A 56757-nucleotide genomic window follows, 5' to 3' on the forward strand; every position below is an offset into this window, starting at 1 on the left:
CAATACGAAAATAATCTTCACCAAAATTTGGCTTCCAACGTTTCTTAGTTTCTTTCTTCTTATTTTCTTCTTTATCTGTATCTGCAACTTTCTGTAAATCTTCTTTTACTCTTGAAAGTGTCTGTGTAATAGCTTTAATAACCTCTGGACTACATCCAGATACATCAACGTTATATCCAATACAATTTGTATCCATATTTTATTTCTCCTTCTCTTTATATAAGTCTTTAATTTTTTCTTCTAAATATTTCAAATATTCGTCCCACATATTTTTAGTGTAGATATACTCTTTAGTCTGACGTGCCATCATTAATTTTTTCATATCAGATTTATAATCAAATGGTTTATTTCTACGACCTAGCTTTTTTGCAAGAACATCAGATAAAAATGACTGTGTAAATCTTGAGAAAGTTAATAAGTCTTCTTTCTGAATAGCAGCGATTATTTTCTTATATTCATTTATTTTATTCGTTGGTATTGTAACATCTGCTTTTGGGAAATTTTTTAGACTATAAGGCGTGATATCAGCACCAAATGATGATGCTTTTAATAGATTTGCAACTGCGTCCATATCTGCAGTCTTGAATTTAAATTCTACTTCGCTATCATAGATATGTGGATCTGAATATGGAATATTTGTTTCATCAAGTTTCTTTAAAATATTTTTCCCACGAATAATGCTTGGGATGTAAGCTACAAAAGTACCTCGACCATAATAATAAATTTTATTACCGAATTGACATTTAATATATAAGTCATCGTAACTTTTATCAACGGTTCCATCTTCTTCTCTTGGCACATCATGACTTTCTGGTGAAAGTTCCGGTACAATTCTGTACTTACCTTTAAAATGCTGTGTTAAATAACTCATAGGCATTCACCTCAATATTCTTCGTAGTAAGTTTCATCACTTACTTCTACTTTATTTTTCTCTGCAGCATGGATTTTATCTAATGCCTCTTTACGAGTTTGAAATACATAATCTCCAAGAGCATTGTATCCAAATAGATAAACGTGTCTGTCCTTTTTATCCATACCGCAAAAGTAATCTTCTCCAACTGTTCGAACTTTTAATTCGCACAGATCATAAGTACCATTCTTTTTCTGAATCCTGGCATAATAAACCATGTCACCTTTATTTATTGTGCTGTACATGTTTTTTCTTCCTTTTCTTTTCTATATTCCATAGGATTTTTTGAGTGCAGAGGGAATCAAGTGTAGCAATGACATTCTCGATAACCTCTTCAAGTTCATAATTTTTACCACAATCCCAGTTGTAAATAGGAAAATATATCTCATCATGGTCCATATCTGTAACTGTGAGTGTATATGTATTATCTGACAAATCAATGTCAACTGTTAACCTATCAATGTCTTTATATACAAATTTGTTAAAATATGCGTGGTCACCATAAATCTTAAAGCCATTATTTCGCAGCTTATTAAAATCCATTTTATTGTGAATAATATATTTGTCGTGAATGTCATTAATATTCATCTTGATTTCCTCCATATAAGGGAGTCGGTTAAGACTCCCATAATTATTTACTTAATCACACTTACTCCAACCACAATCTTTACATGTGTTGCAACCACCCTCAAAAACTAAATTACCACCACACTGAGGGCATTTAGAAGATGTTGCATTTGCAACAATTTTCTTTTTTGACTGTTTTGGTGTATCAATTATCTCTTCTGAATCATCAGAAATTTCATCCTGCATTTCTTTGTACATGTCAATAAGAGCATTTCCGATAGCAACAGGACAACAAGATCCTTTTGATGTATCGTGTTTTGTTGCTGTTCTTACTGCATAAGACGGACATGTTCCGCTTGACTTAAGCTGGTCAATGATTGAATAAATATCAATTCCACCTCTTGCTGCAAGAGAAATCATTCTGGAAAGCCCGATCATGAATTGGTTACATCCGCCTGAAGATCCCTTACTTAAATATGTTTCAAGAAGTTCTCCAGTATCTGGATCAAAGAATGCTTCGCAATGCAATGTTCCACATCCAGTCTGTAATGTACGTTTCTTACCAACACAGTTGTCATCAGCTTTAATAATCATTCCTCTGCTAAGAGTTGTTTTAGGCTTTTCAGATGTTTCATCATCTTTTTTACTATCTGACGTTGTAAGAATTCCTGCACGTTTACATCCATCACGGAAAATTGTTACACCTTTAAGCCCTGCTTCCCAGGCTGTCATATATAATCCTTCGACCTGTTCTACTGTAAAATCATTTGGTACATTAACCGTAGAACTAATTGATGCATCAATATGTGTCTGCCAAACGCTCTGCATATAAATACGATTCTTATAATCAAGTGTCTGCGCAGTTACAAAATAATTTGGTAACTCAGAATCGTCTTTTAAATTGTTCTTTTCCATGTAATCTTTTACGATTGGTGTGTATACTTTGTAATACTCATCATGTCCTTTAAGAGATTCTGTTTTTCTTGTATAATAGTTTGCGAAAATTGGTTCGATTCCACCAGATACTCCAAGCATTGTAGAAAGTGTTCCTGTTGGAGCAATTGTAAGAAGCTGAGAATTTCTAAGACCATACTCTTTTACAAGCTGTTTTGTTTCACCAAGAGCATTTTTTGAATAATAAGCAGACTGCTCAACTGCTTCCGGATTATATTTTGGATATGGACCATAATCTTTTGCTAATAAAGCAGACGTTTTAAGTGCTTCATCAGCCATTGCATGACCGATCATATCACATAAATCAATAGCTTCAGGACTTCCATATTTAATACCCATCTTAATAAGTAAATCTGCAAGACCAAAAATTCCAAGTCCAATCTGTCTCCAATCTCTTACAGAATCTCTCTGTTCCTGTAATGGATGTAATGGTAATCCTTCGTCAAGGACTTCGTTTAATCCGATTGTTGCAATATGTACTGTTTTTCTAAAATCATCAAAATTAAATCCATGTGGAGTTGCAAACTCAGCTAAATTAATACTTCCGAGAAGGCAGCTCCCACCTGCTGGAAGTGGTTCTTCCTGTTTTATTACCCTATAGGCTTTTTATCCTATAGTTCTGGGGATTTCTCCCATATCCATAAAGCGCAAGTAAAACATTACGGAATACGTCTGTCAATTCAGACCAGCTTAGCATACATTTTCTTCGGGGATAATATTTTGTAATTCTATTAAAAATGATTTCATATTATGTACGTTGTCAAAACAAGTAAATAAACTTCTAAAATCCTTTATTTCATATTTTTTGTTAATTATATTGATTAAACTTGATAATGTTGCTCTTATTTTATTTTTTGGACAATTTAATACTAAATTTTTATTTTGTAATACCCATTTTTCTATATCTTTTTTTATTTCTTTTTTATGAATAATATTATTTTCATGATTTTTCTTCGCTGCAATATCTACACCTTTTTGCCAAGTTTTAGCATTTGTAGCACATTGATCACTACAATAAATTCTTCTGTTAGTTTCCCATGTGCTCAAAACAATTTCTTTTCCACAATATGCGCAAGTAAGTACTTTTGTTTTTTTAGGTTTACTCTTTTGTGTTTCATTTCCTTTTCGTAATCCAGCCAACATTTTCTTTGATGTTTCAGGATTTAGCCATTTTATCTTAGTAGTCTCACTTATTTTTCTTTTGGTCTCTTCAGATTTTTTTCCGCCATTACATCCTCCAGAATCAAGATTGTATCCAAATACTTTGTAATTGGAGTTGTAATATTTAATCCAGTATCTTTCTTTTTCATTCAATTCTTCAATATTATCTGCGGAATCTATTTCTTCAAAAGTAAAGTTATTTTCTCCATATTTGTTTATAGCGTTGTGAAAATAAACAGATTTTCTTTTTTCGCACTTTGCTTCTCTAATATGTTGATTTTTTCTATATTCTAAGGAATTAGTAGTTTGTCCAATATATATTTTGTTGTTAATTAAATTTGTTGCTTTATAAATAATCAGATTTATTACTCCTCTGATTATCCCCTACTGATCCGTACTCGTGGATGGATTATTGCTAACATAACGCTCACCATCTATGCGTTACAATCCCCTATGTTGTAGTAGGATCTCGGTATTCCCATATCCTAAGACTTAGGGTTCACCGATTTTACGGAATGTTTTACTTGCGCCCAAGAACCCAAGCACAAGGATTAGTTCCGGCATAATGAAAATTATTGTCACAACTAAGTAAATTCCAGTTTTCGATTCTGTCCCAGAAAAGCATTCCAGGCTCTGCATAATCCCAGTTCATTTCACATAATTTGTGGAACATTTCATATGCATCAATTGTTTTAGTAATAGTTTCACCTGTCTCAGCTCTAGTAAAGTTAAGTGTAAATGGCTGTTTATTTTTTACTGCGGCCATAAATTTGTCTGTAATACGAACAGAGATATTAGCTTTTGTTACTTTATCAAGATCTGATTTAATTCCAATAAATTCCTCAAGATCTGGATGTTCGCAGGACAAGCTAATCATTAATGCTCCTCTACGTCCCTGTTGACAAATTAATCCAGTGATCAAAGAGTATAAATCCATAAAACTAACTGAGCCTGTTGTGGTTTTTGCAGAGTTTCTTACTACAGACCCTCTAGGTGCTAACTTGCTAATATCGATTCCACATCCACCACCATAAGAATATGTACGTGCAAGTTTCTTTGCACAATCAAAAATAGATTCAATGTTATCCTCTGGAGGTGTAATAACATAACAGTTGCTAAGTGTGGTTTTTACATACTTATCGTTACTGACATCAATATCTTTGTTTACACCTCTGTTAGCAAGGATTCTTCCACCAAAGAGAAATTTCTTATCCTTAATTAACTGTTTTACTTCCTCATTCCAACCAGAAACTCTATCAAGCCACTGATCAAATGTTTCTCCATTAAACTGATACTTTCTCTCCCAGATATCCTGTCCCAGTTTATTGTCTTTTCCTAACCATTCTTGTACAGTCATTTTGTCACTCCTTTACTCTAAATAAAAATCATTAATATAATCAATAGCTTCATTAATACCTTTAAAAATCACATCACAATCTTCTGGCAGCCATTCATAACTGTCATAATTGTTGAATCCAATAATTGGAATATGGTTATCTACTGCGAATTGCAGTTCTTGAGCTGTTCCGATAGAAGTGTTTGTATGTTCCAGATTTACAAGGATTAAATCACATTTTCGAATACGTGATAAATAGAATTGTTTTACTTGTTTATTAGTGATTGCATTGCCACCATCACGATCAAAATAACGTGTTGGATTGATTACTTTAATAGTTACATCTTTAGCTTCTGAAATATTTTTAAAAATATTCTCAGCTTTTAATCTCCATTCTTTTCCACCGTCATGCATTCCTCTACATGCACCGGCGAGATATACAGTTAGTTTTTCCATGTTACTACCTCTTAAATAAGTCCAGCTTCATCATCTGCTAATACCTTATCATAATCTTCTCTGAAGCAAATAAATCCTGCAAACTGTAAACTTGGAAGTCCAGTATTTTTATCTTTTGTTTCTTCCTTATATTTAATATCAATGAGTTTGCCAATAAGCTCATCTCGTTTTTCCCAGAGATCTTTTCTCATTTGATCTGAATATCCATATCCAACACCAGATTTTCCATCTTTATATTTAACGATTAACGATCCAAGTGCTCCTTTGTTCTTGCCAGACCCTTCTTCGTATCCAATAACTCTTAAAGTCGCATCATAGAACTGTTTTACTTTAATAAGACTTTTGGTTCGTTTGCACTCATATGGCTTGTCAAGATTAATGCAACATCCTTCCCAATCATTATCTTCTGCGTACTGAAGCCATTCCCAAATTTTACTGTGGTCGTAACCATGATATACTCTCGGAACAACTTCAATATTGTCTGTTGGATGGAATTTAAGTTTTTCTTCCAATTCATCTAAATCTTTGCTTCTAATGGAGTATGGTTCTTTAGATTTTCCAGACCAAAATTCTTTAAGGGGGAACATATCGAATACAACGAATTTTAATTGAGATTTGTCACCAGATTTGCTATTTGCGATTCCTGTACCTTTTTGAAATGCTTCAGAATCGGATAATCCTTCTTTATTTTTATAGAGAAGTTCACCGTCTACAAACATATTGTCATAGCCCATTGCTTGTAGATCTTTAATAATATGATCGACACCATTAATTTTCTTATTCTGTCTAGTTCTGCACTCAGTTCCAATGTATGCACATCTGAGTCCATTTAGTTTGCGGCTAATATAAATCAGCTCATTACCTTTCAGCTTAACTTTTTCAATTGAAGTACCAAGCTGTACATTAAATTCTTCAATCAGTCCTGGAATAGCTTTATTGATAAGCTTGGAGTCTGCACCTAATCTAAACTTCTTTGTTACCATTTCTTCATAAAACTGACATTCAGCTTCAGATTTAGAATTATTGCAAATAAACTTTCTGACAGTAGCAACATCTACATCAGTACCTGTATTATGAGTTTTTAGGTAATCAATAACTTCTGAGAAGTTTTTTGGCTCAAATGTTGCATAATTTGCAGCTTTTGAAATGGTCATTTTATCGATCTTTTTTGTGCTGATTCCTGTAACGGTATTACCGTCCAATAGGAATACCAAACACTTTTTAAGAAGCTCATTATTCTTATTTTCTCTAAGGATACGCTGCTTTTCATTCAGGCTTGAAGTGTTCTGAATGAGTTTTAAAATTTCAATTACTTGTTCCAATAAATTAGTCCTCCAATCTTCCGATTACTTTTATATGTTCAGTGAATAGTAATGTTAACTGTCCACTGCTATGTACTTCTTCAACTGAAATGCAGTTATTACAAAAACCGATATCTGCAATACATCCTATAATGTTGCTTTTATAATTATCATCCATAATGAATACGCAACAATCACCGATTCTATGTATAACATTATCGTCATCTACAAGAGTGTTATCTTTGATGTACATTTAATTAATCACCACCCTCTTGTAAGTCGATTGATGTATGAAGAAGTTCACTAATTGATTTTGTATTTTTATTAAAATATTTCATAACCTCAATTGCAGGTTCGATGTCTTCAAAAAATAAACCAATATATTCATATTCATTTTTCTTTATAAACTTTTTAATTTTATTTAATTGCTTAAGATCGATGTAACAATTTTCAATCAGTCCATCATAAACAATTTTTATATACTCTCCCTTTAATGGATATAACCCTAAAAGTTCTGAAATAGGGATATAAACCTTAACAGTTATTGGATCAATTTTGATTTTATATTCTCTACCATACTTCTTCATAATCTGAGAAATATCATTAATAAGTTCTATCATATTATTTCCCCTTTCTTTTAATTGTGCTTAACCACGTATTTCTTGCATTATTACTTGTATTTAGACATTTGTAGAATGCCTGTGGTTCAGCACATAATAAACATCTTTTCTTTGCTCTTGTAAGCATTGTATATAACATACAGTTGTCCAATAGCTTATAATGAGTATTATCAATTACGCAGATAACTGTTTTCCTGGAAGATCCTTGCATCTTATGAGTTGTTAAAGCATAAGCCATATCTAAATCTGTAAGTTCACTTCCTTCGTATCTGATCACTTTATCTTGTTTCTCATAAACTATATTGTTATCTTCATCAAAAACTAATCCAACGTCTTTTTCTACTTTAGGTCCAAATGACTGATAAGTAACTTCGCAATAAGTCACTGGCTTTTTACCACTCATGTCTTCTCCAATAAATGTGATATATCCGATTTCACCATTAAAGACATTTCGATCATAATCATTTACAGTCTGGACAACTTTACATCCAAGCTTAAATTCTTTTTCACCAAATGAAATTGACTTCTTTTCATCTTTAAGAAGCACTTCTGCAATATCTTTATTTAACTCATAAGCACTGTTTAAGCATCCTTCTCTACGAGGTACTGCAATACCAACATTGTCAACACCATCTGATTCGACCGCTGAAAAGAACATTTTTAATGCAAGCTGGTGAAGTGAGTCTCTTGTATCTCTGAACATGTAATACATATCCTGCAATTCACCATGAACCAATTTTTTTGACGTAAGAACTTCTGTAATGGGATTTTTATTATCTCGAATGAGATTTGCATCGGTAAGAATTCCAGATTTTTCTGCTTGACGCATAACTTTTGTAAGTTCGTTGATATTTTCTTTTGGTAGACAATGAATCAGATCAGAGAATATATTTCCAAATCCAATTGGCGGTAACTGTTTATAGTCTCCACAGATTATGATTTTTGTATTATCATCTATAGCTTCAAGCCATGCTAAGAAGATTTGCACATTTACCATAGATGCCTCATCCATTAATACTACTGGAGATATAAGCTTACAATCCTTATTATAATCAAACTTATTTGGACCATGACATCCTAGTGTTCTATGAATCGTCATTGCAGGATAATCTGTAGCTTCTGTAATACGTTGCGCTGCCATTGCGGATAATGCACAGGCTGAAATATTGTGATTTGCCAGAGAATACGCACGAATAATTCCACGTAAAATTGAACTTTTACCGGTACCGGCTTTTCCTGTAACGAAGCTAATACTCTGCGTTAGTATAGAGCGTATAATTGCCTTTTGTTCATCGGTATAAGAAAATCCTTGCTCTTGTTCTGCTTTAACGATTCCTGCCTCTATTTCATCGTTTTCTATAGGCACTGGTGACGGTTTATTCAATCTTTCTTGAATGATAGACAGGATCTTCATCTCAAGATTGTAGTATAGCTTAAGTCCAACTCTATCTTCATACTGATGTAAAAATGAATTATTTTCAAGAACTCCATCAAATACATCTATACACTCTGGAGCTGAATCTTCAACTGCAGCTTTTAAAATATCTACACTACAATAAGTATGTCCATCATTCTCACCAATTTCAGTAAGGTAATAGGAAATAAAAGCAATACATCTTTCTCTGGATTCAAGAAGTTCAGGTTTTAATTTAAGTGCCAATTTATCTACCTTCTTAAAACCAAACCCTTTCATAGAACATAAGTAGTATGGATTATTTTCAATTTTCTGCTTTAATAATCCAGGGTTTGGTTCATTGCTAAGAAGGTTTTTAATCATTGTGAATGTAACACCTAACGGTTTTAGTAATGTGATAATATCTGAAATAAGGTAATTATCAATTATCTTGTCTTTTATTTTCTTCCATGTTTTTTCACGAACACCTTTAACTTTTGAAAAATCAATTGTATCTAATTTACCGTCAGCTACATCATTTACAACATTTGGATATGCAGCAAGTAATGAATCTGCAACACTCTCAGGGATAAGTGATTTAAGAAAAACTTTAGAATCTTCCACAGTCTGCGGAGCCAATGCATAAACTGTGATTGGTACATATTGTGCCCCATATTTTTTATCATCTTTATATGTTGCAGTAATCTTATATTCTGAACCAACACACAGTTGCTGCATTCGTCCGGCTAAAGTTCCGACAAAAGTATCACCATGCTCATCTCCGAACAAATCTTTGTGAACAGTTATCTTCTGACAATTAGGAAGTTGATCAGTTGTATTGAATGAATAAACTCCCCAAGACGTATTTTCACTGTAGAAGCGCTCATATGAAATTCTGGCTGTAAATTCAAACTGCTGATCATCATTACTAAATTGTTCTGAATAACTCATTATACTTTTGCCCCTTTCTTACGCATTTGCTCAAGCCACATATTATATGTTTTTATTTTTTCAACAAAAAAATGTTCTTCTCTTTTTCTTCCTAATATTGCAAGACAGCTTCCTTTTTTTATATAGTCAGAATACTCTTTTAGCTGACTAGACCATATTGTCGCTTCAATAATTCCATATGGAGTATATAAATCAAGATATGCAAACTGATTTCCATTTTTATCTTTTTTCCTTTTGACATCAACAATCACACAGAACAAAACTGTTTTGTCGCCATCCATTACAAGGTCCCAATCAATTTTAGTATATTTATAAGCATCTTTTAACGGATCATTAGTTAAGAACATTGATAAAGTATCAAATTCCCATAGATATTCATCTTTAGCGTATTTTTCTTGAAAATCTTCCATATGCTTTTTATATTTTATGTTTTGTTCTTCTAAAAACTTTTTCTCTTTTACTTTATTATAGTCATTCAAAAGTTTTTCTTTGTTTACTTTTTTGCCATCTCTATAATCTTCTACGTTTAATCCAAATGGAATTAATTTAGAATATGGAGATGGAGTTGTTGTAACAGGTTTGTATTCTTTTCTAACAAACGTGGAACCTGCATATTTTTTCAATGTTGACATCTTATTTTTAGTTGGAATACCGCCAGCTTTAATAAGGGTGATAATCGCTGTTTTGTCCTGCACTTTTTCGATGAAATCATTTAAATTCTTGTAAGGTCTAAAATCTATAATTTTGTCAACAATACTGTCACCAAGACCTTTTACTGCCAATAATCCAAACAAAATTTCATTGTTCTCTGCAATTGCAGTAAATGATTTGTTCGATTTATTTACATTTGGTGGAGAAACTTTTATTCCAAGACGTTTGCAATCATTTATTACAATACTAATTTTTTCTACTTTGTCTGATTTTGACGTAAGAAGTGCAGCCATAAAATAAACTGTGTAGTGAACCTTTAGATATGCCGTAAGATAAGATAACAAACCATATGCCACAGCATGACCACGATTAAAACAATACTCTGATTGTTTTAGCATTAGCTGCCATATTTCAGATAACTCATTTTCTGTCCAATTTTTCTTTTTCAATCCAGATCTAAAGTCTTTTTCGAGACCAGCCATTTTATCTTTTAATTTTTTGCTTATTGCGCGCCTCGCATTGTCTATGTCTTCTTCTGGAAATCCTGCATATCTAAACAGTTGAAGAGCTTCTTCTTGGTAAAGTAAAACTCCTTGAGTTGTTATAAATAGCGTTTTTAAATCTTCATGTATTGTTTGTGCACTTTCCGGATGCAATTTATTTTGACAGTATATAGGAAAGCTATCTTTTGTACCAGGTCTATTAGCAGCGTTTACTACGATAATATCCTCTACATTGTCTGCTTTAGCTTCAATACACATTCTCCTTGCTTCTGCAGATTCCATCTGGAATATGCCAACAGTGTGACCTGGTTTATAAACTTGATCGTAAACATTTTTGTCTGAAAGATTCAAATGGTTGATATCTACATCTTCCCATGTAATTCCTGCCATATTTAACGTATCGTCAATAATATCAAGTGTTTCAAGTCCAAGGTAATCCATTTTAATCAATCCAAGATCATCCATCGCATTATGCATCTCGAACTCAATCATAATGTTTCGTTCTTTATCATAACAAAGTGGCGCATAATCTGTTACAGGAGTTGGCGTAATTAAAGTACCAGCAGCGTGTCTTCCCATTGATTTCGGAAGACCTTCTACATCCATTACATATTTAAACCACAATGGGAATTTGTTATATACATCATCAAGCTTTGGATTTTTACTTAGAATATCTTTTAAAAGAACATCTTTTTCCTCTTCCTCTCCAAGATCATTAAGTGTTTTGATTGTTGGAATCATTTTTGCAACATCATCTCTCAATTTATAAGGAATCTGCTTATAGTATGGAGAATCTTCTTTTTCATCAAGTACTTTACCAATATCTCTAATTGCAACTTTTGTACTCAAAGAATTGAATGTACAAATTGGAGCAACATTTTCTTTACCAAAAAGTTCTTCTGATATTTCAACCATTTCTTTACGTCTACGCTTTGAAATATCCCAATCAAAATCTGCCATAGACTTTCTTCCAAGGTTTGCAAATCGTGAAAAATCAAGCCCCCATCTTACACTGTCAATCTGTGTGACGTTAAGCATAAATAAACACAAACAATTTGCACCAGACCCACGAGAATATCCTATAGGAATTTTTCGTCTTCTTGCTTCTTTTGCAAGCATATACAGCATAATAAAATAGTCTGTATAATCAACTGCATATAAAACTGGCAGCTCTGTTTCAAGACGTTTTTTTCGTTCATCTTGATCCTCTTTTGACATATGACCAAATTTTTCTTTGAATGTTTTAAAAACTAAATATCGTAGATATTCTTCGTGATTTTTATATGGACCATCAATTTTGACCTTCGGCATAATATTGCCTTTATTTAGCCCAATATCAATATCTTCAATAATAGAAGAAATATTATTACTTTCTTGCAAACCTTTATCAATTACAGCTTTTGTGAACTGATAAGATAATTTCTGATATATTTCTAATTCTTTCTGAAGGTAACAATCAATATAACTTTCTCCAACTTCACGTCCTTCACCAATTTCTACAAACATTGCATGAGAGTCAATTAGAGAATCACTTAACATATGCGCATCTGTTGTAATAGTATATGGAAGATTATGTTCATTGGCGAAATCAAAGATAAGTTTATTTGCTTCTGCCTGTGCTTCTGTAGTATGTGACTGTAATTCACAAACAACGTAATCAAAAATATCCTTAATGTCCTGGATAAATTGTTCTGCCTCTTTATATCTTCCATCAGTCAGATATCTGCTAAGTCTACCGGCTTGGCAAGCAGTTAAGCAAATAATGCCTTTACCAAGATTATTATCTTTGATATATTTCATATCAATTCTTGGTTTTTTATATAATCCTTCTGTTCTCGATACCGATGTTATCTTTAGTAAATTCTTATAGCCTTGCTGTGTTCTGGCAAGAAGTACCATATGGTAACGTGGCTGCTTATAATCTTTTGTATCAGCTTTCCATGTCATATCATCTACTTCGTATATTTCGTTTCCGATTATTGGCTTTATTCCTTGCTTTTTGCATTCTTTTACAAAGTTTACAATGTTTGACATTGAACCATGATCTGTTATAGCCATCGCTTTCATTCCATTATCTTTTGCAAATTTTACTGCTTCTGGTACTTTTAAAATGGAATCAAGTAATGATCCTTGCGCAGTGTGCATATGTAACGAACTGTACATCTAGTCACCAACTTTCATCTTCGTATTCATCGTTATCTTCTATATCTTCGAAAGAAGTACTTAAAACATCTACGTCATCAATAACAAACTGTAATGTTTTAATTCCTTGATACTCACTAATGCATGGATTTCCAACAATATTGATTTTTGCAACATTATCAAATGAATTTTTGAGCCAATCCATAACAGAATTATCATCTTTACATTTAAACTGTACAAACTTAATCTCACCAATTTTAAAGCAATAAGAATCTTCATTCTTGCCCTGAATGGTAATATCGTCTCTATTTACTTCAATATCTGTAATAGCAATCATTGGTTCTTCAATGCCTTGTCCAATCAAGTCTGTAAATTTTGTCATCTCATAAATGATGCTTTCATTTACATCGTACTCTGGAATGATAAAATCACATAAATAGACTTTAGTGAAATCTTCATCTTTTAATTCATCATTGAATATTTCTTTTGCTTTTTCTACGTTATCAACTGGGATTTCAATACCGAATGCAGATTTGTGCCCCTGGGCAAAATTGAATTGATTGTTAGACTCTACAAGATCTCTGAAACTTTCAATAGGACTATGGTTTATATTTCGTCCACTACCACCAAATACAATGGTATTTGTTTTATAATCATAATGTTTCTTTAATAATAAACACGGTCTGTTGTACTTCTCAGCTACTTTGATTGCACATACTCCTGTCATTCCACCATCAAGAAGTTCTGATACATCACACATGATTACTTTATCATTAGGATTTTCTCCAATCTGATCAAATATCATCTGTACACTTTTTTCACGGCTCTTATCCTGTCTTGCTTTTGCATTCTTTGCAAGTCGTGCAGCTCTATCATAAATACTTTCCTGGATAACCTCTGCAGGTTTATCTTTTGTTGCACGTTTCTTATACTCGAACCAAGCATCTTGTTCGATAAATGCTTTAAACATAAGTTCTTTTTCTTCCGGTGAACCGAACCTCGTACAGCCGTTCAAAATTGGTGTCACGTAAAATTGGACATTATGTATATTCACCACTCCACCCATACTATATTCCTGAGCATTTATAAGTGCTTGAAAGAATTTGTTACTGATGTTGTGCAATCCAACCTCTACGAGATATTTTGTTTCAGGTGAACGCATGTCCATTACATCTGAAATATTTGCTAAAGCAACCAAATCTAAAAAGTCATCTGCATATTCACACCATAAAAAATCATCTAATGCTTTTAAGAATTTATATACAATCCCAGCTCCACATAAGCTTTTATTTGTATAAAACTCACTCATCTGATTATTTACGATTAATGCATATGGATTGTCTATTAAGTTTCCTTCTTTATCTTTTGCTTGTTCGTGATGATCTAAAATAAGAACATCAACTCCACGATCTTTCAATATTTTGCATGCTTCTACATCATTTGTTCCTGCATCCGGAACAATCAGCAATTTTGTATCTTTATCAACAATTACATCATCATCTAATCCCTCAAGACCATGTGCTTTTGTTCTCTTGTGAAGGATATATCCAACAGGATAATCCTTATTTAATCTTTTAATATACGAATACTTCATTGCTGCACAACAATTTCCATCTACATCTTCGTCTATAAGAATCTGTATTTTATCGTTATTATCAAAATGGCTTAAAAATAATTCAACAGCTTCACCGATATTATCAAGTAATCCATAATCAAGCTCTGCAGAGTGATCTAATGATAAATACTCTTTTGGATTCTCAATATCTCTATTTTTCAGAAAATCAATCTGAATATTCTTTAAGTCATTATATTTATTTTCCGAATTTTTATATAACTTAAACTTCAACTTTCCAATCACATCCTATCTGTTAACGGATATACATTATTTTCCAATAAGTATTCCCATCTATCTTTATTATCCGATGGAGATTCTTTCTCACCTGTTAGCTGATTGTCTTTATCGAACATATAATACGCTGGAATGCCATCTGGTAATCTATCCGAAATTCTCAGTATATCATCCAAAACAACATCTTTATCAAAACAAAATACAATCTTAACGCCAAGTCTAATCAGCATATCTAACTGATGTCTTGAAATATTCTTTCCTCCTGTAGATACTGCATTTTTATATCCATAGGACCATAGCTGCATTACACCTTTTTCTGATTCAACAACATATACGACTCCTAACCTTTTTATATATGGAAGCGTTTTATTCAATCCGAATAGAATTTTTGATTTTGCACATTTCTCTAAATACAAATATTTACATTCAGATTCATCAACCTCTTTTTGAAATAATCGACCCTTCACTCCGACTAAATCGCCAATCTCTGAATATATTGGTATTGTTATTCTATTTGTTTCGGTATCATAGCCAATCTGAAATTCTTTCTGGGTTGAATAACTAATCCCATCTTCATAAAATAAGTCATTCACGTAAGGTTTATAGTAGTCAAGTATTTCAACAGGTATTGGTTTTAATGGAACTTCTTTCTCATCAGTTTGCTCTGTAGACATTTCATTAACTAATTTCAATATCTTTAAACTCTCAGGTATATCTGATTCAAAGTCATGATAATAAGAAATTCCAACCTCTTGACATATAAATTTCAGTCCTTCAGGAAATGATAGTTTTTCACAAAAGCAAACTAAATCAATAATATCAGTAGCTCTGTCAGTTTCAACCATTTGTCTCGTATAGTTTGTACATGATAAATTTTCCGTATTATATATTACGATTGCACCGGTATTATCACCGTCTGGATTTCCGCAGGTCCAATAATCTCCATGAAATTTAATATGATGGCAGTGAATCGCATCAAGAATCTGTTCCACATAATTATTTTCTAATATATATTCCTTTAATTCTCTAGCATCCACTGCCAATCACCTCACTAATTATTTTTGTCTTTGTATCAACTGTCCAATATTTATCCAAGTATTGTAATCAAGATTAATTTCAAATAACATAATCTTGTCCTTACTTCCAGCTCTATTTTTATCAATTTTAATTGCAAAATATTGCTTACTTAAATCCAAATCAGATATTGTAGGATCACCCCATCCAGGAGTGTCACATATCATCTGATATTTGTGGTATTCACTCTTTTCAATCATCTTCCCAAGAGTAAGCGTATCAGTAACATGCTTAATACCTTTACTAGATGCAATATTCATAGAACTCAACTGGAACACATCTGTAAACTTACTATCATCAGACAACTGGAATACTGCAAATCCAAACATTTTAAGCTCTTTTGTGATCTCTTTAAGCTTAGTTGCAATCTGCTTTAACTGTGCCCAATCTTCTACCTGATAGTTCTTCAATGTATCATAACCATAATAGGTTACTTCATTTACAAGCTTCGCCTTACGTAATTCAAACTCAATACGTTCCATGGAGTAGTCGTCCTGGACATCTTTGTACAAAAGCTTACCTTTTGTATTCTCATCAATCCATTCTCCTACTTGAACGATTTTGTGATACTCATCTGAATCACGTTCAACTCTTTCTATGTACTCTTCTTCTGACTCTGTGTAAATGCCATTCTCGTCTATATGTCTACGAATTATCTCACCGTTTCTATCTCTGTACGCACCCAAAACAATCTCACGTTCTGGCTTCTTAATCTTAATACCATGCAATTCTTGATACTCTTTATTGTTAATTACAGTAACAATCATACAGTTTTTAAGATCATCTTCATCCATCTCATTAGACATAAGAAGAAAGTTTTCATGCTGTACCAAAGTCACATAAGCTGCTAATGCAATAAGCTTTCGAGATTTACCACCATTTGAGATAAAGCCCTCAAAATGCGTTTTACCCTCTCGCATTCCAAGAAAGAATTCATTGTACATTGGCCAAGGATATGGAAGACCAAAGTTTGGTTTCTTCAGATATCTTTTAATCTGATCAGCATTACCTTTTGTAAGCTCTACAGCTTCCTCTCCTGCATTAATTACAGTATGAATTTTATCTGCTTTTGCTCTGATAACCCTGTAAATATCGTTAGCTGTCATCTTATCAAAATTCTTATGAGCAAGAATTTTATCGACAGGATAACCGTTTCTTCCGTATTCCCTAACAAGCGAGTATTTCTTTACTGTATCAAAATAATTCTTAATGTCATTCGTATCTGCCAAGCGCATAAATTCACTAATTGTCTTCCAACCGTGATATTTCTTATAATTACTCATTCGCTCGGCATCCTGTGACATAAATACATTTAGTTTTGTTTCATCAACTGTTTGGGAAAATTTAAGATAGTAAGTTTCAAGACATTTATAAAAGAAATAGACTACTTCATCAGAAAAGTCATATTGGGGTCGCATAAAATTGCCATATGTAACATACAAGTCCGGAGATTTGTATAATGATCCAACAAACATGATTTCAGATTGTACATTACATACATTATTAATTTCTTCCATCTGCCATTCCTTATCCAAAAATATCATTTAGTAAATCGTCCAAGGAGTCATCACTATTATTATTTGTTTCAACTGTTTTTGGCTGTGGAGCAGTTGTTAATATTAATTTTTCATCAGTTTTATCTGATTGAGCTTCTGCCTCTAAGATTTTTTGTTTTTCAAGGAATTTTAAGTAAGAATCATATTTGTTATATAAGACTTTTAAATCATATTTAACTCTTAATACGCCTATTATCTCTTTACCTTTAGCAATATTCTGTGCATTGATTTTATCCAGATAAGATTGTTTACGCACAAACATGTCATATAAATGCTTTGGTGGGATTTTAACACCATATCTACCATCATATAGTGCTGCTATAGAATCCCATGGGACTGTCTGAATATCATACTGTTTTCGGATATAATCATTAACAAGCTTTTCATCAAAGATTCTATCTACCTCTTTGACAGCTGCTATTTTATATTCATTTAATTTCGTAATATCCTTTTTTCTTCCATTAAAAACACCTACAATCTTTACATACGCATCCTCTTTGTACTCTGGAATATTTTCCATAAATATTGGTTTGTCTGAATATTTTTTTTTAAAACAATCTTCATGCCAATATTTATTTTTAAATACAAGAATACCTTTCTGATCTGCATCATCAATAATAATATCTTTTGAGCAGCCACCACATTTTCTGTGGAATCCTGCAGACTCTTTAAAGCACTTTTCGTGATAGAAAAGTCCATCAAAGAATACTACATTTTCCACAGATTTATTTCTTTCAAAATGGATGTGGCGTTGGCAACAATGGCAAACTCTATCAAATTCATTAACTAAATTATCATTCTTTGCTCGTGCCATAATTTATCCAATCAGTTTTTCATTGTCTCGATAACTTCCTGTAATACAGAAATATCATTTACATTCTTGTATGCAGTTGGTAAACCTTTTGCTTCAAGTTTTTCTTTAAGTGATTTCTTCTCGACTGGAGAAAGAGAATTTTTAATAGATACGATTTCTTTACGAAGATCATCTGGTGTTGGTGATGTGGAAGTGGATGCATCGGATGATGTTGTATCCTCTGTAACAGGATCGCCAACCTTACCAAGCACCTCTTTAGCATACAGATCCTGCTCTACTTCGACTGCTTTAGTTAAGTCGTTTTTGAGAACAAAATCTTCTTTACCTTTATTTTTATCAAGTGCAACTTGCCAATCAAGTAATGATGGGTCTTCTACAATTTCACCAGAGTCGTGCACTCCTGTACGGTCCTTTTGAATCTCAGCACAAATCTGACCAGTTTCTTTATCAAAGAAAGTACGGATTACTGTATTGGCATTATACTCAAGACCCTTAAATCCATCAATGATTTTTTTACCTGTTGCCACAGACTGGAACTGTCCATCATCTGTTTTAACGTTCTTTGTTTCATCTTTTTCTCTGGCTGTAGTAATACAATGAACGCCAGAAGACATTAAATCAAGAATAAGATCCTGCCCTTTGAACTTTATCGTATTAAAGTCCCGGATTTCAAGGCTGGAACCTTCAATTTTAACAAGTCGTTCATCTCCAAGTAATCCAGCTTTGTCAGCCTTTACTTTGTTACGCTTCTTAGAGAATTCAACTAATCCAGACTGTGTAGTTAAATTAAGAATTGTTGTACCATCAACCACAATCGCATCTGCTCTAAATGGTTTTCCTTCAGCATCTGTTACAATTTCATCAGTTTCTACTCCATCATCATCAAGTTCATAAATATCTTCGTTATTTTTTACTTTTGCAATATACTGTCTAACCTCTGCAAGTGACTGTGTATACAAAATATAAATATTATCCAAATTGATGCCTGACTCTTCCATTCTATCTAAGTAACTATCAAGTCCACCAGATTCTGCATCAATATATAACACTCTAAATGGAGTACCATCTTCTCTTTTGAAAAATGCAATCTGTGATGCTAATGTTGTTTTGCCTGTGAAAGTATCTCCATAGATAATCATGTTTAATTTTGTTTTTGCCTGTTTAGCTTTTCTACCTTTTGCCATTTAATTATGCTCCTTAATCTGTAATTTTAATTCTGTAATTTACAATTGCTTCATAAACTTTTTGTGGAATTATATTCTTATAAGAATCTGCAACTTTTTTAATATATTTTTCTTTTTCTTTTTTGTAAGTTGCAAATGCAAGATTTGAATCAGTAAAAAGACCTAAATACTTAACTCCGGTTGATGTAGATAAAACTGATGCATATTTTCCATCACTTGTATGCTTTTGAACTCCAATAGGCAGATCTCCACGCCTTGCGTATTCTTTGATAAATAACAAATTTATTCGTTGCGGAACTAATATACATGTATCTGGTGAGTATATTTTATTTCCATGAATCAAAATATCTTTATCAACGCATAGTGGTTCATTGTTGCAAGGATATTCGTTCTCGTAATACCATTTTGCAAAATTTTGAAAATTCATCCATTTATCACAGACTTCACATTCAACGTATGATTCAGTGCTTTTATCTGCAATCGGATTTGTGCACCTTTGCAACATAGCCCTCCATTTTGCATAAGCGACTTTATGGTCTTTAGAGCTGTAATCACCTATACCTATAAAGCCAAGTCCATCTTTACTTCTACACTCATATGGATTGGTAAGTTGACCTCTTTGAAAATTTCCATAACTTGTCCAATACCGATACTTATACTTATCATCAAATTCCACTAAAATTTTATGAGTATTCACATATTCAATAATTGTGGCTTTGGTGCCATTTTTGGTATATGACACCTCACCAACTCTGTTCTGAAATTCATTCATTTACATCAACTCTTACCACTCTTCATCCTCTTCGTCAACTTCTCCAAGACTGCTATCTCCCCATCCACTATCGTCAGAGTCGCTACCATAGCTTTCCTCAGCTTTATTAGCGTTTCTAATCTTCTGCATTGCTTCTTCGATAGCTTCCTTAGAGTACAGGTCTTTTTCAATGGTAGTCGGATCAGCACCGGTTACAATGTACTCACGTTTAACAGGGGTAGAAACTTTCTCCATTTCGTCCTCTTCTCCCCATCCATCATCTACAGCAACTTCTTCTACCTGAACGGAAGCCTGTACATGACCGGATACTTTAAGTGCCCAATATGGTTTCACTTTCTTCCTAAATGTCATCGCAAGTTTTTTCTGCTTTTCATCAACAGGGTCAAGAATAAATTCAACATCCTCAATATTTGAGTAAGTTACAACCTTACCGGAGATAACATATCTTCCTGTTTCCTTATCGTCTTCAACTTCTTTTTCAATTCCCATAAAGACAATTACCTGGTTGAAGTTGTTCTGGGCTTTAAATTTTTCACTATCAAATTCGCATGGGGCACAAAGAGAAATCTGAGATGGTTCCATAGATTTGTATCGTTTGATGTTACCTTTATCATCGCGATTACTGCGATAAGAAATGCTACCTTTTACAAAAACGCTTTCTCCGTCTTTAAGATTATTACGAATCTCGGCACAAGCATCATAGTCGGTAAGTACCTTTTTATCATTTACCTGTTCACCTTTTTCATTGGTTACTTTAGTAAGTCCAAGGTTTTTACCAATGAGTCTAAATCCTTCGTTTTTTGGATCTTCTGCAAACTTAAATCTGTTTGCCCAGGATACCGGCTGTGATGTTCCTTTCTTGCCTTTTTCTTCTGGCTTCTTATAGAAGTAAACTTTCTCCTGCTCAATTCCAGTAAATCCGATATATAAATCTCGACCTTCATCATATTCAAGACCGAAGTTTACGATTCGCATTTCTTTACCAGTTCGTGTCTGCTTTTCGGTGTAGAAATTATTTTTCTTAGTTCCCTTAACTACACCTTTAATCTGAAAGTTTCCTTTTGTTTCTGGGAGATTAAATAATCTCTGTTTTTTAGTATTGTTCTCCAATTTAAGAACCTCCTTTGAAATATATATAAATTTTTAATTGTAACCTGTATCTAAACCCAGTAAGTTACTAGGATAATATAAGGGAAATTTATAAGATAAACAGCCAGTGGCTGAAATCGAACTATATAAAATTGAATTTTTATTTTGGAAATGTTGGTGAAGAAAATCACCAATTAGAATTTAATTATCAAAATAGTCGTAATACCGATAAAGACTTACTACATCGTCAAGATTATCTTCTGATCCGTCATAGAAAACATATGAGTTTTGCAGATAGCCACCAAGTACTTCTTCAATATATGTCCTTACTATTCTCAAAGTTTTACCAGAATAATAGCTGTCATCTACGAAAATAAATGGCTGATTCTTATAAGAATCCAATTTCCAATTGGAATATTGAATTGGTTTACCCTTTCTTAAACTGCCATTAATATACTCAATACTGCAGTCGCTTAAAAACCATTTATATTTCAATCTCAATGCTGCAATCTTTTCTCCAATTTCACCTGATATGATGATATTTTTTACACTTGATTGTGAGATATGTGTTAGATATGATATTAGAAAATCTTCATCGTTTTTGATTAAATCATCTAGTTCATTGAAATATTCTTCTCCACCGCCATGAGAATCAATACACTTTTTTGTAATTTGACTCATTCGGTGTTTCATTTCATTTAGTGTTAACCGTTTCATAACTTATACTTCCTCGTTTTTGTTTAGTTTATGCTTATTTCTAAGCAAGTACGGATGATGGGACTCGAACCCACAAGGTGTTGTTAACCGCAAGATCCTAACTCTGGTGCGTTTTCCTGATTTCGCCACATCCGCTTATTTTTTAAGTACTGCTATACTGACAACTGCGCACATCATCAGTATAGGCTTACATACTATTTTGTAGGTGACCTTCGCAGAAACCTACTGCTTACTTCCGGTAACTATAAAGGTCTCGCATATCTCTTGCGCTGAACCAATCTCTCCCAGTTTCAGACTATCGTAGAATCCCACAGGATTCACATTGAGATATTTTTGACGAAGGTTTTTTCGAATCCATAAACGTTTACCGCCCTGTTGGTTACGATGACTAGATTTGGTTAATATGGATCTTCTGGCTTTTGTTAAGCATATAGCAAATTTTGTTACCAGCACAAACGAAACACTAACACCGCTCGGTTCCGTCTAAAATGAATGAAATTGTACTTTTATTTAATTGTATTTTGTATTTTTATGCGTTGATGTGTTTATAACCCTGAACCAATAACCTATAACTTAACACATCATATACATATATCCCCTAAAATATATGTAAAGTTTAATGCTACTTGGATTTATAAGGATTACCATTTTTGCATTTTAGCATGGAAATGGGGAGTGTGGGGATCGAACCCACGTTGCATACCTTGTTAGGGCTTACAGTTTATAAGACTGTGGCTCTCACCAACTGAGCTAACTCCCTATAATTGATAGAGCAAACCCTGAAATCTCTATCTCTCATTTATTTTAAGACTAATGAGTTTGTCTCACATATCAAGCACTTAATACGGCTACACTAAGCTGTGGCAGACCATTTGTACATCAAAATGCTAACCATAACGCATTTGATCATAAGGATTGAAAGTCTGTGTTTTTCTATTCAGTTTATTAAGGTCGCATGAAAATACATCTAAAACAGTAGACCTAACTGGGCTGGTAGGATTCGAACCTACGTATACAAAGGTCAAAGCTTTGTGTGTTTACCGCTTCACCACAACCCAAAAACAATTTCATATCTTCAGTATCTACTCATCTTACTTTACGCCTAGACTTTCTTCGAGAGATCTGCGTAGCCATCTTCACATCCGCACCTCAGATGATATGTATCTACAATAATTACTTCCAATATGAAATTATTTTTCTTTCAAATTCCTTCTATTAAGTCTATATGGTAACAACATAGTGTAATCTACATTAGAAGTTCATCAAAAGAATTTTATTATATCCATATACATAAAATATATAATGCTCCTTAATTACAATTCCCACATTTAACGTATGTGTAGAGCTATAACGCCATTTGAATATCTGATAAGTATCAGCACTTTGGAGGGATATATCGTTTCACCATATCCACAGGTTAACCACGCCTTATTCAAAATGGATAGCATAAGAGTCCATCAGCCATAGGAGCAGACTCCACGGAGTTCCCTAACGATGACTTTGGGATTTATTATGTCTATGATTGTTTTGCACCGCCTATATTCGTAACTATGCTATTCAATTTATTTCCTCTTTCGAGGGATAGAACTGGGACGGAATCGAACCGTCTGTATTCGAAATCACCACTTACCTCTTTTCAGATAACATAGCTTGTGCACCAGATATATTATCATAGTGATCCAGTTCATATTATAATAGGAAAGAACTCTTCCTAAGAGACACATGCCGGACTCGAACCGACAACCACTGTATGTAGTGAGCTTTACCAAACTAATTTAAGCATTAATGTGTCTACCAAGATTAAACAACTTTGCAAAACATATTGTTTAGGTACCTTTTGTCTTCTTATAAGGCTTCTAGCCTACAACCACTTGCCTTAAGTTGGGTTTTAACTTCCGAAGATATATACACTTTTTCACGCACAGCTGCTACTTTGCCGTTACTAAATATGTAAAAGTTTAACCGTACTATTCGAATGTTTTAGCAGTAAACAAATCTTTCGTATAGCTTCGAGATTCCAGAACTACTGCGCTCTGTAGGTGGATCATACACGATATTGTGTAGTCAAACGGTACGGCAACTCGATGTTGAGAAGCGTTTTCTGTGACACCACAAATCTGAAATCTCTAATAGGACATCTGGGAGTCGAACCCAGTACAGACTGCTCAAAGTCTCTTCGCCATCGAAGTTATGTCCCACCTCAACACTTTAGGAGGTATAAGAAATAAGAAATCTATTTGGGTAGCTAACCCAAATCCTGGATGCGGATTCGAACCGGCAAATACATGAGTTTCATGTGTTATAACCATTTAACTATCCAGGACGTTCCAACTGCGGCTTTGTTAGAACTAAGAAACAAGGTTTTAATTACCGCATTGATTTATTTATAAGATGAACTTCACCACTTATCAGCCTTGTACAAACCACAGAGCCGATATAATCATGCTACCAAAACTTTCTCAAGGTTTTTATCAAACTTTGGAACTTATCAACTTTATTACGTGAACTTTATATCAAAAATAAGCTTTGAATTTTGAGCTTTAAGGTTTGAACTTTCTACCTTTAAACTTTACAGTCATCAAAAAATGCACCTTTGCACAATTTTATCTAATCTTGTAAATTATTTAGATTATCAGTCTAAACCATTTAATTTTTGAGGCCAGCTTGTTTATTTTTTTACTTTACTCTATGCTGACTGAAAGACTAAAGGATTATAGTTCAGTGATTTTCGATAAGCAATGAAGGAAATCTTTTATACAACTGTTCGTATAACAATGGCTATTTAGCTATTATATGGGTCAAAAATCGCTTGTATAATTTTTAACCAATAATTCACTGACCATTTATTAATACTCAATTGTAACTGTTGTTAATGCATTACTTGTGCTTAAAACGGAGTCTACTTCAGCTTCAAATGAGGAAATTTCGTCAGATAAAACACGGATTTTATTTTGCACATTTATCGGATCAATCAACGCCCATGTGTTAAGATCAATGTACTGCTGTTTGGCTTTTGTAACTTCATCGGTAGAAGTTTTACCCTCTTTCTGTCCAAAAAGACCAGTTACATAATTTTCTGACTTACTTTCAAGAATCTCATTCTCTTTGTTTGTTTTTGCCTGTGCCTGAGAAAGCTGTTGCTGCATTCTGTCAAGCATCTGTCTCTTGAACATCATACTGTTATTTTTCATGTTGATTGTTTCTGCTACAGTACGTTCTTCTTCATTTTCTCCAATTTTAATCTTAACTTTTGTTACTGCATTTGAAAGCATTACTGCTCTCTGCAGAGCTTCAAGTCTACTCATAAGATCTACATCTTTGTCGTAACATCCTGTAATAATCTTCTCATATTCATCAACATCCATTCCGGAAATTTTTGACTGAGAATTTTTTTTGCAAGATACAAAAATTGAATTGTAAATCTCACTCTGGATTCTGTCTTTAAGGATTTTAATTTCTGCTAACGCTTTATGTACTGTCATAGTTTCTTTTGTCATAATTTTCTTCTCCTTTAAATTGAATTTTATTCTTTAAATTTTTAACTTTGAAATACTCATTTCTGAGTTAACGGCACCTGTTGGAATCGAACCAACATCTGATGATCCAAGGTCATCCGTGATAACCATTACACTAAGATGCTTTATATTGACGGTTGCTACACCGCCAAATATATCTTCGTCAGATAAAATTCTATTCACTCAGATTCGCTATTTTCTGAACCGCTCTCTTATGAACTGCTGCTACAGTTTCCTGGCAGTATCGCCCTTGTTCCATACCAGTCACTTGTATGTACTCTCTGTTTTCTAAGTTAGGCTTCACCTTACTTAATGTAAGGACCGTAAGTTAAGTTTATCGTCATTCTTATCTGGACTCTCTATTATTTACTTCTAAATTGACATTCAATTTATTTTAAAAAAGTACCTCTAACCGAACTTGATACCGAAAAGTTTTTAATTACAGTTACTAAGCTTTATTGTTAATTCCCAGAAATTAATTTGAATATTCTTCTGTACTTGTATCCGTAAACTTTATACTATAATGAATAAGAAAAATTCTAACTATCACTCTAACAATTAACCCAAACAATAACTCACTTACTTGTGTTAAATGTATATTTACTTTTATATAAATAATCTATATGTAAAAGTAACTGTAATACGGAAGATTGATTACATTAACTACTTCCCATTAGAGGTCAATATCAATCTCAAATTTGTACTCTGCTGAACTGTTTACAATATTAAGTTCTTCCTGAATTTCTGAAATTTCGGTATACACACTGTCATATTTTTTCTTTGCGTCCTCAAGATCATAATTCAAATAAGTGTATTCAATATCTTTGTTTATTGAAGTGTTTCTTATCTTTTTCTGTCTGGTAGCAAGTCTGCTATAAATACTCTTCTCTCTTTCGAGTATAGCTAATCTAATAATGTTGTCACCGACAGTAAATCCATTCTTCATAACTACTGAGTTATTAAACACAGATTTTGCATGTCTGATTGTAATAATTTTCTTATCAATCTCATCAATCTGTGAGATAGTCTCATTCAGATTGAATTCTGCTTCCTGCTCTGCTTTGATCTGGTCGTAATTCTCAGTTATTGCCACAATGAATGTTGACATTTTAGAAATCTTATCTGTGAGAATACCTTTTTCTTGCTCTAACTTCTTAATCAGCTTATTGGCTGCATCAGATGTAACTTTAATCATTTATTATTACCTCCATATTTATTACTTCCGATTCTCTTTGCTTTTTGTTTCAGTTTTTCATTAATCTCTTTCATCTGCAGCGTAATGATTTTGTTCTGCAAGTAAGCAGGATTAATTGGAAACTGTTCATCTCTAAGAATTACTTCCGAATCTGCCTCAAATTTATTACACATTTTTACCGCTTCATCGTGATCAAAATTTTTCATTTCAATCTTAATGTCAAATCGTCCATCTCGAATAAGAGCAGGATCTAGTCTATCAATATAATTTGTTGTTGCTAAAAATATTGTTTTCTTACATGAGTTAATTCCATCTAAGAGTTGCAATAATGCTTGAAAATTTTCTTTGTCTGCAGAGGTAACACTATTATCACGTTTACTTACTAGAACATCGATATCTTCTAACACTACAACAGAATCTTCTAATTTTTTCCAAAATTCATTCTTTGAAATTAATTTTGATAAATCATTCAATGTGAACTTAACAAGAGTTAAGTCGTACTTTGTTGCCAAGACCTTGGCAAAAGTGGTTTTACCAGTACCAGGTTCACCATAAAGAAGGATGCCAATTTTGTGATTAATTCCACACGATGTAAAATACGTTTCAGAATTCAACCATGCGTCCAAATAGCTAAATATTTCATTTTTTTCTGGGAATATAATTGCGTTTTCTGAAATACCATCAATTTCATCGTCAAGTTCATTTGTCATCTTATCTGTTTTATCAATTTGCAGAGTATCTATTGTCATATATTTACTATTATATTTATCGCAAAATTTTCTAAAAAAATCTGCATGTTCTTTTCTATGAGGACCGATAAAATAAATATTTGCATAATCTAAAAAACTACCCTTACTTAATTTGGCAACCACTTTAGTTTTATCTTTGCAAGTAAATACAAATTTTCGTTCATATGGAAGCATATAATAAACTCTATCGTTTCTCACAAAGCACTGTTTATATTCCTCTATATCACCAATATATTTTTTGTATAGTTTTGGATCGAGTTTATTTAAATACCAGCAAATATTTTTAATATCATCAGAATATGATGTAAAAAATCCAACAATTAATTTGTCTTGAAGCCTATTAATCTTATCAACAAAATAATTTTTTCCAATCGTAAATAAAAAATCATTCACGTTGTATTCAATGGCATTTTTAATTCCAAGCTGTTTTGTTAAATTTGCTGCATCTTGGAAATTATGTAGCAAAGCACCGGCATTAAAATATCGTGTATAATTTAGCATTTAATATCTCCAATCTATTTATTTACCAAATACCCTCTTGAATACCATATAGTTCGTACCGCCAGGAATCGCAAATATAATATTCTCAAAAGTATCTGCATAATATTCTTCTAATTCTTTTTTGAAACTATTCGCAACAAATTCTGCATCATTACCAAATACACCACATCCCCATGCGCCAAGAATTAATGTATTAACTTCCTCTTCTTTTGCAATATCAAACATAAAATGTATACGATCAACCATTACAGAATTACAATCGAAATCAGATTTACCACAATATTTTTGAGCTGCAGTTTTGTTTGGTGCTGCACAAGTAATAACATCTACATAAATTTCTTCATCATCTCTTATGAATAAAACATCAGGATTATATAACGCACGATTTGTATATAATGCGAAGTTCTTAGTCATTCTATTGAATTCATAATAATCTTCATCAAATTCAGATAATACATTATATAAGAAGGAACTATGGCAAAGCATTTCTTCCTGTGCAGATGAACCATCTAAAAATTTTCCACCTGGATTTTTATAGCTTGCAAAATTAAGAACTGCTGTTTTACCTGTATTTTCATAAGAAAATATTGCCTGTACGCTATCCATGTCTTCTACAGTGATTTTCTGATGAAAATCCGGTTTACTATCGCATTCTTTTTTACAATAAAATCCTTGATCATATACTTTTGTATTGTTTACACACTCAGTAATTTCCAAACTATATAACTCTTCCATTTTATTTGTGTGGGCATTTGCCTTTTTCTTTAACTCATTTTTTCTATCCCAATATCCCATTACCAAATCCTCACAATCTGGTGATATAATAAAATTTCTTTGTCATTTATCTGTTTATCACCATGTAAGTGTCCAAAGAACCACTTCTTGAATTCACATTTATATAAAATATGCATTTAACTCGTCTGTCTTAAAAGCTCCATGGCTATACAAAGCTTTTGTACTTGAGGTACAGTCATGTGTAATTATATAGTGAAGCCTCACACGACTTAAGTCGCGTGCTTCCTAATGCTGTATATTTGATATACAGTTTCCCTTTAGGGGAATCGGATTGCCTTTCCATAGATACAGTCTAAACTCAGTTACTAACTAGCATTACGCTGCTAGTGCCGCATTCAGACTAATGAGTGTGGATAAGGTACAGGTGCTTCTCTTAGAGCATCGAGGAACTTTTGCCTCAATGTCCAACCTTAGACTCTCATCTAAGGATTTTAATATTTCTCTGATGAAATACCTGGCTCCTATATTATAGGATGCAGATAAATCGCAGTTGTATATTTTACCGTTAGTAAATTTACAGACGCTATAAGTTGCAAGATCTGCGTCTTTACCTCGTAAAACCATGCCACTATCGTCATAAGCAAACTTGCTTGTACCCCAGGCGCAAATTCTTCTAATTCGCATACCTAAGCGGTGAACCTTGTTTATAACAATAGCTTGTACTTCCTGACTACGCCACATATGCAGCTTTTGCTTTTTGGACCCACGAAGTTTGCCGTTGCGGTCTAGGTATTCAAAGACGATAATATCTACATTATAAAGAACAGCTATATCTGTGATAAATTGTGCTGTTTTAACAGAAATATCGTGGTTGATGCCTTTTGTTCTTGACCATAAACGAGGGGTTTTACAGTTATGATGTTGTTGTGCCTTTTTAATACGATTAATACTATGTATCAGATGGTCTATTTCTTTATTGAGGTGACAGAAATATCTCCCAAGAATAGTGCCATCGGATCTCATTACACTAATCGTAGCTGCGGTATTGATACCAAGATCCACAGCAAGTATGGTTTGTTTATCAACATCTGTATCGCAAAGTTTAGCTTTCTCCTCAAACGGAAAATCCAAAAACCACTCTTTCCCACGTTTTTGAAGTGTTGGAGCGCATTGCTTTCTCGTTGAACAATGGCGATTGATATAGTCTATATCTGACTTTCTAAGGTTAACGGTGATCCAATCCCAGGTGTTGCGGATATGAACCTTGATTTGCGCTTGGTAAGTCCCTGTTTGCTCGTACATATTTGTACGATACATAGATGGGTAGATATATCCAGCTTTTGGAACCGAAGGAGCTTCCCCCTGCGGATTAGCTTTCCAGCTTGCAAAGTTGCTTTTATAAGATGATACCTTACCAATTGCTTCACTGATAGCTCCTCGGCGTAAATAACATGGAAACTTGTAAAAATGGACATCGAAATCATAAGCCACATTTGGATTGTCTTTCGTCTTATGAATCAGTGTCTCTACGAATCGTTGTTTTTCAAGTGGTTTTTCGTATGAGGTGATATTGTCCCAGTCTTCAATACAAACATGTATCAGGTAATCTACTGCAGCACGATATACAGAAATAGTATCTTTAAAGATATGATTATAATGCTTAATTTTAACTTTGTAAGTAGAATATATCGTCATACAGCAGACCTCCTTTCTACGTTGATACATATAATTGTCAGATTATGAGTAATAACTAATTTCCATACACAGTCTATCTAATGGACTCATCAACGAAAACTTTTTTAAAGTGAGAGAAGCGGCTAACTCATGACTAAAGTCATGAATGTGCGCCTCTAAAATCATTAATATTAAAAACTTGACCTCTCATTAGATGAAGTACATGTGGTCTAATTTCATGTACCAGTCCACCATTCCATTCTTTTACAGGATAGTCTGCCAGTCTAGGATGACAATCGTGATTACCATCAACAAAAAGAGTTGTAAACTTTTTATTTTCAAGCCACTTAAGCCAATACTTCTCTGAAGGTGTTTCGGCTAAATAGTTCCAAACCAATCCGAAGTCACCACAAATAATTACATAATTTTCATTTTGATCGGTAAACGTTTTCTGCTCTGGAAAATTATCCATACTTAGTCTTGTTACATCACCATGCGTATCTCCTGTTATGTAAATCACTGCTTTTCTCCAATTAATTCTTTATATTTTTCAATATCTACAACAGCATATTCACCGACTTCATATTCAAAATCATTTGTACAATTTGCTAATTTATGTACATCGTTAAACTGAGTGCAGCGTTTTTCGCACATATATCGGTTTTTATAAAATGAGCCACCTTTACATTTTGTTGCTCTAACAATTTCTTTAGTTTTTTTATCTCTTAATGCGTATAAAACCTCATAATCCTTATTTTTAATCATAAGCTCCATCCTTTTACCATTTTCTCCAACCACCGGCTCCATCAGATACAATATCGCATCCGCAAATTTTACATTTCTTCCGAACACCTTTTGAAAAATGATGATACATTCCACTTGGCTTGTGCCAACCTAAAAAGTCATGACATAATCTTTTCAATAGAGCAAATGGTGTAAGCATCCAGATCATTGCTAATATCCATGTAAATAAGCAAATCGGAAATACTACACATAAAAGCAACATAATAAATGTTTTAATTATTATCATATCTTCTCCATTTCTCTGGTCCACCGGTTAAGGCAGACCAGATTATTATGTATTACCAAACTTCATAAATTTTCTCTAAAACATCTTTAAACGGTTCAGTTTTATCAATGTAAATACCGCATTCGCTTAAGATATTAATAGATTCAATGACACTATCAGCTGCTGTTAAAGCATAAATAATATTATTATGTAATTCCTTTTTATCCATTTTATTTTGTCCAATCGCCAGTAAATATCTTTGGTTTCTCTGTTTTAATTTTCTTAATAGCTCTTCCAAAAGCAATCTCTTTTTTACCAGGTTTCATTCCAGGCTGTGCAAGGACAACCACATTTTCAGTAACCTTTGTCCATTTACCATCTTCACCTTTCACCTTGTAAGTTTTCTCTGTTTCCTCATAAACTTTGTTCCATGCATTTTTCTTTGTCATGATTTATCTCCTTTTTATAAATTTTTAAATTCTTTTTCCAATTCAGCAATTGTAGCATTCACCCAATTCACCCATTTATCATATGTTCTAATTGATACACACTTACTAATTGATGACTGTTTTAAAATTTGTATATCTTTTTTAATCTGCTCGGCAATTTTAAATGTATCTTCTGTCATAACTAATCCTTTATAAAATAGTCGTTTTATAACAAATAGCATAATGAATAAAAAAATTTTTATCCAAGCATCTTTGCCAACTCCTGAAGCTCAAGTTCAGTACGTTTATCATCAGATAACATTCTGTTCAATGTTGCTTCTGTCTCTTTTAATTTTTTCTCTTTTTCAGCTCTAGTTAATACGGAAATCTGCGTATCAATATCATGCATCCATTTATCAATTGAGTACCCTGAAATAACCACTTCATCAATCCCAATTTTAAGATCAGCTGCAGCCATAGCATAAGTATGTAATTTTACTTTTAGTAACTTAAGCTGCTCAACGCTCATTACACGTAAGTTTAAATTGTCTACATCCTGTCTAAGCACTGTTGATGTCTCAGCCTGTAATGTTCTCGGCAATTTCGCAAGCTCTGCTTTCTGCTCTTCCACTTTTTTCTTAAGCTGTAAAATCATTTCATCATTTTTTGTTGACATAATTTTTATCCTTTCTTTTTAATAATATAAATAATTGTTATAATAATTATGGAACTCTTTGCCATCAATATGCTGATATATATTATATTTTGGTTTTATCTTTTCATATAATTCTGATGGCAGATATTCTTTATTTTGACATAAATATGTTCCATTACCTTTATCAATTACTTTTATTTCTTCGTAATAGCTGTTTAAGAAACTTGTATACTTGTATTTCTTTATGCGCTCAATAAATTTATCGTATGGTAAATCAAGTAATGTTTCAGATGTAAAATTAATTGGGTTATAATTAAAATGGTTATTTTCAAGATCATCGAAATATTCTGCATAATTCTGTGATGGCTTTTCATCTACACAATCAATCAAAATATCACCAATATTTTTTCGTGTCTCAAAACAATATCTTTGAAATGAAATATAATTGTTGTTATCAACTGAACGAAACCAGTAATATTTACCTTTATTCACATGCTTGTATGCAGTGTTTTTATCATTTGGCATCAATGTCCATGTGTCATCTAAATCAAATTCCCACTTTCCGTCCTTATCATTTAACGACCAACGCCAACCTTTTCTAAAACAATTTGTAAGCTTCTCCCATTTATCGAACCTACCCATGTATACCCATTTCTCTTCATTTTTTGTTAGATATGTGGCTCCAATAATAAGATCCTTACCTTTAAATCTCTTCCCATTTTGAATTTTATCTGTATGCTTCTTTATCTCTTTGTAATCTGGTGAATCTACAGGAATCAGAACTAATTCCTTTCCGTCCCATCCATATACAAATTCTCCATCCAAACCCTTACCTTTTAGACAATCACAGTGTTCTAAAATGAACAGTAAATTTGGAATAGTAATCTCAAATTCAAATCCCCTAGGATCATACACTCTAGTATATGTCTGTCTAGGATTCCAACCATATCTATCACCGCCAACCTTTTTATTTAATACAAATCCTCTAGTTGGTTCATTATCAAAATCATCTGGTTCAATTTTTTCATCTCTCCAGCTATTCCAGCTTGTTTCTTTACGAAGCTTACCTTTTTCATCATAATAGATTACGTAAGCAAGCTTCTTAGTGTAAGTATCATTTCTGTTTTGATACCCTACTTTAATCTTCTCAGGAATATAAATACTCATTCAGTTTTCCTCTTATCATCGTAATACCATTGCTTGTCAATCAAATCCTTGATAACACCGCTTTGCTCCATCTCAATCCACTGATCCAATGTAAGTGGCTTATAATCAGATAACATACAGAAACAGTCAATCATTTGAACAGGAATTGTTTTTGGTTCATCATCATATTTTGATTTACGTAATGTACTTCTCGTTATGTCTTTGAACTGCTCCACTAATTCCTGATCTTCAGTAAGATGAGTGTGTCCATGCAGCATCCATGTAATAGGTTTGCCATCTTTATCAATACGGAACTGTCCATTGTAACAGAATATTGGATAGTGACATAAGACTACTTTTCTTCCATCATCATGCATTTCTGCATAAGGTTTAATCCATTGAAATAGTGACTGATCAAATTTCTTATCTTGTAGAAACTTATCATGTCCACCATTCACTAAAAACTTCTTCCCATTTAGTTTGCGAAGTATTTCGTTAGTTTGCTCACCTTTGCCAAGTGAAAAATCACCCAGGATAACAACTTCATCATTTTTTCTTACTACAGAATTCCACTGTTTAATCATATAATCATGCATAGTTTCCAATGATTCGAAGCCACGTTTATCCATAGCATCATTTATTCGTGAATGATGGAAATGATTATCTGCAATATAAAATCTCATTAAATACCTCCGATTGAATCTTTACAAGTTTTTGTAACATTATCATAATTTAGTTTGTCGCTATATTTCATCCACTCTTGCAACTCAGAATATCCACACGAACACTCATGCACAACAATATGGTATCCATAATCGTATTTAATTGTAGAACTCATATATTGACCACATTTAGGGCATTTCCTCGTCATTACCTTCTTCTCTTTCTGTATATAATTTAGCATCAATATTGTTTAGAATATCTTCTTTGTCATTATCCAACTTGTCATTAATTACTTCTTCCAATGCATAGTTGAGCCATTTTCCAACATCTGGACCTTCTTTAACTCCAAGCTCCATAATATCCTTCCCATTGATAGCCAAATCCTTTATGGTAAAACACTTCTCTTCTTCCAGAACTTCATTTAATACTTCTTCTGCACGAAATGTTTCCCATAAACGCTCTTTAGCGTAATATGGATTGTGAGCCATAATATCGCAGAATCTTACATCTAACAGTCTTCTAAGTTGTGCTTCACCAAGTTTATTCAGATATTTTTTAATCTTATTTTGTTTTGGTATAATTGTCATATCATGGCTTGCCACAAGTTCGACTACGGATTCTCTGATTTCATTAGAAAATTTAAGTCTACGAAGTAGTGAGTCAGCAATTTCTGCACTTTTAACAGCATGTCCATAGAAGTGCTCAATCCCTCGATCTGCTGTTTTTGATTCTGGTTTACCAATATCATGAAGTAAGATAGCAAGTCTGGTCTCTAATTCATGTATTCTACAAGCTGTTAATGCGAATCTGGTGTGATTCCATACATCGTAAATGTGATACATATTATTCTGGGAGCATCCCATTATCTTACTTAACTCAGGGATTGCCGGAGAAATATCAATATAATAATTAAGTACGTATTCAGGATGATCTGAAATAAGAATCTTACACAGCTCTGACTGTATTCTTTCTGCAGAAATTTTACTCAGACCATCGTTTGTTTGTACCATTGCAATATTGGTATAGTTTTCAATGTGGAATCCCAATTGAGCAGCAAACCTTACAGCTCTCATGATACGCAACGGATCTTCTGTGAATCTATCAATAGGTACACCTACACATCGGATAATTTTATTCTCAATATCTTTTAGTCCATTGAACGGATCAATAAATCCATCATCGTCATTGTAGGCAATCGCATTCATTGTAAAATCACGCCTTGCTAAATCTTCATGAATATTTCCAACAAACTTCACAGAATCTGGATGGCGACTATCAGTATATTTTCCATCAGTTCTATAAGTTGTTATTTCGTATCCACGACAATTTACCATGACAGTTACAGTACCATGCTGCAAGCCTGTTTCTACTACACGAAATCCTTTGCTACGGAACAATTTACATACGTCTTCCGGCAAGGCGTTTGTGCAGATATCCCAGTCGTGCACAGGTAATCCTATAAAAGAATTACGCACTGCTCCACCTACAATATAGGCTTCGTAACCGTTACGATTAAGCACGTAAAATATAGATTTTACGGACTCTGGTAATACAATACCCTCTATCATTTTTACTCTCCTTTCTTTAAGATTTAATGTGCAGATAGGGATTTGAACCCTATATAAGCAAATTTGATCAATTTTGTTTATTGACATAAATTCGCCATTATAATATGCATAATTTTGTAAATAAAGCATTATTATACGCATATATCCATTCTGCCACTGCACGACTTAATTTTTAAATGCATCTAAAATATTAATAGTGGTGTGCTATTACGCCAAAAGGGGACTTATCCTTACCTGTTAAGGGGTGACGTATCATAACTCTTTACATCCTATTCTCTTACTCGTTTATCTTCGATTGAAGTTTTTCATACCTTTAGACTTAAAGCCCTACTCCTTAGATGATGGCTGCTTCTAAGCCAACATTCCACTATTTATTATTTCTATTTCTTTCTAGCTTTTAATTCAGCTAATTTTTTCTCAATTTCTTCATCTTTCATTTTCTGATCAAGACGCTGCTTCTGCACTGATGCGGAATTTTCATAAGCAATTTTTGTACCATCAGCTGCCTCTTTCTGTTTTTTAACACCATCACGCACTTTTTCAAGCATCTTATCTTCTTCGGCATATGATACTCCTGTTGTTGCCTGTAGTGATTTTGTCACCTGGACTGTTTCAAGTGTTAAAACAGCATTATCTTTTTCTGCTTTCAGATCAGATAACTGTGTCCGAATACCCTTTACAGTTTCTTCCTGAAGCTTTGCATTTTCTTTCAATCCAGTAAGAGCATCTTTAATAATCGCAACCTTTTCTTCTAAATCCTGCTGCTCTTTAAGATAAACTTTTGCACCTTCGTCATCGTTTTTCTCAACACAAGAATTGATATTAATTTCAGTTTTCATAAGATCTTTTTTATATCCACGAATCTGATCCTCGTAGTTTGAAATTTTTCCAAGCATCTGTGTATAAATAACATTAGCTTTTGCCAAATCTTCTTCTTTCTTTTCGATTGCGACATTATAATAAGCTTTTGCACCTTCAGGCGTAGAAGCATCTTTGCTAATTACTTCTGCAGCCGTTCCGGACGCTCTAAGCTTTAATCTTTTACCTGTTTTTGTTCTCAAGAAGAAAAATAAAATTGCTAATACGACAATAACTAATAAAACTGCACCGAATGTAATTTTCATAATTATCCTCTAAATACCTTTCCTTCAATTTTACGTTTTCCGTCTGGATCTTCATAGCATTCTCCAGTCTCTGGATTATAATAAAATTCTTCATATCTGTCCACGTAATGTTTCAGTTCCAAATCTTTTCCCTCATCAATGTTAAATCCAAATGTTTTAAAAAGTTCTGAAGCTCCATTAATATATCCTCTTCCAAGTGCCTGAAATTTGAATTTACCGTTATATCTATATAATCTTCCTAATTCTACTGCATTAAGACTTGAAAACTTCTCATCTTCAGAAAGATCAAATGTTGCTTTAAATTTATCTGGAGCATTATAATCATAAATGTGCATTTGTACATTATCAATCATATCGAATCTCTGTAGTCTCTGTATTGCGCGATAAATTGTCATGCAGATATAAAAATCTGATCTATCAGCTGGAATTTTATCAGTGTCAATAATCATATACTCGTCATAATGCTCACCAGAAAATGTAATTCCCTTTGAATCATCTCCGTCCATATTATCCTCAGATAATTCACACCAATCCCAAGTTGTGCCATAATTATCTGTATTCTGGTGGTTTACAAGATCACTTGGGAATTTACATTTTCTATTTTCATCTGTAAGGAATCCTACAACATCAAGATCTGCTTCCTTTTCATTAGAAAATCTATTTTTATCCCATCTAAGTCCAACAAAAAGTTTACTTACACTCTCACCATTTTCTTTCGCCATATTAATTTTTGGCGTTTTGTTCATATTAATAACTTCCATAGTTTTATTCTCCTCTTTTGAAATTATTTATTATTCAGCCAATCTTTGTACTGACGAAGAATCTCTGTATAAAGTTCTTCATCTGTCATCTTATCCATATCTTCTACAGAAGTGAAACCTGTATTGTCTGCCTCTCTTCCATCAAGTTTGTCAAGTTTTTTGAGGTAACTGAAATTGTCGTCACCAATTCCGATAAACTGCACGAAAATGTTATACTTAGAAAGCTCACGTACAATCTTGTCTGTTGCTCCATGATCGGAGTTGTCACCATCTGTAATAAAAATTACAAACGCAGGAATCTCACTTGGCTCAATGTCTTTATAATATGTAACAACTTCATCCAATACAGGTGCGTATTCTGTTCCACCCATATACATACCAGACTTTTTCATAACCTTTTTTACGTAATTTGAATAATTACTCTCTGTAACAGCCTTTAAACGTTTGCATCCATTTGAGAATAACCAGCTCTCAAGTTCGCCATTATCATCAAATCTAAGAGCGATTGGAAGAAGTCTTGATACAGTTTTCTGTACAGAACCATTATCAAAAAGCCAATCCATACTGCCTGAATAGTCCATAGCTAATGCGACTCTAGCGGTATGTTTAGTCATATCAATCTTGCTACCCTTGGACATATCAATTAGAACATTATTTAAATGCTCTTTAGACATATCAATTGTAAAAGTAGCTTGTGTTTCAGTTTTTTCTGTAGATTTAGCAGCGGTTGAGACCGCCACCTCTTCTACATCATCTTTCTTACCAAACAATTTTCCAAAAAATCCCATAGTTTTTTCTCCTTTTATTTTTTTAATATTTTTAATGATATAGGGTATGTTAATAAGGTAAAAAATATAAATGGAACAAATTTTGTTATACATACAAGTATTAAACTAATTGAATAACAAATAAGAGTTATATTTTCAACAATTTTATATTCTTTATCCATATACCCTACTTCTACTTTCTTTTAATTTTTATAACAGCTTTTCGTACTAAATCAATTGGAACAATCATAAACGCCAGACCAACTGTTACACCCCACTGCATAAGCGTCATTGCTGTACATCCCATAATATCTCCACCAAACTGTGCCAGAACAAATGTTAAGGCAAAAATTACAACTGCAATTTCGATGAAAAGTTTATTTTTACTAATACCCTTAAACAGATTGAATCCGTCCGTTCTGATATTAAATCCATTAAATGTTGCCATCATAATAAGCAGTGCGAATCTGACTGTAGCATAAACAGACTCATTGTTTCCGAAAATTTTCTGTACTGGTGGCAATAAAGTAATTCCGAAGATTCCAATAAATGCCACAACTGATACTGCAATTTGTCCAATAGTTTCTTTTGAAAGAAGTTTTGATCCTTTTGGAATAGGCTTTTCTTTCATATATTCATCTTTCGCAGGTTCTCCACCAAAGGAAAGGGAATTAAGAGAGTCCATAACAATGTTAATTACAAGAATCTGCACTGCAGCAATTGCTTCCACAGAAATAATAATTGGATATAAGATACTGAGAAGTACTAGACCAACATTGATAGGTAACTGAAATTTCAAGAACTTCATAACATTATGCATAAATGTTCTTCCCAAAAGAACTGCATCTGTAATAGATACGAAGTTATCATCTGTGATAATAATGTCGCCAGCTTCCTTACATACGTCTGTTCCAGATCCCATTGAGAATCCAACATCTGCTGCTTTCAATGCTGGAGCATCGTTAGTCCCATCTCCTGTCATACCAACACATAAACCAAGTTCTTGAGCTAAACGTACAATTCTAAGTTTAGTGTTTGGTGTTGCTCTAGCAATAACTTTAATATAAGGAAGTTTTTCTTTTGCCTCTTCGTCTGACAATGCATCAAAGTCAATAGCTGACATTGCAATATCAGATTCGCTTGTAATCAGTCCAGCGTCTTTTGCAATAGCTTTTGCTGTATCAATGACATCGCCAGTTACCATCATAACCTGAACACCAGCTCCATGCATTTTTGAAACCGCTTCTGGTACTTCTGGGCGAACATCATCACGAATGGCAACCAAAGAAGTAAGAATTAAATCATCCGGAAATCCTTCTTCTGGTAATTCTTTTTTGCTGTAACCTGTTGCGATTACTCGCATTGCTTTTGTGGCGTATGATTTTACAATATCTTTCAGTTTATCTCTTTCGATTGGCTGAACACCTTCTACAGTTTCATAAGATACTGCTGCGTCAATCAATTTCTCCGGTGCACCTTTATAATATGTAACTTTGCCATCTTTTCCACTTGTTTCAACAGCACTGAATTTATTTGCACTATTGAAAATTTTTCTGTTTGTGACTTCTACAGAATCCGTAAATTCTTTATACTCTCTATCTGAAATCATTGTAAACAATGCACGTTCTGTAGCATTACCACCAACAATATTTTTATTCTCATCATACATAGCACTACTATTTAACGCTACGTTTAACTTAAACATATTTTCAATTACTGAATCTTTCGGTACTTCATTTTTATCACCCATTACATTCTCTACTGGAACAAGTTTCCCAACTGTAAGCGTTCCTGTCTTATCGGTACAAAGTAACTGAATATTACCTGCTTCCGGGATCTTATTTGTATGTTTCGCAAGCACGTTATGTTTAATCATTACCTTCGCATTTTGTGCTGTAATAAGGTTAATAATCAGCGGTAGTCCTTCTGGTACTGCTGCAACAATAATAGTAAGCGCAGTTACTGCAATGGTAAGAATATTCTTCAAAATACCAATCCAACCCATTCCAAAATATTCTGCGATACCACCGTACTGAATAATATTGGTAATAATCAGTGCTACAACAATGATTGAAGCTCCGATATACCCAAATTTGCTAATTTGTCCTGCAAGATCTTCTAACTGGATTTCCAGAGAAGTCTTCGTCTCTTCGATTTCATCAATTGTTGAAATCGTCTGACCGTTTACTGTATCAACACCAACATTGGTTACGATCATCTTTCCTTCTCCGTCTGTTACCATTGTTCCGGAAAACAGTGCGTAAGAATTTGTATAATCACTTGAATCCGCTTTTCTCTGACCACCAAATGCGATAGGTGAATCTTCTTTGTCCCATGCTGTTTTTTTACAAGGATCTGATTCCCCATTCAATACAGAGTTGTCAACTTTTACATTTCCTTCTACCAGATAACCATCTGCATGAATGGCTTCTCCGGACTGAATGATAACCAGATCACCGACAACCAAATCATTTGAGTTGATATGCTCAACCTTTCCATCACGGATTACATTACAATAATGAATCGAAGTTCTGTCTTTCAATTCTTTTGCACTTTTCTGGCTTTTCAGTCCGGTGTTCATTCCTAACAATGCGATTGCCAATAATACTACTGCAACACCAATCGGTTCTGAATAAGATCCCTGTCCAAACACTGCAATAACTGTAAATACAATCATCATTGCTAAAAGAATCTGATTTATGTGACCTTCAAATGTTTCCATAAAGAACTGAAACCCTGTTTTCAATTTTTTCTCTGGCAGTTTATTGCTACCATACTTTTCTCTCTGCTTTTCTACTTCACTACTTTTTAAACCGTACAAAATTAAATTTCTCCTTTCACAATTCTTTCGTTTACAGACATAACAAACTCATTGATTTTCTTATAATCCGGACTGTCTGGAAGTGATGTATTTTCTGCATCATATTTTAGTCTCTTCTCTAATTCGTCCACCATCTCAAAGAATTCTGGAATTGGCTGTTTGTTTTCATCCAAATATTTACCGTTTCTAATGTCCATCAACAAATCATGTTCTTTTTCTCTGTATGTAATAATTTTCTCATTTTCCAAAATATCAAAACACATATAGTACAGGCGAACCAGGTGCATCATGTGTTTCGACAACTTTCCATGCTCTACCGCATGTTTATTACGCTTACCAATTTTCGAGTAATCTTTAACAATATTATTCATTTCGGACCACATAGACTTATAGTCACGTAATGGATAATGCTTCAGATTAATATCCATATAAATCTCTGTATCAAAATCTTCTTGATGAGATTTATCAATATAAAGCTTGATAGAATCCTCTGGAAATGAAAAATATTTCTCTGGGAATGTGTAATAAGCGTTATTAATAGAGTTTAAAATATGTTTCTCACGTTCTGTTTGTCCTACTAAACGAGCTGCCTTACTATTTGTTCTTCTTAATTGTTGCGAGGCATAACCACCAAATGAATGAATTGCCCTTTTAGATAAAAACAGATGTGCATTATTTAATATTTCTTGTCCAATTGGATGAATGTATAAATAATGTTCTGGTTTAAGCCCTCCTAACTCAATAACGTTAGGGTTACAAGCTGCCATAAGATAAACAATCTTATTAAATGCATAAATAGTTGTATCTGTATCCTCGTTGATAAATTGTTCAAAATTCTGATTAGTGAGAATTTCATGTTTTTTATTTAAGCAAATTCCTCTCAAATCCAGATCACTCGTTCCATCAGATTTTTGAGTTCCATAGCTATAGCTTCCACCTAGCCCCAACAAAATAATGTTGGAGCCAAGGTGTTCATTATTTCTCAGAAAATCATAGTCCGGACCAGCTACTTTTTTCTTAATCTCTTCAATCGTCATATCAATCAAACCTATCTACCTTAATCATTTTTACAGTGTTTCCAGTAGTTACTTTAATAATCAAATTCCATTCTTTGTCTTTGCTGTAACCAACACCACAGGCACTTGCTTCATCTTCACCCTCAATAGGTGTTGATGCGGTATATGCTTCAAGTGTTTTTCTGATTTCCTGCAGATCACTTTTAAGCATCTCAGTAAAGAAACCACGTCCAACTCCGCCTGTCATATCTTTACAGTCTTTCAATAAGAAGAAAGTGTGTTCACCAGATCGTTTATATGGATTTTCTCCCCACATGTTTGGAGACGGAATAATTGCAACAACTTCTGAGAATCCGTTGCTGATTCCCCAAGTTTCTTTAGTTTCTGTCTTTTTAGAATTTGCAGTAAACTTAGGATCTTCTCCATGCTTATAATCAAATTCAAATACTACGTCTGTATTTCTTCTATAACCATCGCTTATAAGATTTCCATTATAAGTATAAATTTTTCCATTTACTTCAAGCTCTAATTTATATGGATTCTGGGTTGCTCTATTTGTATAGTTATTGACAAAGAATTTATAACGTCCCTCTGGAGCAGTACCAGTTGCCCAACGAATATTCTCGACAGGTGTTACTGTTTCGCCATTAACATTTGCATCAACATCCAATGAACCATATCCATGATTTTTATGACCAAAATAAATTTCTACTCCATCAGGACAAATGCAATGTACATCCAGATCGGTACGTGTATTCCAGATTAGAGAGCATCTGATCTCGCAACCTTCATATTTTGCACCTTTTTCTTCAAGTCTCTCACGGATGACAGAATCAATACCACTCTGGTAATACCAAGAGAACGGATTGTCCCAGTTCATAATATTTTCAGCTTCCGGAACCGCAGCTGTTACCATTCCCATAAGATGAGTTGTTCCATCAACCTTTACTTCCAATTTATCTGCGGTAGGAAGAATTGTTTTTCTGAATTTGTCCCATGTCATAGTCACCTGTGGAATTACAGATTTTGTCTCATTACTATCTGTAGTTTTAGTCTGAACTCCTGCAAATACTCCAGTCTTTACTTCCTCTTTCTTCTCAGTTTTACTCTTCCAAATAAACTCATTCTCAGGAAGCTCATCCAGTTTTGCATATCTTCTTCTAAGTGAATCTGCAAGACCAAGTTTTTCAATAAGTTTTTCAGCACTTTCAACAGCTCTCTGAGTAGGTGCAGACTGTGAACGTCTATAATTCTCAGCACTCATATTTGTCTCAAATTTTCGTTTGATTGTATCAAAGTCATCTCCATCTACAATATAATCAAGTAATGTACCTAACATACTTCCGGAAATGTGAGTAAATCCATTTGGAGCTGTAGCAGCATATTTCCAAATCATATTAGTGTGTTGTGGCTGATCATTGATAGAAGCAATCTTCTCTTTTGTCTCCTTAAACCATTTGCACATTGCTACATAGCTGCTACCTCTATATAAACTTCCGGATTCTAATAAATTAAGTGCCTGATCAACCTGTGGTATAGAATATTTCTCAAGTGCTCTTTTCAGCATTCCGTAATCTTCTGCTTTTTCAGCAGAAATCTGTGAAGCATTTTTTACCCTTGATGTATTGATCATTACTCTTGGAAGTTTTGCAGAAAAATGATGGAATCCATTGGTATCATATGTTCCAAGATCCACATAATCTGATACGAATACATCCTGGACCTGAGCAGACTCAACAATCTCTTTCATCTGTGTAATTGGCTCAATAAACATCCCAGGGATATTTTCAATGTTCCAAATAGCAGATTCAGTTGTTCCATCGTCTTTAATAAATACAAGTCCACCAAATCGATCTACAAAGTGTTTACAAGCTCTACATGTATATTCCTGTTTGCAAGCATCTGGAAGATAGTAAAGAAATGTGTCAAATAAGTCAGATACGCTTGTTCTAAACAGTGGTGTTTTTACATTGTCTTTTAGTTTTGATGCAAAAGTTTTCTTAATATTGTCAACAAGTTCCTCATATCCATTGTTCTCATTTTTCCAGATTTCCGGATCATACATCTTCATAATTTTTTCTCCTTATTTTCTATTCAAAATATTTTTTAATGAGTTTCTTGGCAGATTTATCAGGAAGTAACTTTATAAGTCTGATAATTTCTTTAGTACATTCTCTTTCAAAATCATTGTCTGAGTCCTGTACCTCTTTATTGAATTTATCAATATATGAATTACTTACTTTCTGCTCTCCAATACTTTCTTCTCTCTTTTCTTTCATTTCATTCTGAATTTTCTTCGCTCTTTCAATATAGTCATCTGCAAGAAAATCGTCATACTGCATACTTACAGCATCTCTGATCTTATTTGTGAGGTCCACTGAAAGAATTGTTACAGCACCCATCGTTGGACGCATAACTGAGAGAAGTCCTTTTTCACTCATTCCTAACTTCTCATAAACTGTTTTAGCTCTACTGAAAATTTCTCTATCTGTCATTTCATAGAAAATTAATTCTGCTTTTGTCATATACTTGATGTTCTCCTTGAAAATTATATATTTCTGTGTTACTGTATCGTTTAAGATATTAGTGGTTCCTAGTCTACCACACCAGGAGCGTTGCACGTCACTATATCCTGGTGTAGAACCTGTGGAAGCACTAGAAGTGCGTTTTTGGATATATGAAAGGAATAAACGTGTTATTATGTTTGAGATGTTATTAGCTGGTGGATTTGGTGCAGGTATCATTTACGTCATTTGCCATATTACCTCAGTAATCGGAAAATGTTATTTGGTTCATAAAACAACCAAATCAAACTTCTCTGACGAACAGACTAAAGCATTGGCAAAAATGATGTCCAAAGACATTAACATTAATATCCCAAAATAACACCGTCTATTTTAAACATATGATCCTCTTTTAATATATTTTTGAGCAGGGTTGTATTTCTTAGTAAGTACAACCCTTTATATTTTAAGAGTGTTGCCACTCATAAAACCAAACTTTTATTTCCTTTTCTTATATCCTGTCAAAACTGCAATAAGTACACAGATTAAGAAAATTGCTAAAGTTCCTAAACTAATCCAAAACGGAATTAATACAACCAGCCAAGACCATGTAATTAGTCCAGTAAGTTTAAGTACTAAAAAAATTAGCTGCAAAACTCATAAAATTCCCATTCCAGTCGAGTTATTACTACTTCTATTGCTCATTTATTTCTTCTCCTTATTTTTCAATTTTATATCTGCAAACCATTGGACATTCGTATTCATTACATTCACTATCCATTAACTCACAATCATACTCTTCGTATCCGGTGTCCCATTCAAAGTAAGATTGAGTCGCATATTCACATTCTTTCCATTTACATCCAATAATCTTTTCTTCCATATTTAATCCTGTTTTGTTGCAATAGATTTAATATTACTTTCAATTTGACGATATGTATTATTTTGAGTAAGAATGTTAAGCACAGTGTTAGATAACATATTCTTTGTTGTATTATCAAAAGTTTCTTTCATTGTTTTATTGATTTGTTTGCGGATATCGTCAAAATATTTATCCATTTTCTTTTTAATTTCATCATCCATATAAGATGTATAATTGTTTTTTATATATTCAGAGAAACTAATTTCATTTATATGACCATGTTTATCTTTTGTTTTAAATTTTTCATTATCCAGGCGTTCTTTTAAGCACTTTTTAATATATTCTTCTACTGTGTACTCATTTACATCTGCATCGCCCCAGAAATCTTCTTTTCTGACAGTAATTTTAGTATTTGTAATATAATCATTTACAAATTCATTGAAATTTTTTGTCACTACTTCGGAAATAATATCGCCACCAAGTTTTGCTACCTGTTCTTTAATAGTATCCTCTACTTGCGACTTAACTGCTTCCTCAATATTTTCAGATACAGATTTTTCAATGAGATCCTGTAGGTTATCCATTTCAAATGTTATCTTCATTTCTCCACTCCTCCTTCTTACCTACTTCCAAAAGAAAACCAAAAATGTTGCAGCAATTTGTTCTAAATGAATTAACTGATCCTGAATCAAATTAATCTCTTTCTTATTTGCTTTTATATTATCCGTGATCATATGAATTATTACATTAAATACAAATACTAACGGATAATAATGTCCACCAAATATAATTACATACAATGTTGGTGCAAGCATCATCATAAATGTCCAACTAAAACTATGCATAAATAACGCCATCAGATAATCATGTTTATATAAATCATCTGGAGCATTTTTCTTCCACCACGATTTTTGTTTCGCAGACGCTAACCATCCTTGAAGATAATAGTCATCCACTATATGACAAAAAATCATACTGATTAAAATAATGAAATATTTCATCTACAATACCTTCTTCTCTATTCAATTTTTATTTATTCTGGAAATTAACTGCAGAATTGCAGTTATAAGAATTAATCCCAGGAGATTTTATCTCCATCTATTTTGTATCTTTTGTAATATTTCATTCCCATGTCAAGCAAAATTTGTCTATATTGCTTCTTATACGTATTCCATGGATTAAAATAATATTCATCGTTTGCAAATATAAATGTTGTATGTTTTTTACCTTCCATCATTGCCATAGATATTCTTCTATTTTGGTCATAAACAGCACTATTAAATACATCCTTTATACGTTTATTAACTTTGTAACATTCTACTTTTTTAGTAATAAAAGGAATTTTATATATACTTTTTTCAATTTTTTCTTGTAACATTAAATATATAAGAAAAATTATTAAAATGGTAAAAACCATAATACAAATAATAGCTATAGTTGTACTGACCATAATTTTCTCCAATCAAACTAAATTTTCATCTGGTATATACATTTTTGTTTCAGGTATACTCCATCCATCTACTATTTCTAATGGATATGCTCTTTTGTGATCTGTTGATACAAAATATTTTTCATCTTCTGTCAAATACGCCAAATCATATTTGCCATTAATAAAAACCCAACATGGTAAAACTTTCGCACTTTTAGGCATATGTTCTTTTATAGAAATCATTTTAATTACCTCTAAAAATTTTTATTTGATCAATAACTCTTCGACCTTGCTAATCTCTTCTCTTAACTTTTTAATCCTAGCATTCACGAGAGCATTAAATCCTTCTACTGCTTCCTCATATGTATCAGCATAAATCCTGGCTCCAATACCTACACCATTTTTCTTTAGACTTCCATTCTTTTTATATTCATAAAATGTGGAATCGACTATCCGTCCCTTTATTGGTTTACAGAATAAATTTACTGCTCGCTCGTCTTCTAAATATGCAAAAGCATAGAAATCCTTATTGTCTTCTATCTTATTTCTGTCGTATTGAATATTTGCTTTTGCCAAGATATCTTCTGTGTGGTATATAATCAAATAACCGCAACCATATTGACTATCCTTGTAATGTAACATTATAATTCCTCCGTAAATTTTCTATTTTACCACAACATTTCCGAGATAAGCCAAGCCGGTCCATCATCAAGTTTGATCTGCCTACAACTCACAGCATGATAATAAGCCTGTTCTCTATTCAGAAATTCTCCATCTGTTGTTATAAATCCTTGCTCAAGTTCTTTATATCCTACTTTTGGTTCGAACCCAAGTGCTGCTAATTGCCTAAATGGAGCGTCATGTCTCAATCCACATAGGACAACCTTTTGATCAGTTTTCTCAATATAAAATTTAACTGCCGCTGCTATAATCATTTTTTATCATATCTTTCTTTAAGCTTGTCTGTAAGTGTTACTGCCACAACATGTGTTCTAAGGTAATAATTAAGGGCAGTACCGATTAAATCATAACCATCGTCTACAAGGATATTCTCAGGTAACCTTATTTTCCTTGATTCAATGTCATTCTCAGTTAACGGTACCGGAATACACAAGTCTAAGTCTTCAGCCATTTTTAGCAAATTAACAGCCCTATCTTTTGTTTTGGTTAATATAGGATATTGAGTTGTTGCGCTTGTATAAAGTAACTGTGCACTCTTTCCGGTACCTCGATCTTTAATAATCAAATTTGTACTCATAAATTCTCCTTTACAATCCAAGTTCTTCAATTACCGGCAATACTTTATCTGTTAATTCTGGATAAAATTTTGCCAACGTCTCTCTAGCATTTAATGGCTTGTCTGGTTTTGTATATCTTGCACACTCCCAGTCAATTACCATTTGTACAAAATCAGAATGTGTTTTTGCTTTAACATTATGATGAGGCATATGGAGTCTGTGCCAATAGCGTACTTTCTTATAATCAAAAAACATATATAAGAACATTTTATCTAAATCATGAAATAAGCTTCTAAAAGTATTATATCCCAATAACTGTTTCTCAATTTTTCTAAAAGCTTTTCTATGATCTGATGTATATTTGATTCTATCCTTATTCTTCATTTTTCTTCTTTCTTTCCAGTTTTATCATACCAATAATAATTAGATTTCTTCTCGTCATTCTCAGTACCTTTTTCTTTTATCCAATGATACTGCCCTTGATCACGACAAGCCATTTTACAAGCATTTATAATAGTTGTAAAATTATTTGATTTTAACATCAATAATTCCATATCAAAAACTTTGAACTCTCTAATTAGTTCTGATTTTTCCATGTCTTTTTCAGACACCCCATAGATACATATTGTATGAGTCCACTCATAATATTCGCATTTATTGCATATAGAAATTAAGCTATTATCTTGAGTGATTCTATTAATAAATCCATTTGCAATCTTAGTCAGATATTCCTGGTTTAATGAAGAAACAACATCATCATTTATTTTGTATGTAATTTTATATGTGCCTGTTGGACCTTCACCATATTCCCCATAATACTCATTTACAGTTTTAATACCTGCAAGCATTTTAATTGGTCTTGGATTATTAGCAACAATTCCAACTTTCTTAGCGTATTCTAATAGATTAGGATATTTATCATAATTTCCAAACGGAATGCCGCATTGAACTGTAAAAGCAACTCTAAAAACCAACCAAGTTTGTCTCATATTTAGTTTGCCACTAGAATCTATAAATACATTTTCTGTCTCTCCATTTTCGTATAGTTCCTTAATTTCATCAGGATTGTAATATTTTCTTCCATTAGAGTCGTACCATCCAATGACATCAGTGTTTCCACTATACGAATCCATTTCATCAGTTATTATATAAATTTTATCAACAAAACGTTTTTTTTCATTCTTCAATTCTTCCATACTTTATCTCCAAATAAAAAGTTTATTCTATACTCCCATAGCAATCATTGGAAATGCAAATGCCCATAAACAAATTGGATTTTTTGTAAAATATAACGCTACAGATACTGCTATTGCAGTGCCAACCCATGCTGCTACCTTACTTACTGTATTATTATTCATTATTTTTCTCATTTCTTTCTAATTTTCTTCCACAATACGGACAGTATATAAAATTATCAATATTTGAAGTTAGCTTAATTAACCCTTTTTCTTCTGCCTCTCTATATAACTTTAGTTCTTTCAGCCATTTAATGAGTTGCCAATGTTGTATCTCTATTATTTTACAATTTGATTTTATATCATTATCAATAGAATCAACTGACTCAAAATTCATAGCGCTACGTGCTCTTTCCACTATTTCTTCTTCGTAAGCAATTGCTTCATCTAGCGTTATTCTTAACATTTTTCTTCATCTCCTCTAACTTCTTCTCTATCGGATTAATAATCTCTTCCAATACCTGCTGCTCATAATTTTCTTTCCAAAATTTCTCTCTTTTCCAAAACGGAACTTTTTTAACTTCACCTATTGAATCAATACACGCCATAGCTGTCAGTGTTCCCCAGCATCCGTCACATGCTCTTTCATTGCACCAGTTTACAAATTCTTTAAATTTCATTCTTCATCTTCTCCAATTTCTTCTCAGCTTCTTCACGAGAAAAATAAACCTTTGCTTCTTGCTTCTTTTCTAAAACTCCGTTAATAATTTGTAAATGAAAGCCTTTTTTATCAATATGAAAAGCATCCACTTTGTGTTCTACAATTCTAAGAGGTTTTCCTACAATATCATACATTGTATCTCCAACCTTACACGGCAATCTCACAAGCAAGCCCTGTTCTTCCAAGTCTTTGTAAGATTTTAATTCTTCAAGCCACTCCGCAAGTTGCTCATGTTCTTCTGCACATTTTATACAATTAGCCTTCATATAATTTTCTACAGAATCATTTGAGTCAAATTTTTCTGCGTCATTATAATTCATATCTGCTACTTCTTTTGCGTGTTTAATAGCTTCATCAAGTGTTAATCTCTCCATCTACTTCACCTCTTGAAATCTTCTCATAAAATGAGCTTTCCATGATTCGTCTACTTCCACAAAATTTTCTTTTTCATACTCTGCAATCGCATTTTTAAGGTTCAAAAAATTCTGGATTATCAAAAATGTTCCCAACTGGCATAGCGTATACCATGTCAATCCAATATCCTAAATCTTTTCTAAGGCATTTGCTGCCCATCCAATCTACATAGAATCCGACATGTTCTGTTTTCTGAGAATCAAAACAATTTTGATAATATCCATATTTGATTGGAGCATAGATTTCTCCGAAATGATATTTGATAATATCATTTTCCCAAATCTTGTTTCCGTTTTTGCCAGTCAGACCTGTGAACTGGCAGAGGGTTTCTGGAACAATTTCCGCATATTCCCACACTTTATAACTATCAGCATGGAAGATTAAATGTTCTTCATTGCCTAAAAGGTCATATCTTTTCTGATAATATCCCTCAATCCATTTGCCGTCATCTTTCCGCTTTGCCTTGAAAAGAATTTCTCTCATTCAACTCCACCGCCTTTCACGATTTCAAGTGCTAATGCAATTGCCTGTTCCATACCTATGTATTTTTTTATCTCAGTATTATCTCTAAATATAAGTGACAGTTCGGAATATATACCCTTTGTTTCTTCTAGCTGCTCAACAATTCTATTAACATCATAGGCTGTAGGCTGTTTCTGAACAGTTGTAATTGCAAGATGTGTAAACAAGTCCATTGGACTTATATCTTCTTCCGTAGCTTTCTGCCTTTCTTTATCCCAGTACCATTTTGACATTTCTTCGATTAATAAGTCTGCATCTATCAGTCTCATACCTTTACCTCATTATCATTTGGCATCTGGAATACTACAGTTTCTTTTAAAACATTTTGTGCTTTCGTATATATTTTATCTATATCGTTTGATTCATTAATGAAAAGTGACATTGTTGCAAGACAGTTTGTAACAGTATGTGTTGTTTTATAATCGACATATCTTTTCTGTATCATATCAAGCGCTTTTATGGCTTTTGCTTCTGTAGAATATTTTCCAAGTGTATACGCGTCTTCAAAATCGTTATATACAATAGCAAAATCTTTATTAATTTTTTCCACGTAAATTGCAGTTAAATTATTAAAATTTAATAAAAATGCTTTATCTTGACTTCTAATTAACATTTTGTGCTCTCCTTATCAAACTTACTCTTTAACATTCCAGCTTTAATCAATTCATAAATAATATCCAGATATGTTCTTTTATCTCTGTATCTGCAATTTGGTTTTTTATGAATCCTCGGATCATCGTCTCTCCAAGCATTTACATCAAAATATTTATTACTCACGAAAAGCATTTTGGTTCCTCTGGCGACACAAAGGTAATAACATTCTGATTTTCCATACTCTCCTACACATTTTTTGAAACCAAATTTTTTAAATTCTTTAACCGGTACCGTTGGAATTAACATTTTGTATCCTCACCCCAATCAAGTTTCTGTCCACAATAAAAGCAGTATTTTATGTTATTAAAATAGTAAAATTCAAATCCACACACAGGACATTCTCCACGTCTATTAATTTCATTTCCATTAAAATCCATAACAGGACACATCTTTAATACTTTCTTTTCAGTTTGCTTATCAAGTGCTTCTGAAATAGTCTTTAATTGTTTAAGTAACTCTTCTTTTTGATTAACGTCTGTTACTCCAAAATTCATATCTACCACATCACCTTTTCAACATTCTCAAATTCTGGAAATAAATTACCACTAACAACGTCATCCCAGTATGTGATTCCTTGTTCATGATCTCTCATCCAATTTATTAGCTCATGCAACGCATCAAAGAATTCTTCTTCATTATGTGCTTTATATGAAACTCCATATTCAAAGTCGTCATAGTCGCAAATACTTATATAGATTTCGTATGGACCATACCATTTTGAAATAGCATCTTTATATGCATGTAATGTTATAAATGGTCTTCCACAAATACCGGTATAATTATCAAGAAATATTGATGATTGTACAAAAAGTCTTTCGTATGTTTTTGATACAGATTTTTCAATTATCAATTTTTATCACCTACATTTTTTGAAAAGTAATCTCCATACTTCCATCTTCTTTTTTAGTTACATTTGGACATTCGTCTTTTTCTAAAGTAATTTTTTTAACATCTCTTAAAACGCTATAATTAACAAAAAAGTCATTGCAAATAATCGTATAATCAGGAATAAAAATTTTATATTGATTTTCAGATATTTTATTTATGTAAAAATCGCAAATATTTTTTATTTGGCTAGAATCTTTTACCAATACGTTAATTGAATTTAACAAAATATCTTTATCTTCTAAAATATACAATGATCCAAAAAAACTTTTCGATTTATAAATCACTTTCTTACATTCTTCTATTTTCATTCCAATTTTCTCCCATAAAATGTTTCTTTTATCTTACATTTTAACCAGCTCATAAATCTTATCCTTCATACTCGGTAAACAAGTCTCCAAGAGACATATTATTATATTTCGCAAGATCCATAGCACATGCAACAACATTTTTGGGTAACGAAGCACCAATTCCATCGCATAAGTATTCCGTAAGCGATTTATATTCCTTGTATGGCTCTTCCTCATATTCATCAGGTAAATAATAATCATCGTCCCAACAAATTAAACGTTTTCCATTTACAATTGCTCTAGCAGTTGGTTTACCCAAAACACTTCCAGTGCTTGACCGCCACCATGCGTCTTTACCAGCTAACTTTACAAATTCATCTTCAGAATAATCACAAATAATATCAAATATATTATCGGTCATTGCCCAAACTTCATAATCAGTACCCTTATAAGTTCTTTCAAACATTCCGCCATCACATGGATATTCTATTCTTCTAAAAAATTTTTCCAAATTATAACCTAGAATTTCTTTCATACTAATCACCACACTCTATGAAATGCAAAATTATCTTCTTTACTCTTAAGTTCAGTACACTCACTATATCTGATAATCTGTTTACAATTTGGGCAGTGAATAGTACATTGCTCTGGTTTTGGATCTATACATCTTGGTACACAGCCCTCATGCTCCTGAAAAATAAATTTGGTTCCACAATTTTTACATATACACCCATACTCTTTTTCTCCACCTTCTTTATAAAGATGATTATTTTTTGTCTGTACAATTTCCATTCTACTTACCTCACCCATTAAAATATTTTACAATCTGACTTCCAACCCAGCGTCCCATTGGAACGGCAACAGCATTTCCAATCTGTCTATAAGCATCACTATCACTTCCACAAAATTCAAACCAATCTGGAAAACCCTGTAGTCTTGCATACTCTCTGACTGTATATGGTCGGATTCTATTACCATCTTTAATTAATCTAGTTCCTCTATCTTTTGAATAGTGTGCTACACATGTTGGTGCAAGATCATCACATTCAGGATCAGAAACAATTGGTTTGTCTCTATAATTACCATTGATACGATTTAATACATACTGTGGAATATTTACTTCACTGTCTTTTTGAATAATATCTTTCAAGCGTAAGGGAGTTTCGTCCGGATAATCCAGATTGATAAATGGCTTTTTGCTACCAATAAGAATTAATCTCTTACGTTCTTGTGGTAGCCACATATTTGCGTTTACAGGACATTCGATTCTTACATAATAATCTGGTAACTTAGTCAGTGCCTCCATAACCACTTTAAATTTAATCATTCCAGGAACATTCTCAACTACATACATTTCTGGTTGTGCCAATGCAATATGTCTAAAGAAATGAAGAAATAAATCATCACCTGTTCTTGCGCCATTAATATCTGCAGCAGTTGAATATTTTGTACATGGAAAAGTTCCAATATACACATCTGCATCTTGCTGATCAAGAACTGTAATTTTAGTAATATCAGCTTCGTTAACCTTGTGCTTAAAATTTTTTCTTAACGTATCACAACATTTCTTATCAATTTCGTATGATTCAAGAATATTGATCCCTGCTTCTTCAATTCCAAGATCCATTCCACCTGCACCACTAAAATAGCTTTTCGCTGTAATCTGCATTTTATTTTCCATCCTTTATTGTTTTATATTGCTTACTTCTAATTTTCCAGATCTTTTAATCCAGATAAATTCCAGATTTTATTGTTACTCTACTGAATGACTTGCATTCACAATTTTCTTGTAAACATCTTCGTATAAGACTCCATCATTGCCATTGTATGTATATTCTGCCAGAACAGCTGCAGCACGAGTACCTACAATACATTTATAGTTCTGCAAAGTCTTACACACCCAAACTACAAATACTTCATCAATACCAATCTCCTGGATATCATTTGGTCCTTTATTAGCATAACTACTTCTGTTGTACCATTCTACAAATTTGTTCTTACATACATACTGAAAATGATTCATTCCTGTAATAACCATAACTACTCACTCCTTATTTTTATTAACTTTTATAGGTGCCATAAACTTAATCCAATTATGTGGAACAATTACTAATGAATTTACTAATGAATTATCTTCTGATCCAACTAAACTAAAATAAATATTACTAGCTGTTTGGTTCTCAATTCGTCCATAAAAATTATCACTACTCAACACGCTGTATGGACAGGTATCTTTAAGAACAACATGATAAATTGTTATAGGATTTAGAAATTCCATGCCACATGAAAAATATACCATTCTCATATATTACTCACCTCTTTTAAATGTTCTTTTACTCTGTTCTTCCCAACATTATAAATATCTATATCTTTTTCTATACAAATATAATTTCTACCAGTATTAATTGAAGCTACAGCCGTAGTACAACTTCCAGCGCAAGAATCTAAAACAAGCTCTCCTGGATTTGTATATGTTTTAATTAACTGTTCTATAAGAGCAACTGGTTTTTGAGTTGGATGTAACGCAGATTTTTGAACATCTTTTGCAAATAACCATACAGAAGTTGGATAGCGTTCCGTACTATCATATGTAGTTAATCCATGTTCTCCATAATCTGTTGTTTCTTTACAGTTAATCTTATGTTCTACCTTACTGATTTTTCTTGGATGACCAGTTGTTTTTTGCGGATTATATATTGGAAGCTTTTTATAAAAAATACAAATATCTTCATGTGCTCTCAATGGCATCTTTTTAGCATTTAAAAATCCTGTCGGCTGTGTTTTTTGCCAAATTAAATTGTATTTCCACATATCACGATTGCTTTGCATTAAGTCAGCCGTAAACATACCATTTGCAAACAATACTATTGCGCCATTATCTTTTATAATTCTTTTATATTGTTGCCATAATGACTCGAACGGAATAACCGAATCCCATTTATTTCTTACTGTTTGTCCATATGGAAGATCCGTACATATCATATCAATTGACTTATTGTCAATTTTTTGCATAATTTTTAAGCAGTCTTCATTATAAATTTTATTTATTTCTAGCATTTTATGTCCGGAGCAAACCATGATTTTATCTCTGCAGCAAATCTCACTACTCCTTTATTTAGTTTTCAAATAACTATCTTCACAATTATAAATAAACAATTTCTCAGTGGATTTACTCTTGTCTGTAGCTTTAATACTTCTACTTACTTCCTGTTCCCAAATACATTTAAAATCCTCTGGTGCAGATTGTTCACTAACCAAAACAATATTATCTTGCGACCAAAATCTCATAGTATTCCAAAATTCGTCATAATTAAATTTAGTTGCATTTGCATATTGCTTTGTATTTACATATGGCGGATCACAGTATATAACACAGCCAAATAACTCATATTCGTTGTAATCGCATGAATTAAATATAATATCCTTTAAATTTGGTGCTTGTATTAGTAAATTATCTTTCGACTCTCTGTAATAATCTCTATAACGCTGTCCATTCTTAGTTTTTTCATAACCTGGTTTAGCCCACCCACCATCAAACCATCTTCCATTGTACGATGCTAAAAATCCAATATTTCCTATTTGCCAATCTTCAAACTCCGATGTATTTCCATTATTAAATGCAGTTCTTGCTTTATCATATAATTCCTTTGAAACAGATTCATATAGTGGTAATTCTCTTTTTGCGTGATTTAACAATGCAATAAGATATTTATTTAAATCCGATCCAATTCTTATA

Annotated in this window: 73 protein-coding genes and 5 tRNA genes (1 of these 78 only partly in view); 1 reads left to right on the forward strand and 77 read right to left on the reverse strand. The window is 32.9% G+C overall.

Annotated elements, in window-relative coordinates; genetic code table 11:
• From AB5706_RS02415 to AB5706_RS02650, 48 genes are all read right to left on the reverse strand, one after another.
• Nucleotides 1-196: hypothetical protein (locus AB5706_RS02415; RefSeq protein ID WP_368365714.1), on the reverse strand; the 196-nt coding region annotated here is incomplete at its 3' end.
• Nucleotides 197-199: 3 nt separating this feature from the next.
• Entirely contained in the window at nucleotides 200-871 is a 672-nt protein-coding gene (locus tag AB5706_RS02420) for a hypothetical protein (RefSeq protein WP_368365715.1), read from the reverse strand.
• An 11-nt stretch (nucleotides 872-882) separates the two neighbouring features.
• The gene (locus tag AB5706_RS02425) at nucleotides 883-1155 is read right to left on the reverse strand and encodes a hypothetical protein (RefSeq protein ID WP_195590089.1); all 273 of its coding nucleotides are present in this window, start codon (nucleotides 1153-1155) and stop codon (nucleotides 883-885) included.
• Nucleotides 1136-1498 (reverse strand): hypothetical protein, encoded by a 363-nt coding sequence (locus AB5706_RS02430; protein ID WP_368365716.1) that lies wholly within the window; start codon nucleotides 1496-1498, stop codon nucleotides 1136-1138. Before AB5706_RS02430 ends, AB5706_RS02425 begins: the two co-directional genes overlap by 20 nt.
• Before the next feature lie 51 nt (nucleotides 1499-1549).
• Nucleotides 1550-3022 carry a TSCPD domain-containing protein gene (locus AB5706_RS02435; RefSeq protein ID WP_368365905.1) on the reverse strand — a complete coding sequence of 491 codons (1473 nt, stop codon included), beginning with the start codon at nucleotides 3020-3022 and terminating at the stop codon, nucleotides 1550-1552.
• Nucleotides 3023-3121: 99 nt separating this feature from the next.
• A complete protein-coding gene (locus AB5706_RS02440) occupies nucleotides 3122-3973 on the reverse strand; it encodes a GIY-YIG nuclease family protein (protein ID WP_368365906.1) in 852 nt (283 codons plus the stop codon).
• Between the two features lie 139 nt (nucleotides 3974-4112).
• Nucleotides 4113-4949 carry a glycyl radical enzyme family protein gene (locus tag AB5706_RS02445; protein ID WP_118582375.1) on the reverse strand — a complete coding sequence of 279 codons (837 nt, stop codon included), beginning with the start codon at nucleotides 4947-4949 and terminating at the stop codon, nucleotides 4113-4115.
• Between the two features lie 12 nt (nucleotides 4950-4961).
• Nucleotides 4962-5384 (reverse strand): nucleoside 2-deoxyribosyltransferase, encoded by a 423-nt coding sequence (locus tag AB5706_RS02450; protein ID WP_368365717.1) that lies wholly within the window; start codon nucleotides 5382-5384, stop codon nucleotides 4962-4964.
• A gap of 11 nt (nucleotides 5385-5395) precedes the next feature.
• The gene (locus tag AB5706_RS02455; protein WP_368365718.1) at nucleotides 5396-6706 is read right to left on the reverse strand and encodes a hypothetical protein; all 1311 of its coding nucleotides are present in this window, start codon (nucleotides 6704-6706) and stop codon (nucleotides 5396-5398) included.
• Between the two features lie 4 nt (nucleotides 6707-6710).
• Complete coding sequence (locus AB5706_RS02460; RefSeq protein ID WP_368365719.1) at nucleotides 6711-6938, reverse strand: hypothetical protein; 228 nt, start codon at nucleotides 6936-6938, stop codon at nucleotides 6711-6713.
• 4 nt (nucleotides 6939-6942) lie between these two features.
• Nucleotides 6943-7305 carry a hypothetical protein gene (locus AB5706_RS02465; RefSeq protein WP_118582387.1) on the reverse strand — a complete coding sequence of 121 codons (363 nt, stop codon included), beginning with the start codon at nucleotides 7303-7305 and terminating at the stop codon, nucleotides 6943-6945.
• 1 nt (nucleotide 7306) lies between these two features.
• Nucleotides 7307-9649: an AAA family ATPase gene (locus AB5706_RS02470; protein ID WP_368365720.1), complete on the reverse strand. Its 2343-nt coding sequence runs from the start codon at nucleotides 9647-9649 to the stop codon at nucleotides 7307-7309.
• Nucleotides 9649-12966 carry a DNA polymerase III subunit alpha gene (dnaE, locus tag AB5706_RS02475; protein ID WP_368365721.1) on the reverse strand — a complete coding sequence of 1106 codons (3318 nt, stop codon included), beginning with the start codon at nucleotides 12964-12966 and terminating at the stop codon, nucleotides 9649-9651. Before dnaE ends, AB5706_RS02470 begins: the two co-directional genes overlap by 1 nt.
• A 4-nt stretch (nucleotides 12967-12970) precedes the next feature.
• On the reverse strand, nucleotides 12971-14791 hold the full coding sequence (locus AB5706_RS02480) for a DHH family phosphoesterase (RefSeq protein ID WP_368365722.1): 1821 nt from the start codon (nucleotides 14789-14791) through the stop codon (nucleotides 12971-12973).
• An 8-nt stretch (nucleotides 14792-14799) separates the two neighbouring features.
• Nucleotides 14800-15831 carry a toprim domain-containing protein gene (locus tag AB5706_RS02485; RefSeq protein ID WP_313721004.1) on the reverse strand — a complete coding sequence of 344 codons (1032 nt, stop codon included), beginning with the start codon at nucleotides 15829-15831 and terminating at the stop codon, nucleotides 14800-14802.
• Between the two features lie 18 nt (nucleotides 15832-15849).
• Nucleotides 15850-17385 carry a hypothetical protein gene (locus tag AB5706_RS02490; RefSeq protein WP_368365723.1) on the reverse strand — a complete coding sequence of 512 codons (1536 nt, stop codon included), beginning with the start codon at nucleotides 17383-17385 and terminating at the stop codon, nucleotides 15850-15852.
• A gap of 10 nt (nucleotides 17386-17395) precedes the next feature.
• The gene (locus AB5706_RS02495; RefSeq protein WP_368365724.1) at nucleotides 17396-18238 is read right to left on the reverse strand and encodes a hypothetical protein; all 843 of its coding nucleotides are present in this window, start codon (nucleotides 18236-18238) and stop codon (nucleotides 17396-17398) included.
• Nucleotides 18239-18249: 11 nt separating this feature from the next.
• Nucleotides 18250-19422 (reverse strand): P-loop NTPase family protein, encoded by a 1173-nt coding sequence (locus AB5706_RS02500; protein ID WP_313720998.1) that lies wholly within the window; start codon nucleotides 19420-19422, stop codon nucleotides 18250-18252.
• Between the two features lie 13 nt (nucleotides 19423-19435).
• Nucleotides 19436-20194, reverse strand: coding sequence for a hypothetical protein (locus AB5706_RS02505; protein ID WP_313720996.1), 759 nt, complete (start codon nucleotides 20192-20194; stop codon nucleotides 19436-19438).
• A 12-nt stretch (nucleotides 20195-20206) separates the two neighbouring features.
• Nucleotides 20207-21304 (reverse strand): hypothetical protein, encoded by a 1098-nt coding sequence (locus tag AB5706_RS02510; protein ID WP_368365725.1) that lies wholly within the window; start codon nucleotides 21302-21304, stop codon nucleotides 20207-20209.
• A 180-nt stretch (nucleotides 21305-21484) separates the two neighbouring features.
• The gene (locus AB5706_RS02515; RefSeq protein WP_313720992.1) at nucleotides 21485-22000 is read right to left on the reverse strand and encodes a hypothetical protein; all 516 of its coding nucleotides are present in this window, start codon (nucleotides 21998-22000) and stop codon (nucleotides 21485-21487) included.
• Nucleotides 22001-22049: 49 nt separating this feature from the next.
• Nucleotides 22050-22135 (reverse strand) — tRNA-Leu (locus AB5706_RS02520).
• Nucleotides 22136-22669: 534 nt separating this feature from the next.
• Nucleotides 22670-22759 (reverse strand) — tRNA-Ile (locus AB5706_RS02525).
• Between the two features lie 226 nt (nucleotides 22760-22985).
• Nucleotides 22986-23058 (reverse strand) — tRNA-Gln (locus AB5706_RS02530).
• A 1196-nt stretch (nucleotides 23059-24254) separates the two neighbouring features.
• Nucleotides 24255-24323: transfer RNA gene (locus AB5706_RS02535), tRNA-OTHER, on the reverse strand.
• A 523-nt stretch (nucleotides 24324-24846) separates the two neighbouring features.
• Nucleotides 24847-25497: a hypothetical protein gene (locus AB5706_RS02540; RefSeq protein WP_118582420.1), complete on the reverse strand. Its 651-nt coding sequence runs from the start codon at nucleotides 25495-25497 to the stop codon at nucleotides 24847-24849.
• 71 nt (nucleotides 25498-25568) lie between these two features.
• Nucleotides 25569-25639, reverse strand: a tRNA-Gln gene (locus tag AB5706_RS02545).
• Nucleotides 25640-26188: 549 nt separating this feature from the next.
• On the reverse strand, nucleotides 26189-26710 hold the full coding sequence (locus AB5706_RS02550; RefSeq protein ID WP_368365726.1) for a hypothetical protein: 522 nt from the start codon (nucleotides 26708-26710) through the stop codon (nucleotides 26189-26191).
• On the reverse strand, nucleotides 26707-27960 hold the full coding sequence (locus AB5706_RS02555) for an ATP-binding protein (protein ID WP_368365727.1): 1254 nt from the start codon (nucleotides 27958-27960) through the stop codon (nucleotides 26707-26709). Before AB5706_RS02555 ends, AB5706_RS02550 begins: the two co-directional genes overlap by 4 nt.
• An 18-nt stretch (nucleotides 27961-27978) precedes the next feature.
• A complete protein-coding gene (locus AB5706_RS02560) occupies nucleotides 27979-28755 on the reverse strand; it encodes a TIGR02452 family protein (RefSeq protein WP_118582429.1) in 777 nt (258 codons plus the stop codon).
• Between the two features lie 315 nt (nucleotides 28756-29070).
• Entirely contained in the window at nucleotides 29071-30390 is a 1320-nt protein-coding gene (locus AB5706_RS02565; RefSeq protein ID WP_368365728.1) for an IS200/IS605 family accessory protein TnpB-related protein, read from the reverse strand.
• Nucleotides 30391-30529: 139 nt separating this feature from the next.
• A complete protein-coding gene (locus tag AB5706_RS02570; RefSeq protein WP_368365729.1) occupies nucleotides 30530-30889 on the reverse strand; it encodes a hypothetical protein in 360 nt (119 codons plus the stop codon).
• The gene (locus tag AB5706_RS02575; protein WP_368365731.1) at nucleotides 30886-31134 is read right to left on the reverse strand and encodes a hypothetical protein; all 249 of its coding nucleotides are present in this window, start codon (nucleotides 31132-31134) and stop codon (nucleotides 30886-30888) included. Before AB5706_RS02575 ends, AB5706_RS02570 begins: the two co-directional genes overlap by 4 nt.
• 13 nt (nucleotides 31135-31147) lie before the next feature.
• Nucleotides 31148-31399 (reverse strand): hypothetical protein, encoded by a 252-nt coding sequence (locus AB5706_RS02580; RefSeq protein ID WP_313720976.1) that lies wholly within the window; start codon nucleotides 31397-31399, stop codon nucleotides 31148-31150.
• Between the two features lie 52 nt (nucleotides 31400-31451).
• Entirely contained in the window at nucleotides 31452-31607 is a 156-nt protein-coding gene (locus AB5706_RS02585) for a hypothetical protein (protein WP_313720975.1), read from the reverse strand.
• A 1-nt stretch (nucleotide 31608) separates the two neighbouring features.
• A complete protein-coding gene (locus AB5706_RS02590) occupies nucleotides 31609-31827 on the reverse strand; it encodes a hypothetical protein (protein ID WP_313720973.1) in 219 nt (72 codons plus the stop codon).
• A gap of 14 nt (nucleotides 31828-31841) precedes the next feature.
• Complete coding sequence (locus AB5706_RS02595; protein ID WP_313720971.1) at nucleotides 31842-32006, reverse strand: hypothetical protein; 165 nt, start codon at nucleotides 32004-32006, stop codon at nucleotides 31842-31844.
• Nucleotides 32007-32065: 59 nt separating this feature from the next.
• Nucleotides 32066-32482, reverse strand: a complete 417-nt coding sequence (locus AB5706_RS02600; protein ID WP_368365732.1) for a hypothetical protein — start codon at nucleotides 32480-32482, stop codon at nucleotides 32066-32068.
• An 18-nt stretch (nucleotides 32483-32500) separates the two neighbouring features.
• Nucleotides 32501-33628, reverse strand: coding sequence for a hypothetical protein (locus AB5706_RS02605; protein WP_368365733.1), 1128 nt, complete (start codon nucleotides 33626-33628; stop codon nucleotides 32501-32503).
• Entirely contained in the window at nucleotides 33625-34290 is a 666-nt protein-coding gene (locus tag AB5706_RS02610; protein ID WP_368365734.1) for a phosphoesterase, read from the reverse strand. Before AB5706_RS02610 ends, AB5706_RS02605 begins: the two co-directional genes overlap by 4 nt.
• Nucleotides 34291-34458: 168 nt before the next feature.
• Complete coding sequence (locus tag AB5706_RS02615) at nucleotides 34459-35838, reverse strand: CCA tRNA nucleotidyltransferase (RefSeq protein ID WP_368365735.1); 1380 nt, start codon at nucleotides 35836-35838, stop codon at nucleotides 34459-34461.
• A 380-nt stretch (nucleotides 35839-36218) separates the two neighbouring features.
• A complete protein-coding gene (locus AB5706_RS02620) occupies nucleotides 36219-36962 on the reverse strand; it encodes a PspA/IM30 family protein (RefSeq protein ID WP_368365736.1) in 744 nt (247 codons plus the stop codon).
• Between the two features lie 2 nt (nucleotides 36963-36964).
• On the reverse strand, nucleotides 36965-37723 hold the full coding sequence (locus tag AB5706_RS02625; protein WP_368365737.1) for a TerD family protein: 759 nt from the start codon (nucleotides 37721-37723) through the stop codon (nucleotides 36965-36967).
• 23 nt (nucleotides 37724-37746) lie between these two features.
• Nucleotides 37747-38511: a VWA domain-containing protein gene (locus AB5706_RS02630; protein ID WP_368365738.1), complete on the reverse strand. Its 765-nt coding sequence runs from the start codon at nucleotides 38509-38511 to the stop codon at nucleotides 37747-37749.
• A 172-nt stretch (nucleotides 38512-38683) separates the two neighbouring features.
• A complete protein-coding gene (locus AB5706_RS02635; RefSeq protein ID WP_368365739.1) occupies nucleotides 38684-41311 on the reverse strand; it encodes a cation-translocating P-type ATPase in 2628 nt (875 codons plus the stop codon).
• 2 nt (nucleotides 41312-41313) lie between these two features.
• Nucleotides 41314-42348, reverse strand: a complete 1035-nt coding sequence (locus tag AB5706_RS02640; RefSeq protein ID WP_368365740.1) for a DNA polymerase beta superfamily protein — start codon at nucleotides 42346-42348, stop codon at nucleotides 41314-41316.
• Between the two features lies 1 nt (nucleotide 42349).
• Nucleotides 42350-44398, reverse strand: a complete 2049-nt coding sequence (locus AB5706_RS02645; protein ID WP_368365741.1) for a hypothetical protein — start codon at nucleotides 44396-44398, stop codon at nucleotides 42350-42352.
• A 19-nt stretch (nucleotides 44399-44417) separates the two neighbouring features.
• Nucleotides 44418-44852, reverse strand: a complete 435-nt coding sequence (locus tag AB5706_RS02650) for a hypothetical protein (RefSeq protein WP_368365742.1) — start codon at nucleotides 44850-44852, stop codon at nucleotides 44418-44420.
• 121 nt (nucleotides 44853-44973) lie between these two features.
• Here AB5706_RS02650 and AB5706_RS02655 point away from each other — a divergent pair, with 121 nt between their 5' ends.
• Nucleotides 44974-45213 (forward strand): hypothetical protein, encoded by a 240-nt coding sequence (locus tag AB5706_RS02655; protein ID WP_368365743.1) that lies wholly within the window; start codon nucleotides 44974-44976, stop codon nucleotides 45211-45213.
• Nucleotides 45214-45329: 116 nt separating this feature from the next.
• On the opposite strand, the gene AB5706_RS02660 is transcribed toward AB5706_RS02655, so the two are convergent.
• The 29 genes from AB5706_RS02660 to AB5706_RS02800 all read right to left on the reverse strand — a co-directional run.
• Nucleotides 45330-45485, reverse strand: coding sequence for a hypothetical protein (locus AB5706_RS02660; RefSeq protein WP_368365744.1), 156 nt, complete (start codon nucleotides 45483-45485; stop codon nucleotides 45330-45332).
• Between the two features lie 64 nt (nucleotides 45486-45549).
• Nucleotides 45550-45714 (reverse strand): hypothetical protein, encoded by a 165-nt coding sequence (locus AB5706_RS02665; RefSeq protein ID WP_368365745.1) that lies wholly within the window; start codon nucleotides 45712-45714, stop codon nucleotides 45550-45552.
• 2 nt (nucleotides 45715-45716) lie between these two features.
• Nucleotides 45717-46295, reverse strand: coding sequence for a hypothetical protein (locus AB5706_RS02670; RefSeq protein WP_368365746.1), 579 nt, complete (start codon nucleotides 46293-46295; stop codon nucleotides 45717-45719).
• A gap of 21 nt (nucleotides 46296-46316) precedes the next feature.
• A complete protein-coding gene (locus AB5706_RS02675) occupies nucleotides 46317-46694 on the reverse strand; it encodes a DUF3307 domain-containing protein (RefSeq protein ID WP_368365747.1) in 378 nt (125 codons plus the stop codon).
• Between the two features lie 71 nt (nucleotides 46695-46765).
• Nucleotides 46766-47143 (reverse strand): hypothetical protein, encoded by a 378-nt coding sequence (locus AB5706_RS02680; protein ID WP_368365748.1) that lies wholly within the window; start codon nucleotides 47141-47143, stop codon nucleotides 46766-46768.
• A 12-nt stretch (nucleotides 47144-47155) separates the two neighbouring features.
• On the reverse strand, nucleotides 47156-47365 hold the full coding sequence (locus AB5706_RS02685; protein ID WP_368365749.1) for a hypothetical protein: 210 nt from the start codon (nucleotides 47363-47365) through the stop codon (nucleotides 47156-47158).
• Nucleotides 47366-47386: 21 nt separating this feature from the next.
• Nucleotides 47387-47764 (reverse strand): hypothetical protein, encoded by a 378-nt coding sequence (locus tag AB5706_RS02690; RefSeq protein WP_368365750.1) that lies wholly within the window; start codon nucleotides 47762-47764, stop codon nucleotides 47387-47389.
• 26 nt (nucleotides 47765-47790) lie between these two features.
• Entirely contained in the window at nucleotides 47791-48057 is a 267-nt protein-coding gene (locus AB5706_RS02695) for a Y16D family protein (RefSeq protein ID WP_368365751.1), read from the reverse strand.
• Nucleotides 48054-48380 (reverse strand): hypothetical protein, encoded by a 327-nt coding sequence (locus AB5706_RS02700; protein WP_368365752.1) that lies wholly within the window; start codon nucleotides 48378-48380, stop codon nucleotides 48054-48056. The genes AB5706_RS02695 and AB5706_RS02700 overlap by 4 nt, the downstream gene beginning before the upstream one ends.
• Before the next feature lie 10 nt (nucleotides 48381-48390).
• On the reverse strand, nucleotides 48391-48744 hold the full coding sequence (locus AB5706_RS02705) for a hypothetical protein (RefSeq protein ID WP_368365753.1): 354 nt from the start codon (nucleotides 48742-48744) through the stop codon (nucleotides 48391-48393).
• Entirely contained in the window at nucleotides 48741-49556 is an 816-nt protein-coding gene (locus tag AB5706_RS02710) for a hypothetical protein (protein WP_368365754.1), read from the reverse strand. The genes AB5706_RS02705 and AB5706_RS02710 overlap by 4 nt, the downstream gene beginning before the upstream one ends.
• 27 nt (nucleotides 49557-49583) lie before the next feature.
• Nucleotides 49584-49718, reverse strand: a complete 135-nt coding sequence (locus tag AB5706_RS02715; RefSeq protein ID WP_279254395.1) for a hypothetical protein — start codon at nucleotides 49716-49718, stop codon at nucleotides 49584-49586.
• On the reverse strand, nucleotides 49711-50001 hold the full coding sequence (locus AB5706_RS02720) for a hypothetical protein (RefSeq protein ID WP_313720926.1): 291 nt from the start codon (nucleotides 49999-50001) through the stop codon (nucleotides 49711-49713). Before AB5706_RS02720 ends, AB5706_RS02715 begins: the two co-directional genes overlap by 8 nt.
• The gene (locus AB5706_RS02725) at nucleotides 49979-50215 is read right to left on the reverse strand and encodes a hypothetical protein (RefSeq protein ID WP_313720924.1); all 237 of its coding nucleotides are present in this window, start codon (nucleotides 50213-50215) and stop codon (nucleotides 49979-49981) included. Before AB5706_RS02725 ends, AB5706_RS02720 begins: the two co-directional genes overlap by 23 nt.
• Nucleotides 50205-50630: a hypothetical protein gene (locus AB5706_RS02730; protein WP_313720922.1), complete on the reverse strand. Its 426-nt coding sequence runs from the start codon at nucleotides 50628-50630 to the stop codon at nucleotides 50205-50207. The genes AB5706_RS02725 and AB5706_RS02730 overlap by 11 nt, the downstream gene beginning before the upstream one ends.
• 94 nt (nucleotides 50631-50724) lie before the next feature.
• A complete protein-coding gene (locus tag AB5706_RS02735; protein ID WP_313720920.1) occupies nucleotides 50725-51153 on the reverse strand; it encodes a YopX family protein in 429 nt (142 codons plus the stop codon).
• Complete coding sequence (locus tag AB5706_RS02740) at nucleotides 51150-51461, reverse strand: hypothetical protein (protein WP_313720918.1); 312 nt, start codon at nucleotides 51459-51461, stop codon at nucleotides 51150-51152. Before AB5706_RS02740 ends, AB5706_RS02735 begins: the two co-directional genes overlap by 4 nt.
• Complete coding sequence (locus AB5706_RS02745; protein ID WP_118582527.1) at nucleotides 51458-51805, reverse strand: hypothetical protein; 348 nt, start codon at nucleotides 51803-51805, stop codon at nucleotides 51458-51460. The genes AB5706_RS02740 and AB5706_RS02745 overlap by 4 nt, the downstream gene beginning before the upstream one ends.
• Complete coding sequence (locus tag AB5706_RS02750) at nucleotides 51799-52092, reverse strand: hypothetical protein (RefSeq protein WP_118582530.1); 294 nt, start codon at nucleotides 52090-52092, stop codon at nucleotides 51799-51801. The genes AB5706_RS02745 and AB5706_RS02750 overlap by 7 nt, the downstream gene beginning before the upstream one ends.
• Nucleotides 52086-52340, reverse strand: a complete 255-nt coding sequence (locus tag AB5706_RS02755) for a hypothetical protein (protein WP_368365755.1) — start codon at nucleotides 52338-52340, stop codon at nucleotides 52086-52088. Before AB5706_RS02755 ends, AB5706_RS02750 begins: the two co-directional genes overlap by 7 nt.
• 2 nt (nucleotides 52341-52342) lie before the next feature.
• Complete coding sequence (locus tag AB5706_RS02760; protein ID WP_368365756.1) at nucleotides 52343-52696, reverse strand: hypothetical protein; 354 nt, start codon at nucleotides 52694-52696, stop codon at nucleotides 52343-52345.
• A 10-nt stretch (nucleotides 52697-52706) separates the two neighbouring features.
• A complete protein-coding gene (locus tag AB5706_RS02765) occupies nucleotides 52707-53042 on the reverse strand; it encodes a hypothetical protein (protein WP_368365757.1) in 336 nt (111 codons plus the stop codon).
• A gap of 58 nt (nucleotides 53043-53100) precedes the next feature.
• Complete coding sequence (locus AB5706_RS02770; RefSeq protein ID WP_368365759.1) at nucleotides 53101-53556, reverse strand: hypothetical protein; 456 nt, start codon at nucleotides 53554-53556, stop codon at nucleotides 53101-53103.
• Between the two features lie 5 nt (nucleotides 53557-53561).
• The gene (locus AB5706_RS02775) at nucleotides 53562-53813 is read right to left on the reverse strand and encodes a hypothetical protein (protein ID WP_368365760.1); all 252 of its coding nucleotides are present in this window, start codon (nucleotides 53811-53813) and stop codon (nucleotides 53562-53564) included.
• Nucleotides 53814-53823: 10 nt separating this feature from the next.
• Entirely contained in the window at nucleotides 53824-54690 is an 867-nt protein-coding gene (locus AB5706_RS02780; RefSeq protein WP_368365761.1) for a DNA cytosine methyltransferase, read from the reverse strand.
• An 84-nt stretch (nucleotides 54691-54774) separates the two neighbouring features.
• A complete protein-coding gene (locus tag AB5706_RS02785; RefSeq protein ID WP_368365762.1) occupies nucleotides 54775-55059 on the reverse strand; it encodes a DUF6275 family protein in 285 nt (94 codons plus the stop codon).
• Between the two features lie 6 nt (nucleotides 55060-55065).
• Nucleotides 55066-55326: a hypothetical protein gene (locus AB5706_RS02790; RefSeq protein ID WP_368365763.1), complete on the reverse strand. Its 261-nt coding sequence runs from the start codon at nucleotides 55324-55326 to the stop codon at nucleotides 55066-55068.
• Nucleotides 55323-56078 carry a site-specific DNA-methyltransferase gene (locus AB5706_RS02795; protein ID WP_368365764.1) on the reverse strand — a complete coding sequence of 252 codons (756 nt, stop codon included), beginning with the start codon at nucleotides 56076-56078 and terminating at the stop codon, nucleotides 55323-55325. The genes AB5706_RS02790 and AB5706_RS02795 overlap by 4 nt, the downstream gene beginning before the upstream one ends.
• A gap of 54 nt (nucleotides 56079-56132) precedes the next feature.
• Nucleotides 56133-56757: the 3' portion of a DNA adenine methylase gene (locus tag AB5706_RS02800; protein WP_368365765.1), read on the reverse strand. Its footprint extends 131 nt past the window's final position; 625 of the gene's 756 nt are visible here — the last part of the coding sequence; its start codon lies beyond the right edge, outside the window; its stop codon occupies nucleotides 56133-56135.

The sequence above is a fragment of the Ruminococcus sp. RTP21484sp1_RTP21277st1_D2_RTP21277_210401 genome (assembly GCF_040924225.1).
Classification (GTDB): domain Bacteria; phylum Bacillota; class Clostridia; order Lachnospirales; family Lachnospiraceae; genus Blautia_A; species Blautia_A faecis.

What these genes read in the sequence shown, in the direction of transcription:
- AB5706_RS02420 (WP_368365715.1), bottom strand. Translation starts at nt 871, where the DNA reads ATGAGTTATTTAACACAGCATTTTAAAGGTAAGTACAGAATTGTACCG.
- AB5706_RS02425 (WP_195590089.1), bottom strand. Translation starts at nt 1,155, where the DNA reads ATGTACAGCACAATAAATAAAGGTGACATGGTTTATTATGCCAGGATT.
- AB5706_RS02430 (WP_368365716.1), bottom strand. Translation starts at nt 1,498, where the DNA reads ATGAATATTAATGACATTCACGACAAATATATTATTCACAATAAAATG.
- AB5706_RS02445 (WP_118582375.1), bottom strand. Translation starts at nt 4,949, where the DNA reads ATGACTGTACAAGAATGGTTAGGAAAAGACAATAAACTGGGACAGGAT.
- AB5706_RS02450 (WP_368365717.1), bottom strand. Translation starts at nt 5,384, where the DNA reads ATGGAAAAACTAACTGTATATCTCGCCGGTGCATGTAGAGGAATGCAT.
- AB5706_RS02460 (WP_368365719.1), bottom strand. Translation starts at nt 6,938, where the DNA reads ATGTACATCAAAGATAACACTCTTGTAGATGACGATAATGTTATACAT.
- AB5706_RS02465 (WP_118582387.1), bottom strand. Translation starts at nt 7,305, where the DNA reads ATGATAGAACTTATTAATGATATTTCTCAGATTATGAAGAAGTATGGT.
- AB5706_RS02470 (WP_368365720.1), bottom strand. Translation starts at nt 9,649, where the DNA reads ATGAGTTATTCAGAACAATTTAGTAATGATGATCAGCAGTTTGAATTT.
- dnaE (WP_368365721.1), bottom strand. Translation starts at nt 12,966, where the DNA reads ATGTACAGTTCGTTACATATGCACACTGCGCAAGGATCATTACTTGAT.
- AB5706_RS02490 (WP_368365723.1), bottom strand. Translation starts at nt 17,385, where the DNA reads ATGGAAGAAATTAATAATGTATGTAATGTACAATCTGAAATCATGTTT.
- AB5706_RS02495 (WP_368365724.1), bottom strand. Translation starts at nt 18,238, where the DNA reads ATGGCACGAGCAAAGAATGATAATTTAGTTAATGAATTTGATAGAGTT.
- AB5706_RS02500 (WP_313720998.1), bottom strand. Translation starts at nt 19,422, where the DNA reads ATGGCAAAAGGTAGAAAAGCTAAACAGGCAAAAACAAAATTAAACATG.
- AB5706_RS02505 (WP_313720996.1), bottom strand. Translation starts at nt 20,194, where the DNA reads ATGAATGAATTTCAGAACAGAGTTGGTGAGGTGTCATATACCAAAAAT.
- AB5706_RS02515 (WP_313720992.1), bottom strand. Translation starts at nt 22,000, where the DNA reads ATGAAACGGTTAACACTAAATGAAATGAAACACCGAATGAGTCAAATT.
- AB5706_RS02540 (WP_118582420.1), bottom strand. Translation starts at nt 25,497, where the DNA reads ATGACAAAAGAAACTATGACAGTACATAAAGCGTTAGCAGAAATTAAA.
- AB5706_RS02550 (WP_368365726.1), bottom strand. Translation starts at nt 26,710, where the DNA reads ATGATTAAAGTTACATCTGATGCAGCCAATAAGCTGATTAAGAAGTTA.
- AB5706_RS02555 (WP_368365727.1), bottom strand. Translation starts at nt 27,960, where the DNA reads ATGCTAAATTATACACGATATTTTAATGCCGGTGCTTTGCTACATAAT.
- AB5706_RS02560 (WP_118582429.1), bottom strand. Translation starts at nt 28,755, where the DNA reads ATGGGATATTGGGATAGAAAAAATGAGTTAAAGAAAAAGGCAAATGCC.
- AB5706_RS02565 (WP_368365728.1), bottom strand. Translation starts at nt 30,390, where the DNA reads ATGACGATATATTCTACTTACAAAGTTAAAATTAAGCATTATAATCAT.
- AB5706_RS02575 (WP_368365731.1), bottom strand. Translation starts at nt 31,134, where the DNA reads ATGATTAAAAATAAGGATTATGAGGTTTTATACGCATTAAGAGATAAA.
- AB5706_RS02580 (WP_313720976.1), bottom strand. Translation starts at nt 31,399, where the DNA reads ATGATAATAATTAAAACATTTATTATGTTGCTTTTATGTGTAGTATTT.
- AB5706_RS02585 (WP_313720975.1), bottom strand. Translation starts at nt 31,607, where the DNA reads ATGGATAAAAAGGAATTACATAATAATATTATTTATGCTTTAACAGCA.
- AB5706_RS02590 (WP_313720973.1), bottom strand. Translation starts at nt 31,827, where the DNA reads ATGACAAAGAAAAATGCATGGAACAAAGTTTATGAGGAAACAGAGAAA.
- AB5706_RS02595 (WP_313720971.1), bottom strand. Translation starts at nt 32,006, where the DNA reads ATGACAGAAGATACATTTAAAATTGCCGAGCAGATTAAAAAAGATATA.
- AB5706_RS02600 (WP_368365732.1), bottom strand. Translation starts at nt 32,482, where the DNA reads ATGTCAACAAAAAATGATGAAATGATTTTACAGCTTAAGAAAAAAGTG.
- AB5706_RS02605 (WP_368365733.1), bottom strand. Translation starts at nt 33,628, where the DNA reads ATGAGTATTTATATTCCTGAGAAGATTAAAGTAGGGTATCAAAACAGA.
- AB5706_RS02610 (WP_368365734.1), bottom strand. Translation starts at nt 34,290, where the DNA reads ATGAGATTTTATATTGCAGATAATCATTTCCATCATTCACGAATAAAT.
- AB5706_RS02615 (WP_368365735.1), bottom strand. Translation starts at nt 35,838, where the DNA reads ATGATAGAGGGTATTGTATTACCAGAGTCCGTAAAATCTATATTTTAC.
- AB5706_RS02620 (WP_368365736.1), bottom strand. Translation starts at nt 36,962, where the DNA reads ATGAAAATTACATTCGGTGCAGTTTTATTAGTTATTGTCGTATTAGCA.
- AB5706_RS02625 (WP_368365737.1), bottom strand. Translation starts at nt 37,723, where the DNA reads ATGGAAGTTATTAATATGAACAAAACGCCAAAAATTAATATGGCGAAA.
- AB5706_RS02630 (WP_368365738.1), bottom strand. Translation starts at nt 38,511, where the DNA reads ATGGGATTTTTTGGAAAATTGTTTGGTAAGAAAGATGATGTAGAAGAG.
- AB5706_RS02640 (WP_368365740.1), bottom strand. Translation starts at nt 42,348, where the DNA reads ATGACGATTGAAGAGATTAAGAAAAAAGTAGCTGGTCCGGACTATGAT.
- AB5706_RS02645 (WP_368365741.1), bottom strand. Translation starts at nt 44,398, where the DNA reads ATGAAGATGTATGATCCGGAAATCTGGAAAAATGAGAACAATGGATAT.
- AB5706_RS02650 (WP_368365742.1), bottom strand. Translation starts at nt 44,852, where the DNA reads ATGACAAAAGCAGAATTAATTTTCTATGAAATGACAGATAGAGAAATT.
- AB5706_RS02665 (WP_368365745.1), bottom strand. Translation starts at nt 45,714, where the DNA reads ATGGAAGAAAAGATTATTGGATGTAAATGGAAAGAATGTGAATATGCG.
- AB5706_RS02670 (WP_368365746.1), bottom strand. Translation starts at nt 46,295, where the DNA reads ATGAAGATAACATTTGAAATGGATAACCTACAGGATCTCATTGAAAAA.
- AB5706_RS02675 (WP_368365747.1), bottom strand. Translation starts at nt 46,694, where the DNA reads ATGAAATATTTCATTATTTTAATCAGTATGATTTTTTGTCATATAGTG.
- AB5706_RS02680 (WP_368365748.1), bottom strand. Translation starts at nt 47,143, where the DNA reads ATGGTCAGTACAACTATAGCTATTATTTGTATTATGGTTTTTACCATT.
- AB5706_RS02685 (WP_368365749.1), bottom strand. Translation starts at nt 47,365, where the DNA reads ATGATTTCTATAAAAGAACATATGCCTAAAAGTGCGAAAGTTTTACCA.
- AB5706_RS02690 (WP_368365750.1), bottom strand. Translation starts at nt 47,764, where the DNA reads ATGTTACATTACAAGGATAGTCAATATGGTTGCGGTTATTTGATTATA.
- AB5706_RS02695 (WP_368365751.1), bottom strand. Translation starts at nt 48,057, where the DNA reads ATGATTATAGCAGCGGCAGTTAAATTTTATATTGAGAAAACTGATCAA.
- AB5706_RS02700 (WP_368365752.1), bottom strand. Translation starts at nt 48,380, where the DNA reads ATGAGTACAAATTTGATTATTAAAGATCGAGGTACCGGAAAGAGTGCA.
- AB5706_RS02705 (WP_368365753.1), bottom strand. Translation starts at nt 48,744, where the DNA reads ATGAAGAATAAGGATAGAATCAAATATACATCAGATCATAGAAAAGCT.
- AB5706_RS02710 (WP_368365754.1), bottom strand. Translation starts at nt 49,556, where the DNA reads ATGGAAGAATTGAAGAATGAAAAAAAACGTTTTGTTGATAAAATTTAT.
- AB5706_RS02715 (WP_279254395.1), bottom strand. Translation starts at nt 49,718, where the DNA reads ATGAATAATAATACAGTAAGTAAGGTAGCAGCATGGGTTGGCACTGCA.
- AB5706_RS02720 (WP_313720926.1), bottom strand. Translation starts at nt 50,001, where the DNA reads ATGTTAAGAATAACGCTAGATGAAGCAATTGCTTACGAAGAAGAAATA.
- AB5706_RS02725 (WP_313720924.1), bottom strand. Translation starts at nt 50,215, where the DNA reads ATGAAATTTAAAGAATTTGTAAACTGGTGCAATGAAAGAGCATGTGAC.
- AB5706_RS02730 (WP_313720922.1), bottom strand. Translation starts at nt 50,630, where the DNA reads ATGGAGAGATTAACACTTGATGAAGCTATTAAACACGCAAAAGAAGTA.
- AB5706_RS02735 (WP_313720920.1), bottom strand. Translation starts at nt 51,153, where the DNA reads ATGAGAGAAATTCTTTTCAAGGCAAAGCGGAAAGATGACGGCAAATGG.
- AB5706_RS02740 (WP_313720918.1), bottom strand. Translation starts at nt 51,461, where the DNA reads ATGAGACTGATAGATGCAGACTTATTAATCGAAGAAATGTCAAAATGG.
- AB5706_RS02745 (WP_118582527.1), bottom strand. Translation starts at nt 51,805, where the DNA reads ATGTTAATTAGAAGTCAAGATAAAGCATTTTTATTAAATTTTAATAAT.
- AB5706_RS02750 (WP_118582530.1), bottom strand. Translation starts at nt 52,092, where the DNA reads ATGTTAATTCCAACGGTACCGGTTAAAGAATTTAAAAAATTTGGTTTC.
- AB5706_RS02755 (WP_368365755.1), bottom strand. Translation starts at nt 52,340, where the DNA reads ATGAATTTTGGAGTAACAGACGTTAATCAAAAAGAAGAGTTACTTAAA.
- AB5706_RS02765 (WP_368365757.1), bottom strand. Translation starts at nt 53,042, where the DNA reads ATGAAAATAGAAGAATGTAAGAAAGTGATTTATAAATCGAAAAGTTTT.
- AB5706_RS02770 (WP_368365759.1), bottom strand. Translation starts at nt 53,556, where the DNA reads ATGAAAGAAATTCTAGGTTATAATTTGGAAAAATTTTTTAGAAGAATA.
- AB5706_RS02775 (WP_368365760.1), bottom strand. Translation starts at nt 53,813, where the DNA reads ATGGAAATTGTACAGACAAAAAATAATCATCTTTATAAAGAAGGTGGA.
- AB5706_RS02780 (WP_368365761.1), bottom strand. Translation starts at nt 54,690, where the DNA reads ATGCAGATTACAGCGAAAAGCTATTTTAGTGGTGCAGGTGGAATGGAT.
- AB5706_RS02785 (WP_368365762.1), bottom strand. Translation starts at nt 55,059, where the DNA reads ATGGTTATTACAGGAATGAATCATTTTCAGTATGTATGTAAGAACAAA.
- AB5706_RS02790 (WP_368365763.1), bottom strand. Translation starts at nt 55,326, where the DNA reads ATGAGAATGGTATATTTTTCATGTGGCATGGAATTTCTAAATCCTATA.
- AB5706_RS02795 (WP_368365764.1), bottom strand. Translation starts at nt 56,078, where the DNA reads ATGCTAGAAATAAATAAAATTTATAATGAAGACTGCTTAAAAATTATG.